Origin of the sequence: Pseudescherichia sp. (genome assembly GCF_031979925.1) — a bacterium.
Taxonomy (GTDB): Bacteria; Pseudomonadota; Gammaproteobacteria; order Enterobacterales; family Enterobacteriaceae; genus Pseudescherichia.
This window is the reverse complement of sequence record NZ_DALZFB010000006.1, coordinates 57,672-114,803: the sequence shown is the minus strand read 5'-3', so window position 1 is coordinate 114,803 and position 57,132 is coordinate 57,672. Positions and strand designations below refer to the sequence as shown.

Below are 57,132 nucleotides of genomic sequence, written 5' to 3'. Positions count from 1 at the left end.
CGCTATACCGAGCGCGTACGCGTGCAGGGCGGCGAGCTACCCGAGCTGGAGCATACCCGCTCGTTTGCTGCCATTGAAGCCGCCCGGGGCGAAACCTCGCTGACCTACTTTGAGTACGGCACCCTGTCTGCGCTGTGGCTGTTTAAGCAGGCCGCGCTGGATGTGGTGATCCTTGAGGTCGGGCTGGGCGGACGCCTGGACGCCACCAACATGGTGGATGCTAACGTGGCGGTAGTCACCAGTATTGCCCTCGATCACACCGACTGGCTGGGACCGGATCGCGAGAGCATTGGCCGGGAGAAGGCCGGTATCTTCCGCAGCGGTAAACCTGCCGTGGTAGGAGAACCCGATATGCCGCACACTATTGCCGACGTGGCAGCGGAGAAGGGGGCAAACCTGCTGCGCCGCGGGATCGACTGGCGTTATGCGGTGGCGGATAATAGCTGGACGTTTCAGGATGCGGCGGGCGAGCTGAATGCGCTGCCGCTGCCCCAGGTTCCGCAGCCAAATGCGGCCACCGCCCTGGCGGCGCTGCGGGCCAGCGGGCTGACGGTTAGCGAGCAGGCGATCCGCGACGGCATTGCCGGTGCGATCCTGCCGGGCCGCTTTCAGATCGTGAGCGAATCGCCGCGCCTGATCCTCGACGTGGCGCATAACCCGCACGCGGCGGCCTACCTTGCCGGGCGGCTTGCGGCCCTGCCGTCACGCGGGCGCGTGCTGGCGGTGGTAGGAATGCTGCATGATAAAGACATCGGCGGCACGCTGGCCTGTCTGGAGCGCTGCGTCGATAGCTGGTATTGTGCCCCTCTGGAGGGGCCACGCGGTGCGACGACAGAGCAGCTGCTGGCTCACCTGAAGAGCGGGGCTGCCTATGCTGACGTTGTGCAGGCGTGGCACGCAGCGATGGCAGATGCCAGACCTGAAGATACCGTGCTGGTGTGTGGTTCATTCCACACGGTGGCACATGTCATGGAAGCGATGGACGCGGGGAGAGCCGGTGGCAAGTAAGTTTCAGAACCGTTTAATGGGAACCATTGTGCTGGTAGCGCTGGGGGTGATTATCCTGCCAGGGCTGCTTGACGGGCAGAAGAAACACTATCAGGACGAGTTCGCGGCCATTCCGCTGGTGCCGAAGCCGGGCGATCGCGATGAGCCGGACATGATGCCGGCGGCAACGCAGGCGCTGCCGGCCCAGCCGCCGGAGGGGGCGGCGGAAGAGGTGCGCGCGGGCGATGCCGCCGCGCCATCGCTGGATACCTCCCGACAGGCGCTTGAAAGCGGCGCGGCGGAAGCGGAACAGTATCCGGTAGAGACGCCGAAAGCGAAGCCGGTTGAGAAGCCGCAGCCGCAGCGGGACCGCGCCAGCGAGCAGCTGGCGGCCGCTAACGATGCTCCGGTCACACCGCCTAAACCAGCGGCGGCGGAAGAGAAGCCTGCGCCAACCGGTAAGGCCTGGGTTGTTCAGCTCGGGGCGCTGAAAAATGCTGATAAAGTCACTGAGATCGTCGGCAAGCTTCGCGGAGCAGGGTATCGTGTTTACACTATTCCAAATACGCCGGTACAGGGTAAAATAACCCGTATTCTGGTCGGCCCGGACGCCTCCAGAGATAAGCTAAAAGGTTCGCTCGGTGAGTTAAAACAGCTGTCGGGGTTAAGCGGCGTGGTGATGAACTACAGCGCAAACTGATCCTCTGGCAGGTTAAATAAAGAGCGACCGGCAGGTCCGAAGAGGCAAAAGGTCTGATGGCGTTGAATATTTTTTCAACGCCATTTTTATTTCCGCGCGGCAAGGAAATCGCTACGCAAACGTTTTCTTTTTCTGTTAGAATGCGCCCCGAACTGGACGACAGGGCGTAAAATCATGGGACACATATGGTCTGGATTGATTACGCCATCATCGCGGTAATAGGTTTTTCCTGTCTGGTTAGCCTGATCCGTGGCTTTGTACGTGAAGCGTTATCGCTGGTGACATGGGGTTGTGCTTTCTTTGTTGCCAGTCACTACTACACTTACCTGTCTGTTTGGTTCACGGGCTTTGAAGACGCACTGGTGCGGAACGGAATTGCTATCGCAGTCCTGTTTATCGCAACGCTGATTGTCGGCGCGATTGTTAACTATATTTTCGGCGCGCTGGTCGATAAAACCGGCCTGTCGGGAACCGACAGGGTGTTGGGGATTTGCTTCGGTGCGCTACGTGGAGCATTGATCGTCGCCGCAATCCTGTTCTTTCTCGATACCTTTACCGGGTTCTCGAAAAGCGATGACTGGCAGCGTTCGCAGCTGATCCCGCAGTTCAGTGTTATCATCAGGTGGTTCTTTGACTATCTGCAAAGCTCGTCTAGTTTTTTGCCCAGGGCGTAAGCCCTGCGATGTGGCCTAGCGAGGAAAGAGACGTATGTGCGGTATTGTCGGTATCGCCGGTGTTATGCCGGTAAACCAGTCGATTTATGACGCGTTAACGGTGCTCCAGCACCGTGGTCAGGATGCCGCAGGCATCATCACTATCGATGAAAACAACTGCTTCCGTTTACGTAAAGCGAACGGGATGGTTAGCGATGTATTTGAAGCCCGCCATATGCAGCGCCTCCAGGGGAACATGGGTATCGGCCATGTGCGCTACCCAACGGCAGGCAGCTCCAGCGCCTCGGAAGCCCAGCCCTTCTACGTCAACTCGCCGTATGGCATCACGCTTGCCCACAACGGCAACCTGACCAACGCCCACGAGCTGCGTAAGAAGCTGTTCCAGGAGAAGCGTCGCCACATCAACACTACCTCCGATTCTGAAATCCTGCTCAATATTTTCGCCAGCGAGCTGGATAACTTCCGCCACTACCCGTTAGAGGCGGATAACATTTTTGCCGCTATTGCCGCGACCAACCGCCAGATCCGCGGCGCGTACGCCTGCATCGCAATGATTATCGGCCACGGCATGGTCGGCTTCCGCGATCCCAACGGTATCCGTCCGCTGGTGCTGGGCAAGCGCGATATCGGCGACGGCCGCACCGAGTACATGATGGCCTCCGAGAGCGTGGCGCTGGATACGCTGGGCTTTGAGTTCCTGCGTGACGTCGCGCCGGGCGAAGCGGTCTACATCACCGAAAAGGGCCAGCTCTCTACCCGCCAGTGTGCCGATAACCCGGTCAGCAACCCGTGCCTGTTTGAGTACGTCTACTTTGCCCGTCCGGACTCCTTTATCGATAAGATCTCCGTCTACAGCGCCCGCGTTAATATGGGTAAAAAGCTGGGCGCGAAGATTGCCCGCGAGTGGGAAGATCTCGACATTGACGTGGTGATCCCAATCCCGGAGACCTCCTGCGACATCGCGCTGGAGATTGCCCACATTCTGGATAAACCCTACCGTCAGGGCTTCGTGAAGAACCGCTACGTTGGCCGCACCTTTATCATGCCAGGCCAGCAGCTGCGTCGTAAATCCGTACGCCGCAAGCTCAACGCTAACCGCGCTGAGTTCCGCGATAAGAACGTGCTGCTGGTGGATGACTCCATCGTGCGCGGTACCACCTCAGAGCAGATTATCGAGATGGCACGCGAAGCCGGGGCGAAGAAGGTTTACCTCGCCTCTGCGGCACCGGAGATTCGCTTCCCGAACGTCTACGGCATCGATATGCCAACCGCGAACGAGCTGATCGCCCACGGCCGTGAAGTGGACGAGATCCGCCAGATCATCGGTGCTGACGGCCTGATCTTCCAGGACCTCAACGATCTCATCGACGCCGTGCGTGCCGAGAACCCGGATATCCAGCAGTTTGAGTGCTCGGTGTTCAACGGGATCTACGTGACCAAAGACGTTAACCAGCAGTATCTCGACTACCTTGACTCCCTGCGCAATGACGATGTCAAAGCCGTGCAGATGCAAAACGATCTCGAAAGCTTAGAGATGCATAACGAGGGTTAATCCTCTCTCGCGCCCTGCGTTCGCAGGGCGCTTCAACGTTGCAACGCCCGCCATAATCCGGCAAAGTCCTCTCACGTAAGTAAAAGGACGGGAATATGAAACGACTGATTATTGGCATCTCGGGTGCCAGCGGGGCCATTTACGGCGTGCGTCTGCTGCAGGTGCTGCGCGACGTGGCCGATGTGGAAACCCATCTGGTGATGAGCAACGCTGCCCGCCAGACGCTGGCGCTGGAGACCGACCTCTCCCTGCGTGACGTGCAGGCCCTGGCCGACGTGGTCCACGACTCGCGTGATATCGCCGCCAGCATCTCCTCTGGCTCGTTCAAGACCGCCGGTATGGTGATCCTTCCCTGTTCCATTAAAACGCTCTCCGGCATCGTTCACAGCTACACCGACAGCCTGCTGACCCGGGCGGCTGACGTAGTGCTGAAAGAGCGCCGCCCGCTGGTACTCTGCGTGCGCGAGACCCCGCTGCATCTTGGCCACCTGCGGCTGATGACCCAGGCGGCGGAGCTGGGTGCAGCAATTATGCCCCCGGTTCCGGCCTTCTATCACCGCCCGCAGACCCTCGATGACATCATCAACCAGACGGTTAACCGTGTGATCGATCAGTTCGACATTGACCTGCCGGAAGATCTCTTTACCCGCTGGCAGGGACCCGCTGCGTCAAAATAGTGCATCACACCTGGATTGCCCTGTTTCAGGGCAAATCTGCAAGCGCGATCATATCCTCGACATTTAACCGCTGTTTTCAGTTTGTAACGCTGCGGTTCATTTAGCAGACCTGCTATCTTTCACCCTAACGGTAATGCTGCAACCTTTTATTAACATTTCTTACGGCGATTATTATGGGTCATGAGAAAGTGGCATAAGACGTGCAAGCATCAGCGGGTAACACAACACAACGTTATATAACAACAACACGCAATAGATAATAAAATCAGAAACTCGAGGGTAATGTATGAAGAAGACGGCTGTAGCTCTCTCTTTACTGCTGGGACTCTCCAGCGCCGCCAGCGTTTACGCTGCGCTTCCCCAGACCGTGCGCATTGGTACGGACGCAACCTATGCGCCATTCTCGTCAAAAGACGCGAAGGGTGAGTTTGTCGGCTTTGATATCGACCTCGGTAACGAGATGTGCAAACGTATTCAGGTTAAGTGCACCTGGGTGGGCAGCGACTTTGATGCGCTGATCCCCTCCCTGAAAGCCAAGAAAATTGATGCCATTATCTCTTCTCTCTCTATTACCGAAAAGCGCCAGCAGGAGATCGCCTTCTCTGACAAGCTCTACGCGGCGGATTCACGTCTGATCGCGGCCAAAGGCTCACCGATCCAGCCGACCATTGAGTCGCTGAAGGGCAAGCACGTTGGCGTACTGCAAGGTTCAACCCAGGAGGCCTTCGGCAACGCTAACTGGCGTAGCAAAGGCATTGATGTTGTTGCCTATCAGAACCAGGATCTGATCTACTCCGATCTCGCCGCTGGTCGTCTGGACGCTGCCCTGCAGGATGAAGTTGCCGCCAGTGAAGGCTTCCTCAAACAGCCTGCCGGGAAAGAGTTCGCTTTCGCCGGTCCGTCGGTAAAAGATAAAAACTTCTTCGGTGACGGTACCGGGGTTGGCCTGCGCAAAGATGATACCGAACTGAAGGCTGCGTTCGATAAAGCCTTAGGCGAGATCCGTAAGGACGGTACCTACGACAAGATGGCGAAAAAATACTTCGACTTTAACGTCTACGGCGATTAACAAGCAGGCGCGGTGCACCATGATGGTGAGTCAGCGTGGTGCATTGATACGGTTGATGCCTTACGGCGGTGCGGTGAACGTGCTTTTGTAAGGCAACGGGACATAAATCAGCATAGTTAAGCAGTGGCGCTGCAAAAAAAATCGTCCGGCAGGGTAGAATATTTTGCCTTGCCGGGCCGAATAATGGCACGATAGCCGTACCGTATTCTGTTCAAAATCCCGTTATAAGACCGTCAGTTGAGGATGTTTATGAATAAGTTGGTATTATCGCTTTCTCTGGTGCTTGCTCTTTCCAGCGCGTCCAGCGCCTTTGCTGCCATTCCGCAAAAACTGCGCATTGGCACCGATCCCACCTACGCACCGTTCGAATCGAAGAATGCGCAGGGTGAATTAATCGGTTTTGATATCGATCTGGCTAAAGAGCTGTGTAAACGCATTAATACCCAGTGTACCTTCATCGAGAACCCGCTGGATGCGCTGATCCCCTCGCTGAAAGCCAAGAAAATCGATGCCATCATGTCGTCGCTCTCGATCACCGAGAAGCGTCAGCAGGAGATCGCATTTACTGACAAGCTTTATGCGGCAGATTCACGACTGGTGGTGGCGAAAGTGTCTAACATCCAGCCGGACCTGTCGACCCTGAAAGGCAAGCGCGTTGGCGTTCTGCAGGGCACCACGCAGGAGACCTACGGCAACGAGCACTGGGCGGCGAAAGGGGTGGAGATCGTCTCCTACCAGGGCCAGGACTCTATCTATGCCGACCTGACCGCGGGCCGCATCGACGCCGCGTTCCAGGATGAAGTGGCCGCCAGCGAAGGTTTCCTGAAAACTGCGGCGGGCAAAGAGTACAAATTTGGTGGCCCGTCCATCAAAGATGAGAAGCTGTTTGGCGTTGGTACCGGCATGGGCATTCGCAAAGAGGACAACGAGCTGCGCGAAGCGCTGAACAAAGCCTTTGCCGATATGCGTGCCGACGGTACCTACGAAAAGCTGGCGAAAAAGTATTTCGATTTTGATGTTTACGGTGGCTAATCCCCACCTGTGACAAACGTGCGGCCCCTCCCATGACGGGAGGGGAAAAGACACGGCAGACACTACACACCACGGGGCAGGCTGCATGCTGTACGGGTTTTCTCAAGTTATATTCCAGGGCGCTGTCGTCACGCTGGAGCTGGCGCTCAGCTCGGTTGTACTGGCCGTGCTGATAGGCCTCGCCGGGGCGGGGGCTAAGCTCTCACACAACCGCCTGCTGGCCACTCTTTTTGAAGGTTACACCACGCTTATCCGTGGCGTGCCCGATCTGGTGCTGATGCTGCTCATCTTCTACGGGCTGCAAATCGCGCTCAACAGCATCACCGACGCCGTTGGCATGGCGCAGATTGACATCGATCCGATGATCGCCGGTATCATCACCCTCGGCTTTATCTACGGAGCCTACTTCACTGAAACCTTTCGCGGGGCGTTTATGGCCGTGCCGAAAGGGCACATCGAGGCGGCGACCGCCTTTGGCTTTACCGGCGCTCAGACCTTTCGCCGCATTCTCTTCCCGGCCATGATGCGCTACGCCCTGCCGGGCATTGGTAACAACTGGCAGGTGATCCTCAAGGCTACCGCGCTGGTGTCGCTGCTGGGCCTTGAAGACGTGGTGAAAGCCACCCAGCTCGCCGGGAAAAGCACCTGGGAGCCATTCTACTTTGCCGTGGTCTGCGGGCTTATCTACCTGGTATTTACCACTGTCTCTAATGGTGTGCTGCTTCTGCTCGAACGCCGCTACTCCGTGGGCGTGAAGAGGGCTGACCTGTGATCGAGATTATTCAGGAGTACTGGCGCTCCCTGCTGTGGACCGACGGCTATCGCTTTACCGGCGTGGCGATCACCCTCTGGCTGCTGATCGCATCGGTAGTGATGGGCGGCATCCTCGCGCTGTTTCTCGCCATCGGCCGCGTCTCCAGCAACAAATTTATCCGCTTTCCGATCTGGCTGTTTACCTACGTTTTTCGTGGTACGCCGCTCTATGTCCAGCTGCTGGTCTTCTACTCCGGGATGTACACGCTGGAGATTGTGAAGGGCACGGAGCTGCTGAACGCCTTTTTCCGCAGCGGCCTGAACTGTACGGTACTGGCGTTAACCCTTAACACCTGCGCCTATACCACCGAGATTTTTGCCGGGGCGATCCGCTCGGTACCGCACGGTGAGATTGAGGCAGCGCGAGCCTATGGCTTCTCATCGGTGAAGATGTACCGCTGCATTATTCTGCCGTCGGCGCTGCGCATCGCGCTGCCCGCCTACAGCAACGAAGTGATCCTGATGCTGCACTCCACGGCGCTGGCCTTTACCGCCACCGTGCCGGATCTGCTGAAAATTGCCCGTGATATTAACTCGGCCACCTACCAGCCCTTTACCGCGTTTGGTATTGCCGCCGTGTTGTACCTGATTATCTCCTATGTTCTGATCAGCCTGTTCCGCAAAGCGGAAAAACGCTGGCTGAAGCATGTGAAACCTTCTTCGACGCACTGAGAATACGATGTCCGAGAATAAATTAAACGTTACAGATCTGCACAAGCGCTACGGCGAACACGAGGTGCTGAAAGGGGTATCGCTGCAGGCTAACGCGGGCGATGTGATCACCATTATCGGCTCGTCCGGATCCGGCAAAAGTACCTTTCTGCGCTGCATCAACTTCCTCGAGAAGCCAAGCGAAGGCACGATTGTGGTTAGTGGGCAGAATATCACCCTGGTGCGGGATAAAGACGGCCAGCTGAAGGTGGCTGACAAACATCAGCTACGCCTGCTGCGCACCCGCCTGACCATGGTATTCCAGCACTTTAACCTCTGGAGCCACATGACGGTACTGGAGAACGTGATGGAAGCGCCGATTCAGGTGCTGGGGCTAAGCAAGCAGGAGGCCCGTGAGCGGGCGGTGAAGTATCTGGCGAAGGTAGGCATCGACGAGCGCGCTCAGGCTAAATACCCGGTGCACCTCTCCGGCGGCCAGCAGCAGCGCGTCTCTATTGCCCGCGCGCTGGCGATGGAGCCTGAGGTTTTGCTGTTTGACGAGCCGACCTCGGCGCTGGATCCTGAACTGGTGGGTGAGGTGCTGCGCATCATGCAGCAGCTGGCGGAGGAGGGGAAAACCATGGTGGTGGTGACCCATGAGATGGGCTTTGCTCGTCATGTCTCTTCCCACGTCATCTTCCTGCATCAGGGGAAAATTGAGGAGGAGGGCAAGCCGGAGGCGCTGTTCGACAATCCGCAAAGCCCCCGCCTGCAGCAGTTCCTGAAAGGTTCGCTGAAGTAGCCTTCCGGCCCTCTCCTTAACCGGGGAGGGCTGAACTAAACTCCTGCGCAGTCAGACGGTAGACCCAGTCATCGTGAAACACGCCGTTCAGACGATAGACCTTCTGCAGCATCTCCACCCGATTAAACCCCAGCTTCTCCAGCACGCGCTGTGAACCCGTATTGCCCGCCAGCACCCATGCGTTCAGCGCTGTGATGTCCGCCTCGTTAAACGCGTAGTGACAGACAGCATTCAATGCTTCGCTGGCGTAGCCCTGCCCCTGGGCGTAGGTGGCAATGCTATAGCCGACGTCTGCCTCCTGCCGATTTTCCGCTGACCTGTTCAAGCCAATATCCCCGACCGGGGTCGCTATTCCCTGCTGGCGAATAACAAAGGCTCCTGTATCGATTAAGCGTGCGTCAAATACCCGACGAATATCCTCCTGTGAGGCAATATCCGCCATAAAGCGCATAATCGCCGGATCGCGGCGCAGGCGCAGGAAAAAAGGCCAGTCAGACTCCTGAAATGGGGAGAGGATCAGGCGTGAAGTCGTCAGCGTAGGCATTGAAATCATTAATCTGGTGAATAGGTTATTTACATTAGCACCAGAATGATAAAATGGTGCTATTTATTTTAACGATTCAGCGCAAGACATCCGCAAGCGCCTCATCCAGATCGTACCAGCGAAAACCAAACCCGGAGGCCTCCAGGCGCTTGGGTAGGGCGCGCTGGCCGCCGAGCACCAGCACCGAGGATTCGCCCATCAGCAGCCGCACGGTGCTGGCTGGTGCACGAATAAAGGCAGGGCGGTGCAGGGCATGGCCGAGAGCGTGGGCAAAGCGCTCATTATGCACCGGATAGGGGGAGACCATATTAAAGGGGCCGCGCAGGTCGTTATCCAGCAGCCAGATAATGCCGTTGACCATATCATCGATATGGATCCAGGCCAGGTACTGCCGTCCGCTGCCGATCGGGCCGCCGAGGCCGAGGCGGAACACCGGCAGCATCTTCGCCAGCACGCCGCCTTTCGGCGCGAAGACCACGCCGGTACGCAGCAGGCAGACGCGGGTGCGATCGCTCAGCGCGCCGCAGGCGATCTGCTCCCAGCGGGCGCAGAGCTTGTGGGTAAACTCGTTGTGTGGCGGCTCCTCTTCGGTAACCACCACCTCGCCGAGATCGCCGTAGTAGCCCGTCGCCGACCCGGAGATCAGCACCGAAGGGGGCGTGGCGCTGGCTTTGATCAGATCCACCAGCTTCTGGGTGATCTGCCAGCGGCTGTTGCACAGGCGCGCTTTTTGCGCCTCGGTCCAGCGCTTGTCGGCGATAGGCTCCCCCGCCAGGTTAATGACCGCATCGATGTCGTTAAGATCGTGGCGATCGTCAAGCCCCTGGCGGAAGGTGACGCCATTGCCCAGCTTCTGACGCGCCCGCTCGGGGTTGCGGGTGATCACCGTCACTGAATGCCCCAGCGCCAGCAGGCGGGGCACAAGATGGCTGCCAATCAGGCCGGTACCGCCGGTAATCAAAATCCTCATGCAACCTCCGGGGCTGCGCTTATCGTCGCCAGCTCATGCTCATTGACACCGAGTCGGCATACCGTAGCGCGTAAAGTTTATCGATCTCTACTTCAGCATATGTGACCCAGTGATGTTCGCGTGCGATATCGAGCACATCCTGGGTTAATTTTTCCAGCAGGAAGAAGCGATTGTTTTCAATATGCTGAATGATATTTTTGGTGATTGTCCGGTAGTTCAGCGCATCGTTGATATCTTCGCTGGCCCGCGCTTTGTCTGCGGGATAGTGGATCGCCACGTTGACCACAATGTCCTGACGATTGGCAATCTCCTCTTCTTTGATGCCGATAAAGGTTCTCAGGCGCAAATTTTTTATTCTAATGACAGCGTCTGGCTGCGACATAGCAAACTCCCTCTGTGTAGTGAACGGAGTTATCATACACGAGGTTAAACGGCCCGCCTACGCGGGCGCGTAGGCTAGCTCTGCGTAATTTTTTGCATCGCACGCAGGGTGGCCGGCCGGGTACGAATGCGCTCGAACCAGTTGTTCACCGCCGGGTAGCTGGCGAGGTTGATCCGCTGGCGTTCGTGAGCGTTAATCCACGGCCAGGCGGCGATATCGGCAATGCTGTAGTGCTCACCCCCCAGCCAGGGCACGCGCTCCAGCCGCTTGTTCATCACGCTGTAGAGACGCTGCGTTTCAACCTGAAAGCGCTCGATAGCATAGGGCACCGGCTTGGGGGCAAAGTAGTTAAAGTGGTGGTTTTGTCCCAGCATTGGACCCAGGCCACCCACCTGCCAGAAGAGCCACTGCAGCGTCAGATGCCGCTCACGCAGCTCGCCGCTGAGTAACTTGCCGCTCTTTTCCGCCAGATAGAGCAGGATCTCTCCAGACTCAAACAGGCTAAGCGGCGCGCCACCGTCAGCAGGGGCATGGTCAACGATGGCCGGAATTTTATTATTCGGCGAGATCTCCAGAAAATCGGGGCGGAACTGATCGCCTTTGCTGATATCGACGCGGATCAGGCGGTAATCCAGCTCCGCCTCCTCCAGAAACAGCGTAATTTTGTGCCCGTTAGGGGTAGGGGCGTAATAGAGATCGATCATCTCAACTCCTGTCTGGGAATAAAGTCGCACACAGGAGTATAGGCGCTGCCGGGGTATGCGGAATTTTCAGGCAGTGACAGCCCGCACAGGACGCTATATTTTAGATGAAATTCGACAATTCAATGAGGATACCATGGGCGAGCCAGCAATAACGTTGTGGTCTGATGCGGACTTTTTCTCTCCTTACGTCATGTCGGTATACGTCACCCTGCACGAAAAGGGGCTGCCGTTTACGCTGAAGACCATCGATCTCAACAGCGGGGAGCACCTGCACCCAGAGTGGAAAGGCTATCGCCTTAGCCGCCGCGTGCCAATGCTGGAGATTGACGGCTTTGAGATGACAGAATCCTCAGCGATTAGCGAATATCTTGAAGAGCGCTTTGCGCCGCCGGAGTGGGAGCGCGTCTATCCCCACGATATCCAGAAGCGCGCCCGGGCGCGGCAGATCCAGGCCTGGCTGCGCAGCGATTTGATGCCCATTCGCGAGGAGCGTTCAACGGACGTGATCTTCGCCGGTGCGAAGAAGGGGCCGCTCAGCGAGGCGGGCCAGCAGAGCGCTGAAAAACTGTTTACCATCGCCGGCGCGCTGTTAACTCACGGCAACCCCAACCTGTTTGGCGAGTGGTGCATTGCCGACGCCGATCTGGCGCTGATGCTCAACCGACTGGTGCTAAACGGCGACGAGGTTCCGGAGCGCCTGGCAGACTACGCCACCTTCCAGTGGCAGCGCTCCTCCGTCCAGCGCTATATCGCACTTTCTGCGGTGCGCTGAAGCTGCTTAGCGCAGGCAGATCCATTATGATAGAGCGGATGTCTTTACGATAAGGGTGTAAGCGATGAAGCTGATGTTTGCCTCCGATATTCACGGCTCACTGCCAGCGACGGAGCGTGTGCTGGCGCTGTTTGCCGAGAGCGGCGCGCAGTGGCTGGTGATCCTTGGCGACCTGCTCAATCACGGGCCGCGCAATGCGCTGCCGGAGGGGTATGCGCCTGCACAGGTGGCCGAGCGGCTGAACACCCAGGCGTCGCGAATCATCGCTGTGCGCGGCAACTGCGACAGCGAAGTGGATCAGATGCTGCTCACGTTTCCCATCACCGCCCCCTGGCAGCAGGTATTATTGGATAATTCCCGGCTGTTTTTGACTCACGGCCATCTCTATAATGCAGAAAATTTACCACCGCTCGCCGCTGGCGATGTATTAATCTCTGGTCATACTCATATTCCGGTGGCGGAAAAGCGCGGCGAGATTATTCACTTCAACCCCGGCTCGGTGAGCATACCGAAGGGGGGCTTCGCCGCGAGCTACGGTATGTTTGAGGACGGTATTTTTCGCGTAATCGCACTGAACGATCAACGGATTATTGCAGAGGTCGCCATTAATCCGTAAGTTAGCTCTCAACCAGAAACGCGCCACCAGAGCGCTAAGCAGAGAAGGTTTTTCCGATGGTGGAACAGAGTCATTTTACAGGCACGGAGTGGGTGGATATCGTCAATGAGGACAACGAGGTGATCGCGCAGGCAAGTCGCGAACAGATGCGCGCGCAGTGTTTGCGCCATCGCGCCACCTACATTGTCGTGCATGACGGCATGGGAAAAATTCTGGTGCAGCGTCGCACCGAAACAAAAGACTACCTGCCTAGCCTGCTGGACGCGACGGCGGGCGGCGTAGTGCAGGCGGACGAGGGGATGCTGGAATCCGCACGGCGTGAAGCGGAAGAGGAGTTGGGCATTGCCGGTGTGCCGTTTGCCGAGCATGGGCAGTTCTACTACGAAGACGATCACTGCCGCGTCTGGGGTGGGCTATTCAGCTGCGTCTCCCACGGGCCTTTTGCCCTGCAGGAGGATGAGGTCAGCGAGGCGATCTGGATGACGCCGGAAGAGATCACCGCCCGCTGCGATGAGTTCACGCCGGACTCACTCAAGGCGCTGGCGCTGTGGATGAGCCGCAACGCCAACAACGATACGCTTAAGCTGGCTGAAACCGAGTAGGCCTGTATAGAAGTATCAAGCCGGCCACGCCATGCAGTGGCCGGCTTTTTTAATGCCTTAACTTACTCCGGCACGTCGCCGCTGCCCTGCTGCGAGGGCCACTTCCAGTTGCGTACCTCGGGCAGATCTTCCCCGTGTTCGCGCACGTAGCGGTGATGCTCGGCGATCTTCTCCTGTAAATCGTCAAGGATCGCATCGGCCTTGCCCGCCAGCGTCTCTACCCGCAGGATCGCCTCCTGCGCCAGATGGAAGCGATCCAGCTCGTTCATCACCGTCATGTCAAACGGTGTGGTGGTGGTGCCTTCCTCCATAAACCCGCGTACGTGGAAATTGCGATGGTTATTACGGTGATAGGTCAGACGATGAATCAGGCTCGGGTAGCCGTGGAAGGCGAAGATCACCGGCCTATCAGCGGTGAAGATAGCCTCAAACGCCTCGTCGCTCAGCCCGTGCGGATGCTGATCCTGGGTCTGTAGCGCCATCAGGTCGACCACGTTTACCACCCGCACGCTGAGATCCGGCAGGTAGCCGCGAAGGAGATCCACCGCTGCCAGCGCCTCCATGGTAGGGACATCCCCGGCGCAGGCCATCACGACGTCCGGCGTTCTGTCCGGCTCTTCGTTGCCCGCCCAAGGCCAGATGCCCATCCCCACTTCACAGTGCTTCGCCGCCTCCTCCATGGTAAGCCACTGCGGTTCCGGCTGCTTACCCGCAACGATCACATTGATGCGATCCCAGGTTTTCAGGCAGTGATCGGCCACCCAAAGCAGGGTGTTAGCATCCGGTGGCAGATAGATGCGCACAATATCGGCTTTCTTGTTGGCGACGTGATCGATAAAGCCGGGATCCTGATGGCTGTAGCCGTTGTGATCCTGACGCCAGACGTGGGACGAGAGCAGATAGTTCAGCGAGGCGACGGGTTCACGCCACGGCAGCTTGCGCGTTACCTTCAGCCACTTGGCGTGCTGGTTGAACATCGAGTCAATGATGTGGATAAAAGCCTCGTAGCAGTTAAACAGGCCGTGGCGACCGGTGAGCAGATAGCCCTCCAGCCAGCCCTGGCACTGATGCTCGCTGAGGATCTCCATCACTCGGCCGTCCGGGGCGAGCTGCTCATCGTAAGGCTCAATCTCTCCCTCCCAGGTGCGGTTAGTGACATCGAACACGTCCCCCAGCCGGTTGGAGGCGGTCTCATCCGGACCAAAGAGGCGGAAGTTGTCCGGGTTGTGGGTAAAGATGCCGCGCAGGTAGCGCCCCAGCACCTCTGTAGACTGCGCCTGGGTCTCGCCGGGGGAGGCAATATCAAGAGCAAACTCGCGTAGCTCGGGCGTCACCAGCTCGCGCCGGAGCCGTCCGCCGTTGGCCCAGGGGGTAGCACCCATCCGCTTATCACCCTCGGGGGCCAGCGCTTTTAGCTCGGGCTTAAGCCGCCCCTGCTCGTCAAAGAGATCTTCCGGCTGGTAGCTGCGCATCCAGCGCTCAAGGATCTGTCGATGCTCGTCGTTTTCCCGACATGAGGAGACCGGCACCTGATGCGCACGCCAGAAGCCTTCGACTTTTTTACCGTCGACGGTCTGCGGGCCGGTCCACCCTTTGGGGCTGCGCAGGATAATCATCGGCCAGCGCGGTATCGACTCAGCGGCTTCACCCCGACGGGCGCGCTGCTGGAAATCACGGATCTTATCCAGGGCGTTATCCAGCGCCTCGGCCATCTGCGGATGCATTTTCTCCGGCTCATGACCGCTGACAAAGACCGGATCGTAGCCGTAGCCGCGAAACAGCTGGGTAAGATCCTCATCGCTGGTGCGCGCCAGCAGGGTTGGGTTAGCGATCTTGTAGCCGTTGAGGTGCAGGATAGGAAGTACGGCCCCGTCCCGGGCGGCGTTGAGAAACTTAATGCCGTGCCAGCTGGCGGCGAGCGGGCCGGTCTCGGCTTCACCGTCGCCAATCACGCAGGCGGCAATTAGGTCGGGGGCATCAAACACCGCTCCGAAGGCGTGGGAGAGGGAGTAGCCCAGCTCACCCCCTTCGTTGATCGAGCCGGGCGTTTCCGGCGCGGCGTGGCTGGGAATGCCGCCGGGAAAAGAAAACTGTTTAAACAGCTTCTGCATCCCCGGCGCGTCTTCACTGATATCGGGATAGATTTCGCTGTAGCTGCCTTCAAGCCAGGTGTTCGCCACCATGCCAGGCCCGCCGTGGCCGGGGCCGCAGACGTAGAGCATATCCAGATCGCGCTGGCGGATGGCGCGGTTAAGGTGTGCGTAGATAAAGTTAAGCCCTGGCGTGGTGCCCCAGTGGCCGAGTAGGCGGGGCTTGATATGTTCCGGCTTAAGCGGCTCACGCAGCAGCGGGTTATCCATCAGGTAGATCTGGCCGACGGAGAGGTAGTTTGCGGCGCGCCAGTAGCGATCCAGTAACGTGAAGTCGTTATCGTGGCCGGTTGCAGATTGCGTCATGCTTTCTCCCGTTATCAGGTTAAATCGTTCCTGTTAACCCTAATAGAAGAAGCGGAGGAGGGCGAATTTGCACCAAAAAAAAGGGCCATGGAAGCGCCATGACCCTTAAGCAGCGAGGTATCAGCTTACTGCTGCTGAGAGGACTGAATCGCGGTCAGGGCGATGGTGTAGACGATATCGTCAACCAGCGCGCCACGGGACAGGTCGTTCACAGGCTTACGCATACCCTGCAGCATCGGCCCGATGGAGATCAGGTCGGCAGAGCGCTGTACCGCTTTGTAGGTGGTGTTACCGGTGTTCAGATCCGGGAAGATGAACACGGTAGCGCGACCAGCAACCGGTGAGTTCGGCGCTTTGGATTTCGCGACGTCAGCCATTACCGCGGCGTCATACTGCAGCGGGCCGTCGATCATCAGGTCAGGACGTTTCTCCTGCGCCAGACGGGTCGCTTCACGCACTTTCTCTACGTCGCTACCCGCGCCGGAGTTACCGGTAGAGTAGGAGAGCATGGCTACGCGCGGCTCGATACCGAAGGCAACCGCGGAGTCAGCGGACTGAATCGCAATTTCGGCCAGCTGTTCAGCGGTCGGATCCGGGTTGATTGCGCAGTCGCCGTAAACGTAAACCTGCTCCGGCAGCAGCATGAAGAACACGGAGGAGACCAGCGAGCTGCCCGGTGCCGTTTTGATCAGCTGCAGCGGCGGACGGATGGTGTTCGCTGTGGTGTGAACCGCACCGGAAACCAGACCGTCAACTTCGTCCTGCTCCAGCATCAGGGTGCCGAGAACCACGTTGTCTTCCAGCTGTTCACGGGCAACGGCTTCGGTCATGCCTTTGCTCTTACGCAGCTCAACCAGACGGGCAACGTAGCTTTCACGCACCACTTCCGGGTCAACGATTTCGATGCCAGCGCCCAGCTCAACGCCCTGAGAGGCCGCAACGCGGGTGATCTCATCCGGGTTACCCAGCAGCACGCAGGTCGCGATACCGCGCTCGGCACAGATGGCCGCGGCCTTAACGGTACGCGGCTCGTCACCTTCCGGCAGCACAACGCGTTTGCCAGCCTGGCGCGCCAGCTCGGTGAGCTGGTAGCGGAACGCAGGCGGAGAGAGACGGCGGCTACGCTCGGAGGTCGCGGTCAGGGATTCGATCCAGTCAGCGTTAACGTAGCCTGCTACATACTCCTGCACTTTCTCGATACGCGCATGGTCGTCAGCCGGCACTTCCAGGTTGAAGCTCTGCAGGCTCAGCGAGGTCTGCCAGGTGTTGGTGTTCACCATGAATACCGGCAGGCCGGTGGCAAAGGCGCGTTCGCACAGCTTAGCCACGCGAGCGTCCATCTCATAGGCACCGGTCAGCAGGATCGCGCCGATCTCAACGCCGTTCATCGCGGCCAGGCAGGCGGCAACCAGCACGTCCGGACGGTCAGCGGAGGTCACCAGCAGGGAGCCTGCACGGAAGTGCTCCAGCATGTGCGGAATGCTACGGGCACAGAAGGTCACAGACTTCACGCGGCGGGTATTGATATCGCCTTCGTTAACGATGGTGGCATTCAGGTGTTTCGCCATATCGATTGCACGGGTGGCAATCAGATCGAAGCTCCACGGGATTGCGCCCAGCACCGGCAGGGAGCTGGATTCGCTCAGCTGCGCCGGATCGATGCTGATCACTTTTGCTTTGGAGGAGTCATCGAAGATCTCAGAGAGATCCGGACGGGTACGGCCCTGCTCATCAACCGGGGCGTTCAGTTTATTAACGATCACGCCGGTGATGTTGGTGTTCTTGACACCGCCGAAGCTGTTGCGGGTCAGCTCGATACGCTCTTTCAGCTGCTCCTGGGTATCGGTACCCTGAGACATGACAAAGACGATCTCAGCGTTCAGCGTTTTGGCGATTTCGAAGTTCAGCGTCTGGGCAAACTGGTGTTTGCGGGTCGGGACCAGGCCTTCAACCAGTACCACTTCTGCGTCTTTCGCGCTCTCGTGGTAGCGGGCGATAATCTCTTCCATCAGCACGTCTTTCTGGTTGCTGGAGAGCAGAGACTCAACGTGGCTCATCTTCAGCGGCTCAGCGGCAGGCAGATTGGAGTTCGCACGCACGATAGTGGTGGTCTGGTCTGGCGCATCGCCACCGGCACGCGGCTGGGCGATAGGTTTAAAGACGCTCAGACGAACGCCTTTGCGTTCCATAGCACGGATCACGCCCAGGCTGACGCTGGTCAGGCCGACGCTGGTTCCGGTAGGGATCAGCATAATAATACGGGACACGGTATATCCTCTTTTTCGTTACCGCCAATAATTTGGCGCGATACAAAACAGCACCGCCAGCGTGGGCTGGCGGTGTGGAATCAGGCAGTCAGACGGCTGGCGTCCTGGGCGATCACCAACTCTTCGTTGGTCGGGATGACCATCGCGAGGGTGGTACCCTCTTTGTTGATGTAGCCAGATTTGCCGAAGCGGGCAGCCAGGTTACGCTCGTGGTCAACCTCAAAGCCCAGCACGCCCAGTTTGCCCAGGGAGAGTTCGCGAACCATCGCCGCGTTCTCACCGATACCACCGGTGAAGACAACCGCGTCCAGACGGCCTTCCATTAGCGCGGTGTAGGAGCCGATGTACTTCGCCAGGCGGTGGCAGTAAACGTCCATTGCACGTTTAGCGTCTTCTTTGCTCGCGTAGTTGTCTTCAACATAGCGGCAGTCGCTGGTGACTTCGGTCAGGCCCAGCAGGCCGGACTCTTTGGTCAGCATTTTGTTGATCTCTTCCACGCTCATACCCAGGGTATCGTGCAGGTGGAAGATGATAGCCGGGTCGATATCACCGGAGCGAGTACCCATCACCAGGCCTTCCAGCGGGGTCAGACCCATAGAGGTATCAACGCATTTGCCGTTACGGATAGCAGAAACGGAGCCGCCGTTGCCCAGGTGGCAAGTAATGATATTTACCTCTTCTACCGGCTTGTTCAGCATTTTTGCTGCTTCCTGCGTCACGTAGAAGTGGCTGGTGCCGTGTGCGCCGTAGCGGCGAACGCCGTGCTCTTTGTACAGTTTGTACGGCAGGGCGTAGAGGTAGGACTCTTCCGGCATAGTCTGGTGGAACGCGGTATCAAACACGGCCACGTTCTTGTCTTTCAGCTGCGGGAAGGATTTCAGCGCTTCAGCGATACCGATCAGGTGAGCCGGGTTATGCAGCGGAGCAAAAGAGGCGGAGTCTTTAATGCCCTGGATAACGGAGTCGTCGATAACCACGGAGCTGGTGTATTTTTCGCCGCCGTGCACGATACGGTGACCAATTGCGGTCAGCTGTGCAGACAGTTCTGGTTTTTGTGCCAGAATAGTGTTAACGATAAAGTTCAGTGCTTCACTGTGAGCGGCACCTGCACCTAAAGCAGCTTCTTGTTTACCACCGTCCATTTTCCATTTGATACGCGCTTCTGGAAGATGGAAGCATTCGGCTAAACCAGAGAGGTACTCTTCACCGTTTACTGCATCAATGATTGCAAATTTCAGTGAGGAGCTACCGCAGTTCAGAACCAGTACTAACTTACTCGACATGGAAGTACCTATTTTTGATACGTGGCTAAAAAAACGTCAGTGAGTCTTTCAGCGTAGCGCATGTTGACGCTGACATTTATGATTAACATCATGCCAGAACGATTTTTTGGCACGATGAAAGAGAATACTGTTGAGTTTATGCCATTTTGACCCCATGTGAGGAAGTGGCATACTGGGCGTTACGTTGACGACATGACGTTCTGCGTCTAAGGCCCACTCAGGCGGGCACAGAATACCCGATACTGGGTAGCGATGACAAAATATTTTGAACGTTGTCATGAGCAGTTGTTGTTTTGCACAAATTTTTTAATTTTTATATGTGAAGTTGAGGTAACGCCATGAACACTCCTGAGAATCGCCCTGTGAGCTTTTTCAGTTTGTTTCGCCTGGGTCAGCACTATTCGAAGACCTGGCCTATGGAAAAAAGCCTCGCTCCCGTCTTTATTGATAACCGTGTCATTCGTGCTACCCGCTACGCGATCCGCATTATGCCCCCCGTCGCCGTCTTTACCCTCTGCTGGCAAATAGCCCTTGGCGGCCAGCTGGGTCCTGCGGTGGCTACCGCGCTTTTTGCCCTGAGCCTGCCGCTACAGGGGCTGTGGTGGCTGGGCAAGCGCTCCGTTACGCCGCTGCCGCCGGGTATTTTGCAGTGGTTCTATGAGGTACGCGGTAAATTACAGGATGCGGGCCAGACAATGGCCCCGGTCACCGGCAAGCCGGATTATCAAGCCTTAGCTGACACGCTTAAGCGCGCATTTGGTCAGCTCGACAAAACTTTCCTTGATGATTTGTAATTCACCCCCGATTACACATATAAAAGAAGGCACATAATTTATGTGCCTCTTTTTTTCCGACATGATACGGGAGTGTAAGATGGAAATGACCAATGCCCAACGGCTGATTTTATCCAATCAGTACAAAATGATGACGATGCTCGATCCCACCAACGCCGAACGCTACCGCCGCCTGCAAACCATCGTCGAACGCGGCTTTGGCCTGCAAATGCGCGAGCTGGACCGCGAGTTTGGCGAGCTGCCGGAGGAGACCTGCCGCACCGTTATCGACATCATGGAGATGTACCACGCGCTGCACGTCTCCTGGGCCAACCTGAAAGATACCCAGTCCATCGACGAGCGCCGGGTCACGTTTTTAGGCTTCGATGCCGCCACCGAGGCGCGCTACCTGAGCTATGTGCGCTTTATGGTCAACACCGAAGGGCGCTACACCCATTTTGATGCCGGAACCCACGGCTTCAATGCCCAGACGCCAATGTGGGAAAAATATCAGCGTATGCTGGGAGCCTGGCACGCCTGTCCGCGCCAGTACCACCTGAGTGCAAATGAAATTAACCAGATCGTTAACGCCTGATGGGGGCCGCCGTGCAGTGTCAGGGTTTCCTGTTTGATTTAGACGGTACGCTGGTGGACTCCCTGCCAGCCGTAGAGCGAGCCTGGTGCAACTGGGCCGATCGCTTCAATCTTTCTCACGACGAGGTGCTGGGTTTTATCCACGGTAAGCAGGCGATTACCTCGCTACGTCACTTTATGGCGGGACGCAGCGAGGCGGAGATCGCCGCCGAGTTTACCCGCCTGGAGGAGATAGAGGCGAGTGACACCACCGGCATTGTGGCGCTGCCCGGCGCGGTGGCGCTCCTCAATCGGCTTAACGAGCTGGCGATCCCGTGGGCGATAGTGACCTCGGGATCGATGCCTGTTGCCCGCGCCCGCCATCGGGCAGCGGGCCTGCCTCTGCCGGAGGTCTTTGTTACCGCCGAGCGGGTTAAGCGGGGCAAACCGGAGCCGGATGCCTATCTGCTGGGAGCGGAGCTGCTGGGGCTTGCGCCGCAGGCCTGCGTAGTGGTGGAAGATGCACCCGCCGGGATCCTCTCCGGCCTCGCCGCTGGCTGCCACATGATTGCCGTTAACGCCCCGGCGGAGACGCCCTGCCTGAGCGATGCCGATTTCGTCCTGCACAGCCTGGAGGAGATCGCCGTGACCCGTCAGGCCGACGGCAGCGCGCAAATAAGCAAAAATGGGTAACAACCGCTCATCCTATTGATTTAGCCCCGCCTGAGCGGGGCTTTTTTATGGCACACTTCCGCTATCCCCGCAATTAACAAGGATACGTTGTGAACGGTGAACTGATTTGGGTGCTGTGTTTGCTGGCCATTGCCGTCGTACTCTTTGCCACCGGCAAGGTGCGCATGGACGCCATTGCACTGCTGGTGATCGTTGCCTTCAGCCTGAGCGGCACCCTGACCCTCAGCGAGGCCTTCTCTGGCTTTAGCGATCCCAACGTTATTCTTATCGCCGCGCTATTTATTATCGGCGACGGCCTGGTGCGTACCGGGGTTGCCACCAGCATGGGTGCCTGGCTGGTGAACGTAGCGGGCAGCAGTGAAATCAAGATGCTGGTGCTGCTGATGCTCACCGTTGCCGGGCTGGGGGCCTTTATGAGCTCTACCGGCGTGGTCGCTATCTTTATTCCCGTGGTGCTCAGCGTCTCAATGCGGATGCAGATCTCCCCGTCGCGCCTGATGATGCCGCTGAGCTTTGCTGGCCTCATCAGCGGCATGATGACGTTGGTGGCCACGCCGCCTAACCTGGTGGTAAACAGCGAGCTGCTGCGCGAGGGGCTGCCGGGCTTCGGCTTCTTTAGCGTCACCCCGCTGGGGCTGACTATTCTGCTGCTGGGCATCATCTATATGCTGGTGATGCGCTTTGCTCTGAAGAGCGAAGGGCAGACGGGGCCGCATGACGGCTGGAAGCGGCGCACCTTCCGCGATCTGATCAAAGAGTATCGTCTGGCGGGGCGCGCCCGGCGGCTGGCTATCCGCCCCGGCTCGCCGATGGTTGGTCAGCGCCTCGACGATCTCAAACTCCGGGAGCGCTACGGGGCCAACGTCATTGGGGTTGAACGCTGGCGTCGTTTTCGCCGGGTGATCGTTAACGTCAACGGCGTATCGGAGTTTCGCGCCGGGGACGTGCTGCTGATCGACATGTCCGCCGCCGAGGTCGATCTACGCGAGTTTTGCAGCGAGCAGCTGCTGGAGCCGATGATCCTGCGTGGCGAGTACTTCTCCGACCAGGCGCTGGACGTCGGGATGGCGGAGGTGTCGCTGATCCCTGACTCGGAGCTGATCGGTAAAACCGTGCGCGAAATCGGCTTTCGTACCCGTTACGGTCTGAACATGGTCGGTATTAAGCGTGACGGGAGCGCGATTAGCGGGCCGGTGGGGGATGAGCCTCTACAGCTGGGGGATATTTTTCTGGTAGTCGGCAACTGGAAATTGATTAGCCAGCTGGCGCAGAAAGGGCGCGATTTTGTGGTGTTGAATATGCCCATCGAGGCCGGGGACGCTTCGCCTGCCCACAGCCAGGCTCCCCACGCCATCTTCTGCCTGCTGCTGATGGTCGCCCTGATGCTAACCGATGAGATCCCAAACCCGGTGGCGGCGATTATCGCCTGCCTGTTAATGGGCAAATTTCGCTGTATTGATGCCGCCAGCGCCTATAAAGCGATCCACTGGCCGAGCATCATTCTTATCGTGGGTATGATGCCGTTCGCCCTGGCGCTGCAAAAAACCGGCGGCGTCGATCTGGTGGTGAAGGGACTGATGCAGTTTGGTGGCGGCTATGGGCCATACATGATGCTGCTCTGCCTGTTCATCATGTGCGCCACCATCGGGCTGTTTATCTCTAATACTGCCACGGCGGTGCTGATGGCCCCCATTGCGCTAGCAACGGCCAAATCGATGGGCGTTTCACCGTACCCCTTTGCCATGATGGTAGCTATGGCAGCGTCGGCAGCCTTTATGACCCCAGTCTCCTCCCCGGTTAACACTCTGGTGCTGGGGCCGGGGAACTATAGCTTCAGTGATTTCGTGAAAATTGGCGTACCGTTCACGCTGATGGTGATGGTGGTGTGCGTGGTGCTGATCCCGATGCTGTTTCCGTTTTGATTATTCGTAGGCCGGGTAAGGCGCAGCCGCCACCCGGCGTTATGCTTACAATGGTGAATCCTGGCTTATCTCATCCAGCGACAGATGGAAGCTCGGCACAAACACTGCCATAAAGTAGTCCATCTCCGGGCTGCGGCGGGCGGCGAGGGTCTTCTCCAGCCGTGACTTCGCCAGCGAGAACTCGTTGTTGCCAGCGGATAGCTCCTCCAGGCACTTCAGATAGGCGCAAAGGGCATCAGCCTGCTTCACCAGCGACTTCTCCTCTTCGCTATATTGCTGCTCATCGATCAGTCCGGCAAAAATATCTCGCAGCTCTTCCGGCACCATATCTACCAGCTTCTGCTGGGCGATCTTTTCGATAGCCTTATACTCCTGGGCAATCTGCGAGTTGAAATACTTTACTGGCGTTGGCAGATCGCCGGTCAGCACCTCTGAGGCGTCGTGGTACATGGCCAGCAGGGCAATGCGTTCAGGATTAGCCTGGCCGCCAAACTTGCGATTTTTAATCGCGGCCAGGGCATGAGCAACCATCGCCACCTGTAAACTATGCTCGGAGACGTTTTCGGTACGCACGTTGCGCATCAGCGGCCAGCGATTGATCAGCTTCAGGCGGGAGAGATGGGCGAAGAAGTGGCTTTGACTCGTACTCATAATGGACCCTGTCAGTAACGGCACTAAGGATCCATTGTGCGCAGAGAGCTGGGGAAGATGCAAATCTTCCCCTTGTTAAGCTTACTGATGGTAGCCGGAGAGGAAGCGGCTAAAGCGGTTGATAGACATCTCCAGATCGTCCAGACGCGGCAGGGTCACAATACGCACGTGATCCGGCCATGGCCAGTTAAAGGCCGTTCCCTGCACCAGCAGCACCTTCTCCTGCAGCAGGAAATCCAGCACCATTTTCTGGTCGTCATGGATATTAAAGCGTTTGATGTCAATTTTCGGGAACATATAGAGCGCGCCTTTTGGTTTGGTGCAGGTCACGCCGGGGATCTCGTTAATCAGCTCCCAGGCACGGTTACGCTGCTCATAGAGGCGTCCGCCGGGCACGATAAATTCGCTAATGCTCTGGTAACCGCCAAGCGCGGTCTGGATAGCGTGCTGGGCTGGCACGTTAGCGCACAGTCGCATGGAGGCCAGCATCTCCAGCCCTTCAATATAGCCTTTCGCGTGCTTCTTCGGCCCGTTAAGCACCATCCAGCCCTGGCGGAAACCGGCCACGCGGTAGGTTTTAGAGAGGCCGTTAAAGGTAATCGTCAGCAGGTCAGGGGCCAGCGCGGCGATGGAGTGGTGCTCCGCCTCGTCGTAGAGGATCTTATCGTAGATTTCATCGGCGAAGATAATCAGGTTGTGCTGGCGGGCGATTTCCACTATCTCCAGCAGCAGCTCTTTGGAGTAGACCGCGCCGGTGGGGTTGTTTGGATTGATGATCACAATTCCCCGGGTGCGGGGGGTGATTTTCGCCCGGATATCATCCAGATCCGGGAACCAGTCAGACGATTCATCGCAAAGATAGTGTACCGCTTTGCCACCGGAGAGCGACACAGCCGCCGTCCACAGGGGATAGTCCGGGGCCGGAACCAGCATCTCATCGCCGCTGTTGAGCAGCGCCTGCATGGACTGCACGATCAGCTCAGAAACGCCGTTACCGATATAGATATCTTCTACGGTGACGTCGCGCATGCCGCGTGCCTGATAGTGCTGCATAATCGCTTTGCGCGCGCTGTAGAGTCCTTTGGAGTCGCTGTAGCCCTGCGCCGTCGGAAGGTGACGGATAACGTCTACGAGGATCTCATCGGGGGCGTCGAAGCCAAAGGGGGCAGGGTTACCGATATTAAGCTTCAGTACCTTGTTACCCTCTTCTTCAAGACGTTTTGCCTCTTTCAGAACCGGACCACGAATGTCATAACAGACATTGTCTAATTTGCTGGATTTTTCGATGGGGGACATGAATCGTTGACCTTTTAGCTGTTGGTGCTACTCCCTGCCGTGGAAGTCAGCACGGAACAATGTACTCCCCCGAATGCCAGTTTAGAAGGGTGCACAGAAGAAGATTTTGCCCCTGACTACCGGACGCCACCGGTTTTTTACGCTGCGAACGCGCGGGTTAAACTGCTAATAATTTCGATAAAAATATCAATTTTGGCTTAATCTGTTGCTGCATCGCAAAATTGCCGCTGTTATCACTGTATTCAGCATTGCTGCCGGGCCGTTTTTTGTTATTACCTTAAGCGCTGATGTGCAGAAATGGAGGAGCGAGGCGGGGTAAACAGAACTGAGTGTAGATCTAATGTTAAGTACTATTTAGAACAGATTCTATTATTAATTAATAATTATTTAATACGACACCTTGCGATGATGGACGATTGTTAATATTAATAGCATCAGGCTCCCCGGTATAACATCAGGGGGGGTTAAGGTCATCCGCATAGGTACTTATAACTGATGCGGGTATGAGGTAAGATGACCAGCAGAGACTACGGCTAAAAGCGATAATGGTACCCGTGTAATTCTCTGACTGAATATACAATTAATTGATATTAAGAATTTTTTCCCGCTAATCTTCCTGAGATGATTCGGTAAATGATTTTCGATCGCGTTCAGTGATGCAGTAATAGCATGCGGCTTCTTAAAATAATTTACAGTGTAATGCTGTATGTATATATAGAGGTTCGTGAACGTAAGCGAATTATTAGCAACGATCGGTTTTGTACCGATTGTGCAGACCGCCTCTCAACGGGGATTGCTTAAATCTTTGAACACAGCAAAAGCCGGGGCGCTCGTCAGGAGTACCCTGTAAGTGAAAACATATGATTAATGCAAATCGTCCGATACTCAATCTCGACCTCGATCTGCTGAGAACGTTCGTTGCCGTCGCCGACTTAAACACCTTTGCGGCTGCCGCCGTGGCGGTATGCCGAACGCAATCAGCGGTGAGCCAGCAGATGCAGCGTCTGGAGCAGCTGGTAGGCAAGGAGCTTTTCGTTCGCCATGGTCGGAATAAGCTGCTAACTGAACACGGCATCCAACTGCTGGGCTATGCCCGAAAAATCCTGCGCTTTAATGATGAGGCCTGTAGCTCATTAATGTTTAATAATTTGCAGGGAGTATTAACCGTCGGCGCCTCGGACGACTCTGCGGATACTATTTTACCGTTTCTGTTAAATCGTATCAGTTCGAGCTATCCCAGACTGGCGCTGGACGTGCGGGTTAAGCGTAATCTCTCAATGGCTGAGATGCTCGCGGCCCAGGAGGTTGATCTTATGGTCACTACCCATCGGCCCCACCAGTTTGAACATTTGACGCTGCGTACTTCGCCTACGCACTGGTATTGTGCGGCAGAGTATGTCCTGCAGAAAGGCGAGACGCTGCCGCTGGTCTTCCTTGACGATCCCAACCCTTTCCGCGACAGCGTGCTCAATACTCTTGATGCTGCCGGTATTCCGTGGCGTATGGCCTACGTAGCCTCGACGCTCTCGGCGGTGAAGTCGGCGGTCAAGGCTGGACTGGGGATCACAGCCAGGCCGGTAGAGATGATGAGTGCCGATCTGCGGGTGCTGGGACCGAGCGACGGTCTGCCTGTGCTGGCGGAGACTGAATATCTCCTCTGTCATAATCCGCAAAGCCAGAATGAACTGGCTCAGGTCGTTTTTCAGGCTATGGCGGATTACCAGACGCCCTGGCACTATGGTGCTGCTACACCTCAGGGGGGAGATGGCTCTTTGATCGTTGAAGGGGACTTTGAGTAGCCGGGAACGTAGGTAACAGGATTGCCTGAAGCAGATAACATCTCCTGAAAAACAGAGCGAGTCGCTGGTAGCATAAAATTTGCCAGCGGCGCGTTTCAAACGCTATTTCCGCACTAATTATCAAGAATCATTTTTTAACGCGTTGTACATCAGTCAGTTAAGCGCGCCCGCCGCTATTTAACCCTGCTTTGTATGCTACTATGCATAGCGAAAGTTCATGTTAAAAAACAAGTCTGATTGTTGCCGTTTTTTTGTGTGAATTAACAAAAGCGTGTCGCAGATCAAGAAAATACTCCCATAGAGGGGGAGGAATCCTGCCAAAATCCTGTCAAAATAAGAGGGTACTTTTTGTATCAGCGCACAACGGACACGATTCAACATCGCTAAACGCCCTATAAAAAATGGGTGTTGGTGGAAAAAAAGGCATTTTATGTTAATGAATTGCTACCGCTGTAAACTAATGTGAAGGAACTTTTGTTCTAAGTTGACAAAAGGTTATAGAAAGGAGTAAAAAACCCCATCATTTAGCTGTCTAAGCCGTTTCTAACAGTGAGTGTAAGGTTTTTTTTGTTCCTCCCTTAAACAGTGTGGCGTCCATCTGCCGAGAAGAGCAGAGGTAACGGTGCCACTTTTTGAGTTAAGCAATGCGTATGTCAACATCCACTGAAGTTATTGCTCATCACTGGGCATTCGCGATCTTTCTTATTGTTGCCATTGGCTTATGCTGCCTGATGCTGGTCGGCGGCTGGTTACTGGGCGGGCGCGCCCGCGCGCGGCACAAGAACACGCCTTTTGAATCGGGTATCGATTCCGTTGGCACCGCTCGTCTGCGCCTCTCTGCCAAGTTCTATCTGGTCGCCATGTTCTTCGTCATCTTCGACGTCGAAGCGCTTTACCTGTTTGCATGGTCAACCTCCATTCGCGAAAGCGGCTGGGTTGGCTTTGTTGAGGCTGCAATTTTTATTTTAGTGCTGCTGGCTGGTCTGGTTTATCTGGTGCGTATTGGCGCGCTGGACTGGACGCCCGCGCGTTCACGCCGCGAGCGCTTCAACCCTGAGTCAGGCAATATCACTAACCGTCAACGCTAACAGCGAGGCAATAAGATGGATTACACGCTCACCCGCATCGATCCCAACGGTGAGAACGACCGTTACCCCCTGCAAAAACAGGAGATCGTAACCGACCCCCTCGAGCAAGAAGTTAACCGCAGCGTATTCATGGGCAAGCTCGAAGACGTTATGCACGGCATGGTTAACTGGGGTCGTAAAAACTCTATTTGGCCGTACAACTTCGGTCTCTCCTGCTGCTACGTTGAGATGGTGACCTCCTTTACGGCGGTGCACGACGTGGCACGCTTTGGTGCGGAAGTCCTGCGCGCCTCGCCTCGCCAGGCCGACCTGATGGTGATCGCCGGTACGCCGTTTACCAAAATGGCCCCGGTTATTCAGCGTCTGTACGATCAGATGCTGGAGCCGAAGTGGGTTATCTCCATGGGTGCCTGCGCCAACTCCGGCGGCATGTACGACATCTACTCTGTGGTGCAGGGCGTTGATAAATTCCTCCCGGTTGATGTGTATATCCCGGGCTGCCCGCCGCGTCCGGAAGCCTATATGCAGGCGCTGATGCTGCTCCAGGAGTCGATTGGCAAAGAGCGTCGTCCGCTCTCATGGGTAGTGGGCGACCAGGGCGTCTATCGCGCCAACATGCAGTCAGAGCGCGAGCGCAAACGCGGCGAACGCATTGCTGTTACCAACCTGCGTACGCCGGACGAGATTTAATTTGCGCCTGCGGGCCGTGGAAAACTCCTTCGCATAATAAACTTATAGCGCGAAGCCACGCCCGGCAGTCACCACGGACCCTTTGCAATGGTGAACATTATGACCGACTTAACCGCGCAAGACGCGTTCTGGCAAACCCGGGATCACCTGGATGACCCAGTTATTGGCGAACTGCGCAACCGTTTTGGGCCGGATGCCTTTACCGTTCAGGCGACCCGCACCGGCGTCCCTGTTGTTTGGGTAAAGCGTGAACAGTTACTGGAAGTGGGCGATTTCTTAAAGAAACTGCCGAAGCCTTACGTCATGCTGTACGATCTGCACGGCATGGACGAACGTCTACGCACGCACCGCGACGGTCTGCCCGCCGCGGATTTTTCCGTTTTCTACCACCTGCTCTCCATCGAGCGTAACCGCGACATCATGCTCAAGGTCGCGCTGTCAGAAAACGATCTCAACGTGCCGACCTTCACCAAACTCTTCCCCAACGCCAACTGGTACGAGCGTGAAACCTGGGAGATGTTTGGCATCAATATCGAAGGCCACCCGCACCTGACGCGCATCATGATGCCGCAGACCTGGACCGGCCACCCGCTGCGTAAAGACTACCCGGCGCGCGCCACCGAGTTCGATCCGTTTGAGCTGACCAAAGCCAAGCAGGATCTGGAGATGGAGGCGCTGACCTTCAAGCCGGAAGAGTGGGGCATGAAGCGCGGCACTGCCAATGAGGACTTTATGTTCCTCAACCTCGGCCCGAACCACCCGTCGGCGCATGGTGCGTTCCGTATTATCCTGCAGCTTGATGGTGAAGAGATCGTCGACTGCGTGCCGGATATCGGTTACCACCACCGTGGCGCAGAGAAGATGGGCGAGCGTCAGTCCTGGCACAGCTACATTCCATACACTGACCGTATCGAATACCTCGGTGGCTGCGTGAACGAGATGCCGTACGTGCTGGCGGTTGAGAAGCTGGCAGGTATCAAGGTGCCTGAGCGCGTTGATGTTATCCGCGTCATGCTCTCCGAGCTGTTCCGTATCAACAGTCACCTACTCTATATCTCGACCTTTATTCAGGACGTCGGGGCGATGACGCCGGTCTTCTTCGCCTTCACCGATCGCCAGAAAATCTACGATCTGGTTGAGGCCATCACCGGCTTCCGTATGCACCCGGCCTGGTTCCGCATTGGCGGCGTGGCGCACGATCTGCCGCGCGGCTGGGACCGCCTACTGCGTGAGTTCCTCGAGTGGATGCCGAAGCGTCTGGACTCCTACGAGAAAGCCGCGCTGCGCAACACCATTCTGATTGGCCGTTCGAAGGGCGTAGCCGCCTACGGCGCGAAAGAGGCGCTGGAGTGGGGCACCACCGGGGCTGGCCTGCGTGCTACCGGTATCGACTTCGACGTGCGTAAGGCGCGTCCTTACTCTGGCTATGAAAACTTCGACTTTGAGATCCCGGTTGGCGGCGGCATCAGCGATGCCTACACCCGCGTGATGCTGAAGGTGGAAGAGCTGCGCCAGAGCCTGCGCATTCTTGAGCAGTGCCTCAACAACATGCCGGAAGGCCCGTTCAAGGCGGATCACCCGCTGACGACGCCGCCGCCGAAAGAGCGCACGCTTCAGCATATTGAAACCCTAATCACCCACTTCCTGCAGGTTTCCTGGGGCCCGGTCATGCCGGCCAACGAATCCTTCCAGATGATTGAGGCAACCAAGGGTATCAACAGCTACTACCTGACCAGCGATGGCAGCACCATGAGCTACCGCACCCGCGTGCGTACGCCGAGCTTCCCGCACCTGCAGCAGATCCCTGCGGCGATCCGTGGCAGCCTGGTCTCTGACCTGATTGTCTATCTGGGTAGTATCGATTTTGTTATGTCAGACGTGGACCGCTAATTATGCACGAGAATCAACAACCACAGACCGAGGCTTTTGAGCTGAGTGCGGCAGAGCGTGATGCTATTGAGCACGAGAAGCACCACTACGAAGACCCGCGTGCGGCGTCCATCGAAGCGCTGAAAATCGTTCAGAAGCAGCGTGGCTGGGTGCCGGATGGGGCGATCTACGCCATCGCCGAGGTGCTGGATATTCCGGCCAGCGACGTAGAGGGTGTCGCTACCTTCTACAGCCAGATCTTCCGCCAGCCGGTGGGCCGTCACGTTATCCGCTACTGCGATAGCGTAGTGTGCCATATCACTGGTTATCAGGGCATCCAGGCCGCAATTGAGAAAAAACTCGATATCAAGCCGGGACAGACCACCTTTGATGGCCGTTTCACCCTGCTGCCGACCTGCTGCCTGGGGAACTGCGACAAGGGTCCAACAATGATGATCGACGACGATACGCACAGCTATCTGACGCCGGAAGCCATCCCTGACCTGCTGGAGCAGTATAAATAATGAAAAACATTATCCTGACTCCTGAAACCCATCCGCTAACCTGGCGTCTGCGTGCAGATAAGCAGCCGGTCTGGCTGGATGAGTACCAGAGCAAAAACGGCTACGCCGGGGCGCGTAAGGCGCTCACCGGCATGGCACCTGATGAGATCGTTAACGCGGTTAAAGATTCGGGCCTGAAAGGGCGCGGCGGCGCGGGCTTCTCCACCGGTTTGAAGTGGAGCCTGATGCCGAAAGACGAATCCATGAACATCCGTTACCTGCTGTGTAACGCCGATGAGATGGAGCCGGGCACCTATAAAGACCGCCTGCTGATGGAGCAGCTCCCGCACCTGCTGGTGGAAGGGATGCTGATCTCCGCCTTTGCGCTGAAAGCGTACCGGGGCTACATCTTCCTGCGCGGTGAATATATTGAGGCCGCCGAGCGCCTGCGCCGCGCCATCGCCGAAGCGACCGAGGCGGGGCTGCTGGGTAAAAATATTCTCGGCACCGGCTTCGACTTCGAGCTGTTTGTCCACACCGGGGCAGGGCGCTACATCTGCGGTGAAGAGACCGCGCTGATCAACTCCCTGGAAGGCCGCCGTGCCAACCCGCGCTCCAAGCCGCCGTTCCCGGCAAGCTCCGGGGTGTGGGGCAAGCCGACCTGCGTAAATAACGTTGAAACCCTGTGTAACGTCCCGGCGATCCTCGCTAACGGCGTCGAGTGGTATCAGGGTATCTCGAAAAGCGAAGACAACGGCACCAAGCTGATGGGCTTCTCCGGCCGCGTGAAAAATCCCGGCGTCTGGGAGTTGCCGTTTGGCACTACCGCACGCGAGATCCTTGAAGACTACGCTGGCGGCATGCGCGATGGGCTGAAGTTCAAGGCCTGGCAGCCGGGCGGCGCGGGAACCGACTTCCTCACCGATGCGCACCTCGACCTGCCGATGGAGTTTGCCAGCATTGGCAAAGCCGGCAGCCGTCTGGGTACTGCGCTGGCGATGGCGGTGGACCACGAAATCAACATGGTATCGCTGGTGCGCAACCTGGAAGAGTTTTTTGCCCGCGAATCCTGTGGCTGGTGTACGCCTTGTCGCGACGGCCTGCCGTGGAGCGTGAAGATCCTGCGCGCCCTTGAGCGCGGCGAAGGTCAGCCTGGCGATATCGAGACGCTTGAGCAGCTGTGTCGATTCCTGGGGCCGGGTAAAACCTTTTGTGCCCATGCGCCAGGCGCGGTAGAGCCTCTGCAGAGTGCAATAAAATATTTCCGCGAAGAATTCGAAGCAGGCATCAAGCAGCAGTTTAGCAATACCCACCTGATCAACGGTATTCAGCCTAACCTGCTCAAGACGCGCTGGTAATCTAAAAGTTTATTTATTTTGGAAGCATGCTAATGGCTACGATTCATGTAGACGGCAAAGATTACGAGGTCAACGGGGCGGACAACCTGCTACAGGCATGTCTCTCGTTAGGTCTTGATATCCCGTATTTTTGCTGGCATCCGGCGCTGGGAAGCGTCGGCGCTTGCCGCCAGTGTGCGGTGAAGCAGTACCAGAACGCGGAAGATACGCGCGGTCGCCTGGTGATGTCCTGTATGACACCCGCGACGGACAACACCTTTATCTCTATCGATGACGAAGAGGCAAAGCAGTTCCGTGAGAGCGTCGTAGAGTGGCTGATGACCAACCATCCGCACGACTGTCCGGTCTGTGAAGAGGGGGGCAACTGCCACCTGCAGGATATGACCGTCATGACGGGTCATAGCTTCCGCCGCTATCGCTTTACGAAACGCACCCACCGCAACCAGGATCTGGGGCCATTCATCTCCCATGAGATGAACCGCTGCATCGCCTGCTACCGCTGCGTACGCTACTACAAAGACTACGCTGACGGTACCGATCTGGGCGTCTATGGCGCGCATGACAACGTCTACTTTGGCCGCCCGGAAGATGGCGTGCTGGAGAGCGAGTTCTCCGGCAACCTGGTTGAGATCTGCCCGACCGGCGTCTTTACCGACAAAACGCACTCCGAGCGCTACAACCGTAAGTGGGATATGCAGTTTGCGCCGAGCATCTGCCAGCAGTGCTCCCTCGGCTGTAACACCAGCCCCGGCGAACGCTACGGCGAGCTGCGTCGTATCGAAAACCGCTATAACGGCACCGTTAACCACTACTTCCTCTGCGACCGCGGCCGTTTTGGCTACGGCTACGTGAACCTGAAGGATCGTCCGCGCCAGCCGGTTCAGCGTCGCGGCGACGATCTGATCGCCCTCAACGCCGAGCAGGCGATGCAGGGTGCGGCAGATATTCTGCGCCAGTCGAAGAAAGTGATCGGTATCGGCTCCCCACGCGCCAGCGTCGAGAGCAACTTTGCCCTGCGTGAACTGGTGGGTGCCGGGAACTTCTATACCGGCATCGCCAAAGGTGAGCAGGAGCGTCTTGAGCTGGCCCTGAAGGTGCTGCGCGAAGGGGGCATCCATACCCCGGCGCTGCGCGAAATTGAGAGCTACGACGCGGTGCTGATCCTCGGTGAAGATCTGACCCAGACCGGTGCGCGTGCCGCGCTGGCGGTGCGTCAGGCGGTGAAAGGCAAAGCGCGTGAGATGGCCGCGGCCCAGAAAGTGGCCGACTGGCAGATTGCCGCGATCCTTAACATCGGCCAGCGTGCCAAGCATCCGCTGTTCGTGACCAACGTTGACAGCACCCGTCTGGACGATATCGCCGCGTGGACCTACCGCGCTCCGGTAGAGGACCAGGCGCGCTTAGGCTTTGCCATCGCCAATGCGCTGGACGGCTCTGCGCCAGCGGTCGAGGGTATCGATCGCGATCTGCAGAACAAAATTGATGTGATTGTCCAGGCGCTGGCCGGGGCGAAAAAACCGCTGATTATCTCCGGCACCAACGCCGGTAGCGCCGAAGTGATCCAGGCGGCAGCGAACGTGGCCAAGGCCCTGAAGGGACGCGGCGCAGACGTTGGCGTAACCATGATTGCCCGGGCGGTGAATAGCGTCGGCCTCGGTATGATCGGCGGCGGCTCCCTTGATGACGCCCTGAGCGAACTGGAGAGCGGCGCGGCGGATGCCGTGGTGGTGCTGGAGAACGATCTCCATCGTCACGCCTCTGCGGCCCGCGTTGATGCTGCGCTCTCGAAAGCGCCGCTGGTGATGGTCATTGATCATCAGCGCACGGCGATCATGGAGAAAGCGCACCTGGTGCTGTCGGCGGCAAGCTTCGCCGAAAGCGACGGGACGGTGATCAACAACGAAGGTCGCGCCCAGCGCTTCTTCCAGGTTTACGATCCGGCCTACTACGACAGCAGCGCCGTGATGCTGGAGAGCTGGCGCTGGCTGCACTCCCTGCACAGCACCGTACTGAACCGCGAAGTCGACTGGACCCAGCTCGATCACGTGATCGACGCCGCAATTGCCCAACTGCCGCAGCTGGCCGGTATCAAAGATGCCGCGCCGGACGCCAGCTTCCGCATTCGCGGTCAGAAACTGGCCCGTGAACCGCACCGCTACAGCGGCCGGACGGCGATGCGCGCCAATATCAACGTGCACGAGCCGCGTCAGCCGCAGGATAAAGACACCATGTTCGCCTTCTCGATGGAAGGGAACAACCAGCCGTCCGCACCGCGCTCGCAAATTCCGTTTGCCTGGGCACCGGGCTGGAACTCACCGCAGGCGTGGAACAAGTTCCAGGCCGAAGTGGGTGGCAAACTGCGTCATGGCGATCCAGGCGTGCGTCTGATCGAAGCCTCTGCCAACGGGCTGGAGTATTTCGATCGCGTACCGGCGGGCTTCCAGGCGGAAGAGGGGAAATGGCGCGTTGCACCGTACTATCACCTCTTCGGCAGCGATGAGATGTCCCAGCGCTCTCCGGTGTTCCAGAGCAGGATGCCGCAGCCGTACATCAAGCTTAACCCGGCAGATGCCGCGAAGCTTGGCGTCAATGCGGGCGCACAGGTCGCATTTAGCTACGAGGGCCAGACGGTAACCCTGCCGCTGGTGATTGCAGACGGTTTGACAGCAGGGCAGGTAGGCTTGCCGATGGGTATGCCGGGCATCGCACCGGTGCTGGCGGGCGCACGTCTTGAGAACTTGCAGGAGGCACAGCAATGAGTTGGTTAACACCGGAGCTGATTGATATCCTGATCGGCATTCTTAAGGCGTTGGCGATCCTGCTGGTGGTGGTCATCTGCGGCGCGTTCATGAGCTTTGCCGAGCGTCGTCTGCTCGGCCTGTTCCAGAACCGTTATGGACCGAACCGCGTAGGCTGGGGTGGCTCACTCCAGCTGGTGGCGGACATGATCAAGATGTTCTTTAAAGAGGACTGGATCCCGCGCTTCTCGGATCGCATGATCTACACCCTCGCCCCGATGATCGCCTTTACCTCGCTGCTGCTGGCCTTTGCCATTGTGCCGGTCAGCCCGACGTGGGTAGTCGCGGACCTTAACATCGGCATCCTCTTCTTCCTGATGATGGCGGGGTTGACGGTCTACGCGGTGCTGTTTGCCGGCTGGTCGAGTAACAACAAATACTCCCTGCTGGGGGCGATGCGCGCCTCTGCCCAGACGCTCAGCTACGAGGTATTCCTCGGGCTGTCGCTGATGGGCGTTGTGGCGCAGGCCGGTTCATTCAATATGACCGACATCGTCAACAACCAGACGCACCTGTGGAACATCATTCCCCAGTTCTTTGGTTTCATCACCTTTGCGATTGCAGGCGTTGCGGTGTGTCACCGTCATCCGTTTGACCAGCCAGAGGCCGAGCAGGAGCTGGCGGACGGTTACCACATTGAATACTCCGGCATGAAGTTCGGTCTGTTCTTTGTGGGTGAGTACGTTGCTATCGTTACCGTGTCCGCGCTGATCGTCACCCTGTTCTTCGGTGGCTGGCACGGCCCGTTCTTACCTCCGTTCGTCTGGTTTGCCCTGAAAACAGCATTCTTCATGATGATGTTCATTTTGATTCGCGCAGCATTACCGCGTCCGCGTTATGACCAGGTGATGTCCTTCGGCTGGAAAGTGTGCCTGCCGCTTACGCTAATCAACCTGCTGGTAACGGCGGCTGTCATTCTGTGGCAGGCGCAATAAGGGATGAAAAGACCATGACCTTAAAAGAGTTAATCGTAGGTTTCGGCACCCAGGTACGCAGTATCTGGATGATCGGCCTGCACGCGTTTGCCAAACGCGAAACCCGTATGTATCCGGAAGAGCCGGTTTATCTGCCGCCGCGCTACCGTGGCCGTATTGTATTAACCCGCGATCCGGACGGCGCAGAGCGCTGCGTTGCCTGTAACCTGTGTGCGGTAGCCTGCCCCGTAGGCTGTATTTCGCTGCAAAAAGCGGAAACCGTCGATGGCCGCTGGTATCCAGAGTTTTTCCGTATCAACTTCTCACGCTGCATCTTCTGTGGCATGTGTGAAGAGGCTTGTCCGACTACCGCAATCCAGCTTACGCCAGACTTCGAGCTGGGCGAGTTCAAGCGTCAGGACCTGGTTTACGAAAAAGAGGATCTGCTGATCTCCGGTCCGGGTAAATATCCGGAATATAACTTCTACCGGATGGCAGGTATGGCAATCGACGGCAAAGATAAGGGCGAGGCGGAAAACGAAGCCAAACCTATCGACGTCAAGGGCCTGTTACCGTAAGGAGAGGGGCAATGGAGTTCGCTTTTTATATCTGTGGCCTTGTTGCCATCGTGACTACGCTACGCGTGATCACGCACACCAATCCGGTGCATGCGCTGCTATACCTGATTGTCTCCCTGCTGGCGATTTCCGGGGTCTTCTTCTCCCTTGGTGCCTACTTCGCCGGTGCGCTGGAGATCATCGTCTACGCCGGGGCCATTATGGTGCTGTTCGTATTCGTGGTGATGATGCTTAACCTTGGCGGAGCCGAGATCGAGCAGGAGCGCCAGTGGCTGAAGCCGCAGGTGTGGATCGGTCCGGGGCTGGTCTCTGCCGTGCTGCTGGTGGTGATGGTTTACGCCATCCTCACCGTTAACGATCAGGGCATTGATGGCACCTCGATTAGCGCGAAAGCGGTAGGCATTACCCTGTTTGGGCCATACGTTCTGGCAGTTGAGCTGGCCTCTATGCTGCTGCTGGCCGGTCTGGTAGTGGCCTTCCACGTTGGCCGCGAAGAGCGTCCGGGCGAGGTGCTCAGCAACCGTCCGGCGGATGCGAAAAGAAAAACGGAGGAGCACGTATGATCCCCTTACAACACGGATTGATCCTTGCCGCCGTTCTGTTTGTGCTCGGGCTGACGGGGCTTATCATCCGCCGCAACCTGCTGTTCATGCTGATTGGGCTGGAAATCATGATTAACGCCGCCGCGCTGGCTTTTGTCGTCGCGGGCAGCTACTGGGGCCAGACCGACGGCCAGGTGATGTATATCCTCGCGATTAGCCTTGCGGCAGCGGAAGCCAGTATTGGCCTGGCGCTGCTGCTCCAGCTGCATCGCCGTCGCCAGAACCTGAATATCGATTCAGTAAGTGAGTTGCGTGGATGAACATGCTTGCCTTAACCATTATTTTGCCATTGATTGGCTTTCTGCTTCTGTCGTTCTCCCGTGGCCGCTGGTCGGAAAACCTCTCCGCCGCGGTGGGGATGGGCTCCGTCGGGCTGGCGGCGCTGGTAACGGTGATTGCTGGCGTTGACTTCTTTAACAACGGACGCGAGGCCTTCAGCCAGCCGCTGTGGACCTGGATGGCGGTGGGCGATTTCAACATCGGCGTCAATCTGGTGCTGGACGGCCTGTCGCTGACCATGCTCTCGGTGGTGACCGGCGTTGGCTTCCTGATCCACATGTTCGCCTCCTGGTACATGCGCGGGGAGGAGGGCTACTCCCGCTTCTTCGCCTACACCAACCTGTTCATCGCGAGCATGGTGGTGCTGGTGCTGGCGGACAACCTGCTGCTGATGTACCTCGGCTGGGAAGGCGTGGGCCTCTGCTCCTATCTGCTGATCGGCTTCTACTACACCGATCCGAAGAACGGCGCGGCGGCGATGAAAGCGTTTGTCGTGACCCGTGTGGGTGACGTCTTCCTCGCTTTCGCCCTGTTCATTCTCTACACCGAGCTTGGCACGCTGAACTTCCGTGAGATGGTCGAGCTGGCACCTGCGCACTTCGAAGCGGGTAACAACATGCTGACGTGGGCGACGCTGATGCTGCTGGGCGGCGCGGTCGGTAAATCGGCGCAGCTGCCGTTGCAGACCTGGCTTGCGGACGCGATGGCTGGCCCGACGCCGGTCTCGGCGCTGATCCACGCTGCGACGATGGTTACCGCCGGTGTCTACCTGATCGCCCGTACCCACGGCCTGTTCCTGATGACGCCGGAGATCCTGCATCTGGTAGGGATCGTCGGCGCGGTTACTCTGGTGCTGGCGGGTTTTGCGGCGCTGGTGCAGACCGACATCAAACGCGTTCTTGCTTACTCCACCATGAGCCAGATTGGCTACATGTTCCTCGCGCTGGGCGTGCAGGCATGGGATGCGGCGATTTTCCACCTGATGACCCACGCCTTCTTTAAAGCGCTGCTGTTCCTCTCGTCTGGTTCGGTGATCCTTGCCTGCCACCACGAGCAGAACATCTTCAAGATGGGCGGGCTACGTAAGTCAATTCCGCTGGTCTACGTCTGCTTCCTGGTAGGCGGTGCGGCGCTGGCGGCTCTGCCGCTGATCACCGCGGGCTTCTTCAGTAAAGATGAGATCCTCGCCGGGGCGATGGCGAACGGCCATATCAACCTGATGGTGGCGGGCCTGGTCGGCGCGTTCATGACCTCGCTCTATACCTTCCGGATGATCTTTATCGTCTTCCACGGTAAAGAGCAGATCCATGCCCACGCCGGGAAGGGGATTACCCACCACCTGCCGCTGATTGTGCTGCTGGTCCTCTCGACCTTTGTTGGGGCGATGATTGTACCGCCGCTGCAGGGCGTGCTGCCGGATACCACCGAGCTTGAGCACGGCCGCGTGCTGACGCTGGAGATCACCTCGGGCGTGGTCGCTATCGCCGGGATCCTGATTGCCGCATGGCTGTGGCTGGGCAAGCGTACGCTGGTCACCTCCATTGCCAACAGCGCACCGGGTCGTCTGCTGGGCACCTGGTGGTACAACGCCTGGGGCTTCGACTGGCTGTATGACAAAATCTTCGTTAAACCTTTCCTCGGCATTGCGTGGCTGATTAAGCGCGATCCGCTGAATGCGTTGATGAACACGCCGGCTATTCTCTCCCGCTTTGCTGGGAAAGGCCTGCTGTTCAGCGAAAACGGACAGCTACGCTGGTATGTGGCATCCATGAGCGTTGGTGCAGTCGTGGTGCTCGCGCTCTTAGTGGTTTTGCGTTGATTTAATAATGCAGGTGATGCCCGGCGGCGCTCGCGCTTGCCGGGCCTACGGTCTAACCTGTAGGCCGGGTAAGCGCAGCGCCACCCGGCGATACAGAATTTAACAAGGAATAAGAACCGCCATGTTACTACCCTGGCTAATATTAATTCCCTTTATCGGCGGCTTCCTCTGCTGGCAAACTGAACGCTTCGGCGTGAAGGTGCCGCGCTGGATCGCGCTGGTAACAATGGGGCTGACGCTGGCGCTCTCCCTGCAGCTATGGATGCAGGGCGGCTACTCTCTTACCCAGGCTGCGGGTCTGCCGCAGTGGCAGTCTGAGTTTGTGCTGCCGTGGATCCCACGCTTTGGTATCACCATTCACCTGGCGCTGGACGGTCTGTCGCTGCTGATGGTCGTCCTGACCGGCTTCCTCGGCGTGCTGGCGGTACTCTGCTCATGGCGTGAGATCGAAAAATACCAGGGCTTCTTCCACCTCAACCTGATGTGGATCCTGGGTGGCGTGATCGGCGTGTTCCTTGCCATCGACATGTTCCTCTTCTTCTTCTTCTGGGAGATGATGCTGGTGCCGATGTACTTCCTGATCGCGCTCTGGGGCCACAAGGCCTCCGATGGTAAAACGCGTATCACGGCGGCCACCAAGTTCTTCATCTACACCCAGGCGAGCGGGCTGGTGATGCTAATTGCGATCCTTGGGCTGGTGTTTGTCCACTACAGCGCCACCGGCGTCTGGACCTTCAACTACGAGCAGCTGCTGAACACCCCGATGTCCCACGGCGTAGAATACCTGCTGATGCTGGGCTTCTTCATCGCCTTTGCGGTGAAAATGCCGGTCGTACCGCTGCATGGCTGGCTGCCGGATGCCCACTCCCAGGCACCGACCGCCGGTTCCGTTGACCTCGCGGGGATTTTGCTGAAAACCGCGGCCTATGGTCTGCTGCGCTTTGCGCTGCCGCTCTTCCCGAACGCCTCTGCCGAGTTTGCGCCTATCGCGATGTGGCTGGGTGTAATCGGTATCTTCTACGGCGCGTGGATGGCCTTTGCCCAGACCGATATTAAACGTCTGATTGCTTACACCTCCGTCTCCCACATGGGCTTTGTGCTGATCGCCATCTATACCGGCAGCCAGCTCGCCTATCAGGGTGCGGTGATCCAGATGATTGCTCACGGTCTCTCTGCGGCCGGTCTGTTCATCATCTGCGGCCAGCTCTATGAGCGTCTGCACACCCGTGATATGCGCATGATGGGCGGCCTGTGGAGCAAAATTAAGTGGCTGCCAGCGCTGTCGATGTTCTTTGCCGTCGCCACCCTCGGGATGCCGGGTACCGGTAATTTCGTGGGCGAGTTTATGATCCTCTTCGGCAGCTTCGGCGTCGTACCGGTCATCACCGTGATCTCGACCTTTGGTCTGGTTTTCGCCTCGGTTTACTCGCTGGCGATGCTGCACCGCGCCTACTTCGGTAAGGCGAAGAGTGAAATTGCCGCTAAAGAACTGCCAGGGATGTCGCTGCGTGAGCTGTTCATCATCCTGCTGCTGGTGGTACTTCTGGTACTGCTTGGCATCTATCCGCAGCCGATTCTGGATACCTCGCACTCCGCGATGAGCAATATCCAGCAGTGGTTTGTTAATTCCGTTACTACTACAAGGCCGTAAAGCGCATATGACACTTACTCCACAACACCTGATCGCGCTGCTACCGCTGCTGATCGTCGGATTGACGGTGGTGGTTGTGATGCTCTCCATTGCGTGGCGACGCAACCACTTCCTGAACGCCACGATTGCCGTTGTCGGCCTGAACGCCGCCCTGGTCTCGCTCTGGCTGGTTGGCCAGGCGGGAGCCATGGACGTGACGCCGCTGATGCGCGTTGACGGCTTCTCCATGCTCTATACCGGGCTGGTACTGCTGGCGAGCCTTGCGACCTGTACCTTTGCCTACCCGTGGCTGGAAGGGTACAAAGATAATAAAGAAGAGTTCTACCTGCTGGTGCTGATTGCCGCCCTCGGTGGCATTCTGCTGGCTAACGCTAACCATCTTGCCGCGCTGTTCCTCGGCATCGAGCTGATCTCGCTGCCGCTGTTCGGCCTGATTGGCTACGCGTTCCGCCAGAAGCGCTCTCTGGAAGCGAGCATCAAGTACACCATCCTCTCTGCCGCAGCATCGTCGTTCCTGCTGTTTGGTATGGCGCTGGTATATGCCAACTCCGGCAACCTGTCGTTCCTGGCCATCGGTAAGAGCCTCGGCGACGGCATGCTGCACGAGCCGCTGCTGCTGATCGGTCTTGGCCTGATGATCGTTGGCCTTGGCTTCAAGCTGTCGCTGGTGCCGTTCCACCTCTGGACGCCGGACGTCTACCAGGGCGCGCCTGCGCCGGTCTCTACCTTCCTGGCAACCGCCAGCAAGATTGCGATCTTTGGCGTGGTGATGCGTCTGTTCCTCTATGCGCCGGTGGGTGAGAGCGAAGCGGTACGCGTGGTGCTGGGCATTATTGCCTTCGCCTCGATCATCTTCGGTAACCTGATGGCCCTGAGCCAGACTAACATCAAACGTCTGCTCGGCTACTCCTCTATCTCACACCTCGGCTATCTGCTGGTGGCGCTGATTGCCCTGCAGAGCGGCGAGATGTCGATGGAGACCGTGGGCGTCTACCTGGCGGGCTACCTGTTCAGCAGCCTCGGTGCGTTCGGCGTGGTCAGCCTGATGTCCAGCCCGTACCGTGGCCCGGATGCCGATTCGCTCTACTCCTACCGTGGCCTCTTCTGGCACCGTCCGATCCTCTCTGCGGTGATGACGGTGATGATGCTCTCGCTGGCGGGGATCCCGATGACGCTCGGCTTTATCGGGAAGTTCTACGTGCTGGCGGTGGGTGTGAATGCCCACCTCTGGTGGCTGACGGCGGCAGTCGTGATTGGCTCGGCTATCGGCCTCTACTACTACCTGCGCGTAGCGGTGAGCCTCTACCTCAATGCGCCGCAGCAGCTCAACCGCGATGCGCCGTCCGACTGGGCCTATAGCGCGGGCGGGATTGTAGTTCTGATCTCTGCGCTGCTGGTGCTGCTGCTGGGTGTCTACCCGCAGCCGCTGATCAGCCTGGTACAGATGGCCCAGCCGCTGATGTAACGCGTTAGAGTAAAATAAAAAACCGCCGAAATTCGGCGGTTTTTTTTCGTCTATTTAACGTAGACCGTAGGCCTGATAAGCGCAGCGCCATCAGGCGTTGATATATTACACCGCCTGCTTATGGCTAATCAGCGGACCGTTGGCCTTGCTCGAGGCGCGATCCATGACCTCTTTAAGTACCGCCGACAGCTCGGTAACCTCAAACTTGGCGACATAGCCGTCGGCCTGTACTTTGCGGACGTGATCTTCGTTGGCGCTGCCGGAGAGCGAGGAGTGGATCACCACCGGAATGTGCTTCAGGCGCGGGTCAGTTTTGATTTTGCGCGTCAGGGTAAAGCCATCCATCTCCGGCATCTCGAGGTCGGTCAGCACCATAGCGATCTTATCGCTCACCGGTACGCCTTCGGCTTCCGCCTGCTGGGCCAGCAGCTGGATCTTCTCCCACGCGTCTTTGCCAGTCACGTGCATCTGGTTTGGGATCTGCATGGTCTCCAGACCCTTCTCCAGCATCGCGCGTGCTACCTTTGAATCCTCGGCGACGATCGCCACCGCGCCCGGTTTGATATTGAATTTCTGTACTGCGGCATTGTTGGCGTGAACATCATGATCGGACGGCACAATGTCATAGAGGATCTGCTCAACGTCCAGCACCAGCGCCAGGTTGTTGGTGTCTTTCTCTTCGTCAAGGCAGGCGATGCTGGTGATGTAGCGGCCATTAATCGCCTTTTCCGCCGTATGTACCTGCTTCCAGTCCAGACGGGTAATATTCTCCACCGACTCGACGGCAAAGGCCTGCACGCTGCGGGCATACTCGGTAATCAGCAGAATGTTCAGACCGGTAGTAGGTTTGCAGCCCGCTACGGCAGGGAGATCGATCACCGGAATCACCTGATCGCGAATATTGACCATTCCCAGCAGGGGCGATTTCATCCCGGCAGGGCGGGTAAACACAGGCATGGGCACAATTTCACGCAGCTTAAATACGTTGATGCCGTAGAGTTCCGATTTCTGTTCATGTTGTGACGTGCCAAGGCGAAACAGTAACAGCTCAAAGCGGTTGGACAGGGTGAGATTAGCCCTGTCATCGATGTCTTTCTGGAAACTATCCATTATGCCCTCAGAGTGAAATACCTGCGTTTAGACAGTTATCGGCACGCTGAAGAAAAAGTGGAGGTGGGTTTTACATCAAATTTCTACCACCGCAAAATCTTCTGCCAGCAGCGTGTCAGGGAAGATAGCCTGGCACTCCGCCAGCAGCCGCTGGCAGCCCTCGTCATCGTAGCGTGAGCTGATGTGCGTCATCACCAGCCTGCTGACGCCTGCCTCCTGCGCCAGCTGCGCCGCCTGACGCGTCGAGCTGTGACCCCGGCTATTGGCTTTCTCCTCCATTTCCGCCTCCAGCGTCGTTTCGTGCACCATTACGTCCACGCCACGGGCCAGCGTTAGCGCGCCTGGGCAGGGGGCGGTGTCGCCAAACATCGCCAGCTTTTTGCCCGGCACGGCAGGGGCAAGAAAATCTTTCCCGTTGATGCGACGGCCATCTTCCAGCATGACGCTCTCGCCAGCTTTAAGACGCTGAAAAAGTGGGCCGGGCTTGACGCCCTGCGCCATCAGCGCAGCGGCGTCAAGCGCGCCGGGTTTGTCGTGCTCCTCGATGCGATAGCCGTAACACTCCACCGGATGGTTAAGGGCAACGGCGGTGACGCGGCGCAGGCCATCATCCACTACTGGCCCCGCTTCAATCTCCACTACCGTTAGCGGGTAGTCGGTCCAGGAGCCGCTCAGGCGTAAGGCGGTGTCGATAAATTCCCGTAGCCCTTTAGGACCATAGATAGTCAGCGGGTGGACGTTTCCCGCCATTGAACGGCTACAAAGCAGGCCCGGCAGGCCAAAGATATGATCTCCGTGGAGATGGGTAATAAATATGCGATCAAGCTTGCCGGGATGCCATGCAGTACGCTGCATCTGCTGCTGGGTACCCTCTCCGCAGTCCACCAGCCACAGTGCGGGCCGCGTCGGGTGGCGGAGATTGAGCAGCGCCGCGCTGACGTTTCGCGTGCGCGAGGGGACGCCTGCCGAGGTGCCTAAAAATATCAGTTCCATATGCGCTCTGGGTCGGTAAAAGCCTTATTATAGCGAGCTACGTATAAAAAGGAGCGCACCATGATCCGCTGGCAAGACCTGCATCATTCTGAATTAACCGTCTCTGAACTCTATGCCCTGCTGAAGCTGCGCTGCGAAGTCTTTGTCGTTGAGCAGAACTGCGTCTATCTCGACGTTGACGGTGACGATCTGATCGGCGAAAACCGACATCTGCTTGGCTGGCGCGATAACGAGCTGGTGGCGTATGCGAGGATTCTGAAAAGCGAGGATGATTTTGCCCCGGTAGTGATTGGCCGCGTCATCGTTAGCGCTGCGGTACGGGGAGAAAAACTGGGCTACCAGCTAATGGAAAGGGCGGTTGCCCGCTGTAGCCAAAACTGGCCGCAAAGCCCGATATATCTGGGTGCACAGGCGCACTTACAGAGCTTCTATCGCCGCTTTGGTTTCATTCCGGTGACCGACGTCTACGACGAAGATGGCATTCCACATATTGGTATGGCGCGTGAAATCACAGGTAAAGTTGACCAGGCGTAACCGCAAGTCATTGTCTATAGTTAGCTGACAGGTGCAAAACATGGAGAAACCTAATGTCTAACCAATTTACGAGTACCCGTATCGATGACGACCTGACCCTGCTAAGCGACACGCTGGAAGAAGTGCTACGCTCCTCCGGCGATCCGGCCGACCAGAAATATGTCGAGCTGAAAGCACGCGCCGAGCAGGCCCTGCACGATGTAAAAAACCGCGTTAGCCAGGCATCCGACACCTATTATGTGCGTGCTAAGCAGGCGGCATACCGCGCAGATGACTATGTGCATGAAAAACCGTGGCAGGGCGTGGGTATCGGTGCCGCTGCTGGCCTGGTATTAGGCCTGCTGCTGCGTCGCTAATACCGTAACGGTCTTTCGATGCGGGCGCTGTCTTAAGGGCAGCGCCCGCTGTTTTTTCTCGCTTCCTCACGCCTTACCGATTTACATCAAAAATCCCGCCTCTGCGTTTCCGTATACTGGTCCGTAATCTTGATACCGGACAAACTCATGTCAGCAAGCTCATTCAACCGGCGCTGGGCGGAAGTTATCCTCGAAACGCTGGCGCGGCACGGGGTCAGACACGTCTGCATCGCGCCTGGCTCCCGTTCGACGCCGCTCACCCTGGCGGCAGCGCAGAATAAGGCGTTTATTCACCATACCCATTTTGACGAACGCGGGCTAGGTCATCTGGCGCTCGGACTGGCAAAGGCCAGCCAGCAGCCGGTGGCGGTGATCGTCACTTCCGGGACGGCGGTGGCGAATCTCTACCCCGCGCTGATTGAGGCCGGACTGACCGGTGAAAAGCTGATCCTGCTGACCGCCGACCGTCCGCCAGAGCTTATCGACTGCGGCGCGAATCAGGCGATTCGCCAGCCAGGGATGTTTGGCTCGCATCCGGCGCAGACAGTCTCGCTGCCGCGCCCGGCTCGGGAGATCCCGGCCCGCTGGCTGGTCTCTACTCTGGATAACGCGCTTGGGTCGCTGCACGGCGGTGCGGTGCATATCAACTCTCCCTTTGCGGAGCCGCTCTACGGTGAGCTGGATGATTCCGGCCTCGAGTGGCAGGGCGCGCTGGGCAGCTGGTGGCAGAGCAATTGCCCGTGGCTGCGGGAGGAGATCCGGCGCGAGAGCCAGAAGCAGCGCGACTGGTTCTTCTGGCGGCAGAAGCGCGGCGTCGTGATGGCCGGGCGGATGAGCGCCGCCGAGGGCAAACGGGTTGCCGAGTGGGCGCAGATCCTGGGCTGGCCGCTTATCGGTGACGTGCTCTCCCAGACCGGACAGCCGCTGCCCTGCGCCGATCTGTGGCTGGGCAACGCCAGCGCGGTAAGCGAGCTGGCCCAGGCGCAGATTGTCATTCAGCTGGGCAGCAGCCTGACCGGAAAACGGCTGTTGCAGTGGCAGGCAACCTGCACGCCAGAAGAGTACTGGCTGGTCGATAACATTCCAGGCCGCCTCGATCCGGCGCACCATCACGGACGACGGCTGCTATCCGGCGTTGGCGAGTGGCTGGCGTTGCACCCGGCCGAAAAGCGTCATCCGTGGTATACAGCAATCCCAACCCTGGCGGAGCGGGCGCGGCAGGCCGTTGCGGCTCAGCGTGAAACTTTTGGCGAAGCGCAACTGGCCCACCGTCTGGCGGAGCTTTTGCCGGATCAGGGGCAGCTCTTTCTTGGCAACAGTCTGGTGGTACGCCTGGTGGATGCTCTTGGGCAGCTGCCGGCGGGCTATCCGGTATACAGCAACCGGGGTGCCAGCGGCATTGACGGCCTGCTCTCTACTGCCGCCGGGGTGCAGCGGGCCACCGCAAGGCCGACGCTGGCGCTGGTGGGCGATCTCTCTGCACTCTACGATCTCAACGCGCTGGCGCTACTGCGCCAGGTCTCCGCCCCCTTTGTGCTGATCGTGGTGAACAATAACGGCGGGCAGATCTTCTCTCTGCTGCCGACCCCGCAGGCCGAGCGCGAGCAGTTCTACCTGATGCCGCAGAACGTTCACTTTGACCATGCGGCGGCAATGTTCGGTTTAGCCTACCATCGCCCAGAGAGCTGGGCCGGGCTGGAGTCGGCACTCGCAGGCGCCTGGCGCACGCCTCAGGCGACGCTTATTGAGCTGGTGGTTGATCCGCAGGAGGGGGCGCAAACCTTGCAGCAGCTCCTTGCCCAGGTTAGCCAGCTATGATCCTCCATGCGGTAGCAAAAGCGGGACAGGCCGATCTGCCCTGGCTGGTGTTCCTGCACGGCTTTGCTGGGGATAGCCGAGAGTGGATGGCAGTCGGGGAGCGTTTCTCCCGCCACCCCCGACTCTATATCGATCTTCCCGGCCACGGCGGCTCGTCGGCCATCTACGCTCGCGACTTTAATGAGGTGAGCTTACAGCTGCATGCCACTCTTTTTAGTTACAACATCCTGAAATGCTGGCTGGTGGGCTACTCCCTCGGGGGCCGCATCGCCATGCTCTACGCTTGCCGGCATCCTGCTGAATTAGAAGGCGTAATCGTGGAGGGGGCGCATCCGGGGCTAACCTACTCCGCCGCCCGCGAGGCACGCTGGCTCTCTGATGCCCGCTGGGCGCAACGCTTTCGCGAGGAGCCGCTTGCAGACGTTTTTAATGACTGGTACCGGCAGCCGGTTTTTACCGGTCTGACTGCGTTACAGCGCCAGGAGCTGGTGACTCTACGCAGTGAGAACAGCGGTGCGGCGCTGGCTGCGATGCTGGAGGCGACTTCGCTGGCGGTGCAGCCCGATCTCCGTCCGGCGTTGCGACGGTGCCATTTTCCCATTTACTACCTGTGCGGCGAGCACGACCACAAATTTCGCGCCCTCGGTGCAGAGATTGCGGCTCCCTGCCAGCTGATTAACGACGCCGGACACAATGCCCACCGGGAAAATCCTGGCGGGGCGGCGGCCTGTCTGGCGCACATTTTGCGCTACTGATTAAGGAACTCTGATGATCTACCCCGATGAATCCATGCTTTACGCCCCAATAGAGTGGCAGGATTGTTCTGAAGGCTACAGCGATATTCGCTACCACAAATCCGCGGACGGCATCGCCAAAATCACCATCAATCGGCCGCAGGTGCGCAATGCGTTTCGCCCTTTAACGGTGAAGGAGATGCTTCAGGCGCTGGCGGACGCCCGCTACGACGATGCGGTTGGGGTGATTATCCTCACCGGCGAAGGTGAAAAAGCCTTCTGCGCCGGGGGCGACCAGAAGGTGCGCGGCGACTACGGCGGCTATCAGGATGACTCCGGAGTGCACCACCTTAACGTGCTCGATTTCCAGCGCCAGATCCGTACCTGTCCGAAACCGGTGGTGGCGATGGTGGCGGGCTACTCAATCGGCGGCGGCCACGTGCTGCATATGATGTGCGATCTGACCATTGCGGCAGAAAATGCGGTATTTGGTCAGACCGGCCCGAAGGTCGGCTCTTTTGATGGTGGCTGGGGCGCAGCCTACATGGCCCGTATTGTTGGGCAGAAAAAGGCGCGTGAAATCTGGTTCCTCTGCCGTCAGTACGACGCGCAGCAGGCACTGGACATGGGGCTGGTCAATACCGTGGTGCCGGTTGCCGACCTGGAGAGAGAGACGGTGCGCTGGTGTCGCGAGATGTTGCAAAACAGTCCGATGGCGCTGCGCTGCCTCAAGGCGGCCCTCAATGCCGACTGCGACGGCCAGGCGGGACTTCAGGAGTTAGCGGGCAACGCCACCATGCTCTTCTATATGACCGAAGAGGGGCAGGAGGGACGCAACGCCTTCAACGAGAAGCGCCAGCCGGACTTCAGCAAATTTAAACGGAATCCGTAATGCGACGGGCGCAGGTTTACCGCTGGCAGATCCCGATGGATGCGGGGGTTGTGCTGCGCGAGCGGCGGCTAAAAACCCGCGAAGGTCTCTATCTCTGTCTGGGTGAAGGCCAACGCGAAGGGTGGGGGGAAATTGCCCCGCTGCCAGGTTTCAGCCGTGAAACTAGGGACGAAGCGGAGATCGCGCTGCTGGGCTGGGTCGAACGCTGGCTGGAGGGTGAGGATGGGCTACCGGAGATGCCGTCGGTAGCCTTTGGCGTAAGCTGCGCGCAGGCGGAGCTGGCCGAAACCTTACCTGAGGCAGCGGACTATCGCGCCGCACCGCTCTGCACCGGTGACCCTGACGAGCTGGTGCTACAGCTTGCTGCCATGCCCGGCGAGAAGGTTGCGAAGGTGAAGGTGGGACTCTATGAAGCGGTGCGTGACGGTATGGTGGTCAATCTGCTGCTCGAAGCGCTGCCCGATCTTCAGCTGCGGCTGGATGCTAACCGTGCCTGGACCCCGCAAAAAGCGCAGCAGTTTGCGAAGTATATCCATCCAGAGCATCGCGCCCGCATCGCTTTCCTGGAGGAGCCGTGCCGAACTTGTGCCGACTCGCTGGCCTTTGCCCGTGATACCGGGATCGCCATCGCCTGGGATGAGAGCCTCCGCGAGCCTGATTTTGCGCTTGTCGCCGAGGCAGGAGTCAAGGCGGTGGTGATCAAGCCCATGCTCACCGGTGCGCTGGATAAGGTTCGCGAGCAGGTGCAGGCTGCCCATGCCCTGGGGATGACGGCGGTGATCAGCTCCTCCATCGAGTCAAGCCTTGGCCTGACCCAGCTGGCGCGGATTGCCGCCTGGCTGACGCCGCAGACCATTCCGGGCCTCGACACCCTGAGCCTGATGCAGGCCCAGCAGGTTCGCCGCTGGCCGGGCAGCACCCTGCCGTGCATTGATATTGCTGCCCTGGAGCCGCTGCGATGACCTTTGCCGACTGGCCATGGCGTCACTGGCGGGCGAAGCGAGGCAACGACGCCGCCGTGCGTTTGAACAGCGAAACGCTTAGCTGGCATGCGCTCTGTTCACGCATCGATGGGCTGGCGGCCGGTTTTGCCCGGCAGAACGTTCGGCCAGGCGAGGGCGTGCTGCTGCGCGCCGGCAACTCACCGCAGACGCTGCTGGCCTGGCTGGCGCTGCTCCAGTGCGGGGTACGGGTGCTGCATATTAACCCCCAACTGCCCGATGCGCTGTTGGCAGAGCTGCTGCCACCACTTTCGTTACAACATACATTGAGCTTTGGTGACAATTGGCGCGGCATCGGGCTTCCGGCGCTGACAATACGCGAAGCAGAAGGCAAGGGTGCCGTCAGCTGGCAGCCGCAGCGGCTAACATCCATGACCTTAACCTCCGGCTCTACCGGTCTGCCGAAGGCGGTGGTACATACCGCTGCTGCGCACTTAGCTAGCGCTCGCGGCGTGCTGTCTCTGCTGCCCTACTGTCAGGAGGACGACTGGCTACTCTCTCTTCCACTGTTTCACGTCTCCGGACAGGGGATCCTGTGGCGCTGGCTGCTGGCGGGTGGGCGGCTGACGGTGCGCGACAAACAGCCCCTGGCACAGGCGTTAGAGGGGTGTACCCACGCCTCGCTGGTGCCGACCCAGCTCTGGCGGCTGCTTAATGAGAACGCTGGCGTAAGCCTGAAGGCAGTATTACTGGGAGGTGCGGCCATACCGGTTGAGCTTACCACTCGCGCCAGCGAGCAAGGGATCCGCACCTGGTGCGGCTACGGGTTGACCGAGTTTGCCTCTACGGTGTGTGCAAAAACAGCCGATGGTGAGCCAGACGTCGGCCAGCCGCTGCCGGGACGCGAGGTGCGAGTCGTCAACGGCGAGATATGGCTGCGCGGCGAGAGTATGGCCGCAGGCTACTGGCATCATGGTGAACTTATCCCGCTAGTCAACGCCGAGGGCTGGTTTGCCACTCGCGATCGTGGCGTGCTGCATAACGGGCGGCTGGGCGTGCTCGGGAGAATGGATAATCTTTTCTTCAGCGGCGGGGAGGGGATCCAGCCCGAGGAGGTGGAGCGGGTCATTGTCGCCCATCCTCACGTGCAACAGGCCTTTGTGGTGCCGCTGGCCGACCACGAATTTGGTCAGCGTCCGGTCGCCGTAGTGGAGTGCGCCAGCGGCTTTGCTATCGACGCGCTGGCGGAGTGGATCAACGATAAACTTGCCCGCTTCCAGCAGCCGGTGCACTGGCTGGCCCTGCCCGAACGCCTTAACGGCGGGGGGATTAAAATCTCCCGCCGGTCGCTGACCGACTGGGTTCAGCAGACTCTGCGCGACGGATAGCGCTTCCCCTGCGGCGCTAAACCGTGTAAAACACTTTTCGCCCATCGGCAGGGAGTAAAGGCTTGTACACTGTGCCGGTTTTGGGGCGTATTACATTTTTTGTATGGAAAAGGGCAATGGATAAGAGAATTTTGTGGGGAGTGGCCAGCCTGATGCTGGTATCGGCATCGGCCAGCGCGCTGAGCCTCAGCGGTCAGGCAGGGGAGCACTACACTAACCTGGCGGCCGGGTTTGGGACTGAAACCAGCGGCCTGGCGTTAAGCGGCAACTGGACGCACAGCGACGACGACGGCGATGCTGCTGGCCTGGGTCTGGGTCTTAATATTCCGCTCGGTCCGATGCTGGCGACCGTTGGCGGTAAAGGTATTTATACCAATCCAAACGACGGCGATGAAGGCTATGCCGCAGCGGTTGGCGGCGGCCTGCAGTGGCCGATCGGCGACAGCTTCCGCCTGTTTGGCGAGTACTACTACTCTCCGGATTCGCTCTCCAGCGGTATCGAAAGCTATCAGGAAGCCAACGCCGGTGCGCGCTGGACTATCATGCGTCCGCTGAGCATTGAAGCGGGCTATCGTTACCTGAACCTGGCGGGTAAAGACGGTAACCGCGATAATGCGCTTGCCGATGGCCCCTACGTTGGGGTTAACGCTAGCTTCTAATCCCCTGGCGCGGCGATCTGCCGCGCCTTTTCCTCTGCTGGATCCTGCCGCTATTTGTTTCCCCATGCGTTATAGTACTCCGACAACAGGTAAGGGAGATAACGATGATAAATGTGGAAATGCTGTCTACCGGCGATGAAGTGCTGCACGGCCAGATTGTTGATACTAACGCCGCCTGGCTTGCCGATCTGTTTTTCACCGAAGGGTTGCCGCTGACGCGCCGCAATACCGTGGGCGACAGCCTTAACGATCTGGTTGCTATCCTGCGCGAGCGCAGCGAACAGGCTGACGTTCTTATCGTTAACGGCGGCCTGGGGCCGACCAGCGACGATCTCAGCGCCCTGGCGGCGGCGACCGCGGCGGGCGAAGAGCTGGTGCTGCATAAAGAGTGGCTAAGCCACATGGAGCGCTTCTTTACCGAGCGCGGACGCGTGATGGCGTCCAGCAACCGCAAGCAGGCGGAGATCCCGGCCAGCGCGGAGCTGATCGATAATCCGGTGGGCACCGCCTGCGGCTTTGCCGTCAAGCTCAATCGCTGCCTGATGTTCTTTACGCCTGGCGTACCCTCTGAATTCAAGGTGATGGTGCAGCAGGAGATCCTGCCGCGTCTGCGGCAGCGTTTTAGCCTGCCGTTGCCGCCAGTCTGCCTGCGCCTGACCACCTTTGGCCGCTCTGAGAGCGATCTGGCCCAGAGTCTTGATCACCTTCAGCTGCCGGAAGGGGTGGTGATGGGCTATCGCTCGTCCATGCCGATTATTGAGCTGAAGCTGACCGGCCCGGCGGAGCAGCGCGAGGCGATGGAAGCGCTGTGGCCAGAGGTGCAGCGCGTCGCCGGGGAGAGCCTGATTTTTGAAGGTACTCAGGGGCTACCGGCCCTGCTGGCAGAGAAGATGCGTGAGCAGCAGCTCAGCCTGACCGTCAGCGAGCAGTTTACCAGCGGCCTGCTGGCGTTACAGCTCTCCCGCGCTTCCGCCCCGCTGTTGGCGAGTGAGGTGCTGCCGTTCCAGGCCGACACGCTGGAGCAGACCGCACGCTGGGCAGTCGAGCTGCGTAACCGTCATCTGGCCGGGCTGGCACTGACCGTTGGTGGAATGGACGAGGAGCAGCATATTAACTTTGCCCTTGCCACGCCGCAGGGCACCCATGCTCTGCGGGTTAAATTCACCACCGGACGCCACGGCGTGGCGGCGCGTCAGGAGGTGTGTGCCATGATGGCGCTGAACATGCTACGCCGCTGGCTCAGCGGTAAAGAGGTCGCCAGCGATCACGGCTGGGTAAACGTCGTCGATTCCCTGTTTGTTGGCTAATCCGCCAGGGCCTGCGCCAGCAGAGTAATGGGATGTTCACAGCGTTTGCTGGTGGACATCTCAATCTGCCATTTGCAGGTTTCGCAGTCGGTCACCACGATATCTGCGCCGCTCGCCTCAATCTGGCGAAACAGCGGCGCACCAATTGCCTGCGAGGTGGGGTAGTTCTCCGCTTTGAAACCGTAGGTCCCGGCAATGCCGCAGCACTGCGAGTCCAGCACAATCACCTTCACCCCTGGAATTTTCCGCAGCAGCTCCAGGCTGTAGAGCGTCCAGCCCATCTTCTCCATATGGCAAGGGGTATGGTAGGCCACCGTCAGCGGTAGCGTCCGCAGCGGCAGGGTACGACCCTCGTTCAGCTTGCGCCACAGCCAGCGCGTGGCGAGGTCAATATGCGGCCGCAGTTGATCGTTGGGCAGATCCAGCAGGTGCGGATACTCATCGCGTAGCGTGAAGGTGCAGGTGGATGAGGTAGCAATCGTCGTCAGCCCGTCACCAATAATCGCCTGCTCCAGAGCGCGAAGATTCACCGCCGCCTGCTTTTTCGCTTTATCATAGAAGCCGTTTGCCATCAGCGGGACGCCGCAGCATCGCTCCTTATCCAGCAGCTGCACGCCGATCCCCAGCGCGTTAGCCACCTTCACCACATCTTTCCCTAACTGGGGCTGGTTGTAATTCACATAGCAGCCGTGGAAAAAGGCCACCTGCTCAGAGTAGGTCGCCTGACGTTCGGCCTGCCGCCGGTACCACTGACGAAAGGTGCCGCGGGCATATTTGGGCAGCGCCCGGCGATGGTCAATTTTGAGCACCTTGTCCAGCAGCTGGCGCACCGGTTTGAGTCCAGTAGTGGTATTAACCAGCGGCGCGATCGGGGAGGAGAGCGTGCCGAGCAGATCGGTATGGCTGAGCAGGGTATTGCGCAGCCCATTTTTAGGTTGGGCGTACTGCGCGCGGGCGCGCTGAATAATATCGCCAATTTTAACTCCGGAAGGGCAGGCGGTTTCACAGCGTTTGCAGTTGGTACAGTAGTTTAGCGACTCATCAAACAGCGCTGGATCCTTTAGCCGCAGGCGCTCCCCATCTGGGCCAGCCTGTTTAGGGCCGCTGTAGGCCGGATTCACCTGGCTTACCGGACAGGCAGTGGTGCAGACAGTGCACTTTATACAGCTCTCGAATTGCGTCATGCTCATTGCAAACTCTCCCTGGCGCAGATCTGCCGCGCCGCGTGTAATGCTGTCACGGCGCAGATCCCGCCGCCGCATCCCTGGGTAATAGCATCGAAACCGCCGAGTACCGAACCGGCAACGTAGAGGTTTTCAAGCCGCTCGCCGTGTTGCCAGCCGCGCAGCGTATCGTCGGTACGTACGCCAGCGTGCTGCCACGGTTGGGCAGCAAACAGATCGTCACGGCACAAGTCGCCTCTCGCAGGCTGCTGGACCTCTAAATCCAGCACCGCTTCGCGAATGCCCTGGCGTTCGGCAACCAGACCGTTGCTGAAATAGCTGCCGCTGGCCAGCACGACATGCCGCGGACGCAGGGGAATATCCTCATGTTTGCGCGTCCAGAGCGCGCTGACCCGGCCCGCGCTAACGGAGGCGTTCAGCACCTCGTCGCCGGGCAGCCAGACGCCACCGTTTTTAATAAACTGCTGCTGGAGCAGAGTTTGCATCCGCATGCCAAACACCGACGGTGGAAGGGTGGGTAGCAGCTGCACTTGACGTTGTAGTGTCTCATTAAGGCGGGTCCAGACGCGGCTATCCGCCAGGCCAAAGCAGGCGGGCAGCCAAAGCACATCATGCTCCCGGCTTAAAGACCGGAGCGCGTCGCAGAGCGGGGCGAACTGCGCGTCGTCGTCAAGTACCCGGGCGATAGTGACGGCGCGAAACTCGCTCGGGTTGTCACGCAGAATGTCGAGAGCGGGGAGGGTCACTTCGTATGCGGTGGCGGTAACCCGCAGCCTGCGCAACCCGGCGGCGGCAAGCGCGGGTTGAAAGTCGAGGAAGCCCTCGATGCCGACGATGCCAACGTGCATGCCCGGCGATGGCGCAACCGGCACCTCCTGCGGGCTAAGCCACGCCTGGCGCAGCCCGCCCAGCGGCGTTACGCGCAAGTGGGGCGTCTCTACGCGGCCCTGCATCGCCAGGCCACAGTCGGCCAGCAGGCGCTGGGCTTCCTGCGCATACTCGATTACCCGCTCAGGTCCCAGCAGCGCGTAGGGGTGCATCGGGGCAAGGTCAGCCAGCCTCGCCAGCCCGGCGTTAAGATCCGTCACCTTCTCGCCGTTGGGCAGGTGGGAGAGCAGATCCAGCGAGCCAGAGGAGAAGCTAAGCGCGCTTCTTCCCCGACTGACGATGGCGACACGCTGGCCGCGACCTGTCAGGGTAATACCACAGAGCAAGCCTGCCAGCCCGCCGCCGATAATCACCGTATCAAAGTTCATCCGGCTCCTCCTTTTCCAGCCCGCACAACCCCATGTAGACCCAGCGGGTAAACTCACTCTCCCGCAGCGCATCCCCCCACGCGACGGGCTGGATCCCTTTCCAGCGCTCGTTAAGAAACTGCGACAGCTGGCTTAGGGTTCGCACCTCACTGGTGATATTGAGACGGTTGAGCAGCCCGGCAGCCCGGCAGGCGCACAGCTCGCCCTGGCAGGTGCCCATTCCGACGCGAGTCCGGCGACGCAGATCGAGCAGGGAGCGCACGTTAAGATGCTCAACCGCATACTGCACCTCTCCGGCGGTGACGGCCTCGCACTCACACAACAGGCTGCGGCTGTGGCGGGTATCCTCAGGCCAGGCGGAGACGCGGTCGCCGTGGCGATAGAGGGCCGAGTCGCGCAGCGGGGCGGGAAGCGAGAAGGTCTTTCGCGCCGCGTCGATCGGCTCCCGTGAGCCGGGCAGCGGATCGCGGGCGGTAGTGCAGGAGGCGCTATGATTGAGCTTGCGGCACACGGCGTCGGTAGCCCACTCCGCCATCAAGCGATAGGTCATCAGCTTCCCGCCGGTAATGGTGATAAACCCCTCCAGCCCGTCACGCTGGGCATGATCGAGCAGCACGATGCCACGGCTGACGCTGCGCCCGGTCGGGTCATCATCGCTTGCCACCAGCGGGCGCACTCCGGCATAGGCGCGCAGGATGCGGGTTTGCGCCATCACGGGGGCCAGCTTCTCACCTTCGCGCAGCAGAATATCGACCTCTTCAGGCGTGACCCGGTTGGCATCGATCTCGCTATAGTCAACGCGGGTGGAGGTGGTGCCAATTAAGGAGATGGTATCGCCGGGCACCAGAATATCGGCGTCGGCAGGCTTCCTGCAGCGGTTGATCACATGGTGATTAATGCGGTGATTGAGGATCAGCAGCGATCCTTTGGCCGGAAGCATCCGAATAGAGAGATCGGCGTACTCAGCAATGCGCTGCCCCCAGATGCCCGCCGCATTGACCACTACGCTGGCGTACAGTTCGCTGTGCTCGCGATAGTGCGTATTAAAGAGTCGCACCCCGCACACGCTATCTCCCCGGCGAATCA

The 57,132-nt window shown here is 58.5% G+C and carries 54 protein-coding genes (2 of these 54 running past the window's edge); 40 read left to right on the top strand and 14 right to left on the bottom strand.

The features are described from left to right. The 10 genes from folC to hisP form a co-directional block, all read left to right on the top strand. Positions 1 to 1,008: the 3' portion of a bifunctional tetrahydrofolate synthase/dihydrofolate synthase gene (gene folC, locus RTM13_RS12395; RefSeq protein WP_312212303.1), read on the top strand. Its footprint begins 261 nt before the window's first position; the window shows 1,008 of its 1,269 coding nt (coding positions 262-1,269); the start codon falls outside the window, past its left edge; its stop codon occupies positions 1,006 to 1,008. Beyond that, entirely contained in the window at positions 998 to 1,687 is a 690-nt protein-coding gene (gene dedD / locus RTM13_RS12390) for a cell division protein DedD (RefSeq protein ID WP_312212302.1), read from the top strand. The genes folC and dedD overlap by 11 nt, the downstream gene beginning before the upstream one ends. Before the next feature lie 185 nt (positions 1,688 to 1,872). Then, a complete protein-coding gene (cvpA, locus tag RTM13_RS12385) occupies positions 1,873 to 2,361 on the top strand; it encodes a colicin V production protein (RefSeq protein WP_103818980.1) in 489 nt (162 codons plus the stop codon). Positions 2,362 to 2,395: 34 nt separating this feature from the next. Next, the gene (purF, locus tag RTM13_RS12380; protein ID WP_042389531.1) at positions 2,396 to 3,913 is read left to right on the top strand and encodes an amidophosphoribosyltransferase; all 1,518 of its coding nucleotides are present in this window, start codon (positions 2,396 to 2,398) and stop codon (positions 3,911 to 3,913) included. 95 nt (positions 3,914 to 4,008) lie between these two features. Next, positions 4,009 to 4,590, top strand: a complete 582-nt coding sequence (locus tag RTM13_RS12375) for a UbiX family flavin prenyltransferase (protein ID WP_312212301.1) — start codon at positions 4,009 to 4,011, stop codon at positions 4,588 to 4,590. Positions 4,591 to 4,876: 286 nt separating this feature from the next. Then, on the top strand, positions 4,877 to 5,659 hold the full coding sequence (argT, locus tag RTM13_RS12370) for a lysine/arginine/ornithine ABC transporter substrate-binding protein ArgT (RefSeq protein WP_144816928.1): 783 nt from the start codon (positions 4,877 to 4,879) through the stop codon (positions 5,657 to 5,659). Positions 5,660 to 5,908: 249 nt separating this feature from the next. Further along, positions 5,909 to 6,691 carry a histidine ABC transporter substrate-binding protein HisJ gene (hisJ, locus tag RTM13_RS12365; RefSeq protein ID WP_312212300.1) on the top strand — a complete coding sequence of 261 codons (783 nt, stop codon included), beginning with the start codon at positions 5,909 to 5,911 and terminating at the stop codon, positions 6,689 to 6,691. A gap of 85 nt (positions 6,692 to 6,776) precedes the next feature. Further along, positions 6,777 to 7,463: a histidine ABC transporter permease HisQ gene (locus tag RTM13_RS12360; RefSeq protein ID WP_312212299.1), complete on the top strand. Its 687-nt coding sequence runs from the start codon at positions 6,777 to 6,779 to the stop codon at positions 7,461 to 7,463. After that, positions 7,460 to 8,176, top strand: a complete 717-nt coding sequence (gene hisM / locus RTM13_RS12355) for a histidine ABC transporter permease HisM (protein ID WP_312212298.1) — start codon at positions 7,460 to 7,462, stop codon at positions 8,174 to 8,176. The genes RTM13_RS12360 and hisM overlap by 4 nt, the downstream gene beginning before the upstream one ends. Positions 8,177 to 8,183: 7 nt before the next feature. Then, on the top strand, positions 8,184 to 8,957 hold the full coding sequence (hisP, locus tag RTM13_RS12350; RefSeq protein WP_312212297.1) for a histidine ABC transporter ATP-binding protein HisP: 774 nt from the start codon (positions 8,184 to 8,186) through the stop codon (positions 8,955 to 8,957). Between the two features lie 16 nt (positions 8,958 to 8,973). On the opposite strand, the gene RTM13_RS12345 is transcribed toward hisP, so the two are convergent. From RTM13_RS12345 to yfcG, 4 genes are all read right to left on the bottom strand, one after another. Beyond that, positions 8,974 to 9,501 carry a GNAT family protein gene (locus tag RTM13_RS12345; protein ID WP_312212296.1) on the bottom strand — a complete coding sequence of 176 codons (528 nt, stop codon included), beginning with the start codon at positions 9,499 to 9,501 and terminating at the stop codon, positions 8,974 to 8,976. A 76-nt stretch (positions 9,502 to 9,577) separates the two neighbouring features. Continuing rightward, positions 9,578 to 10,471 (bottom strand): TIGR01777 family oxidoreductase, encoded by an 894-nt coding sequence (locus RTM13_RS12340; protein WP_312212295.1) that lies wholly within the window; start codon positions 10,469 to 10,471, stop codon positions 9,578 to 9,580. 19 nt (positions 10,472 to 10,490) lie between these two features. Continuing rightward, entirely contained in the window at positions 10,491 to 10,853 is a 363-nt protein-coding gene (folX, locus tag RTM13_RS12335; RefSeq protein WP_312212294.1) for a dihydroneopterin triphosphate 2'-epimerase, read from the bottom strand. 74 nt (positions 10,854 to 10,927) lie between these two features. After that, the gene (gene yfcG / locus RTM13_RS12330; RefSeq protein ID WP_312212293.1) at positions 10,928 to 11,557 is read right to left on the bottom strand and encodes a GSH-dependent disulfide bond oxidoreductase; all 630 of its coding nucleotides are present in this window, start codon (positions 11,555 to 11,557) and stop codon (positions 10,928 to 10,930) included. Between the two features lie 133 nt (positions 11,558 to 11,690). Between yfcG and yfcF the strand changes: the two genes are divergently transcribed. The 3 genes from yfcF to yfcD all read left to right on the top strand — a co-directional run bounded on the left by yfcF (position 11,691) and on the right by yfcD (position 13,547). Beyond that, positions 11,691 to 12,329: a glutathione transferase gene (gene yfcF, locus RTM13_RS12325; RefSeq protein ID WP_312212292.1), complete on the top strand. Its 639-nt coding sequence runs from the start codon at positions 11,691 to 11,693 to the stop codon at positions 12,327 to 12,329. Positions 12,330 to 12,393: 64 nt separating this feature from the next. Continuing rightward, positions 12,394 to 12,945 (top strand): phosphodiesterase, encoded by a 552-nt coding sequence (yfcE, locus tag RTM13_RS12320; protein ID WP_312212291.1) that lies wholly within the window; start codon positions 12,394 to 12,396, stop codon positions 12,943 to 12,945. A gap of 56 nt (positions 12,946 to 13,001) precedes the next feature. Then, positions 13,002 to 13,547 (top strand): NUDIX hydrolase YfcD, encoded by a 546-nt coding sequence (yfcD, locus tag RTM13_RS12315; protein ID WP_312212290.1) that lies wholly within the window; start codon positions 13,002 to 13,004, stop codon positions 13,545 to 13,547. 62 nt (positions 13,548 to 13,609) lie between these two features. Here the strand turns inward: yfcD and RTM13_RS12310 are convergent, their stop codons facing one another. From RTM13_RS12310 to ackA, 3 genes are all read right to left on the bottom strand, one after another. After that, the gene (locus RTM13_RS12310) at positions 13,610 to 16,003 is read right to left on the bottom strand and encodes a phosphoketolase family protein (protein ID WP_312212289.1); all 2,394 of its coding nucleotides are present in this window, start codon (positions 16,001 to 16,003) and stop codon (positions 13,610 to 13,612) included. Positions 16,004 to 16,128: 125 nt separating this feature from the next. Continuing rightward, entirely contained in the window at positions 16,129 to 18,270 is a 2,142-nt protein-coding gene (gene pta, locus RTM13_RS12305; protein WP_312212288.1) for a phosphate acetyltransferase, read from the bottom strand. A gap of 80 nt (positions 18,271 to 18,350) precedes the next feature. Continuing rightward, on the bottom strand, positions 18,351 to 19,553 hold the full coding sequence (gene ackA, locus RTM13_RS12300; protein WP_312212287.1) for an acetate kinase: 1,203 nt from the start codon (positions 19,551 to 19,553) through the stop codon (positions 18,351 to 18,353). 338 nt (positions 19,554 to 19,891) lie between these two features. Between ackA and yfbV the strand changes: the two genes are divergently transcribed. From yfbV to RTM13_RS12280, 4 genes are all read left to right on the top strand, one after another. Beyond that, complete coding sequence (gene yfbV / locus RTM13_RS12295) at positions 19,892 to 20,347, top strand: terminus macrodomain insulation protein YfbV (RefSeq protein WP_312212286.1); 456 nt, start codon at positions 19,892 to 19,894, stop codon at positions 20,345 to 20,347. Between the two features lie 79 nt (positions 20,348 to 20,426). Further along, on the top strand, positions 20,427 to 20,921 hold the full coding sequence (locus RTM13_RS12290; RefSeq protein ID WP_103818998.1) for a YfbU family protein: 495 nt from the start codon (positions 20,427 to 20,429) through the stop codon (positions 20,919 to 20,921). After that, a complete protein-coding gene (locus RTM13_RS12285) occupies positions 20,921 to 21,592 on the top strand; it encodes a sugar phosphatase (RefSeq protein WP_312212285.1) in 672 nt (223 codons plus the stop codon). Before RTM13_RS12290 ends, RTM13_RS12285 begins: the two co-directional genes overlap by 1 nt. Before the next feature lie 89 nt (positions 21,593 to 21,681). Next, positions 21,682 to 23,514, top strand: a complete 1,833-nt coding sequence (locus RTM13_RS12280) for an SLC13 family permease (protein WP_312212284.1) — start codon at positions 21,682 to 21,684, stop codon at positions 23,512 to 23,514. A 45-nt stretch (positions 23,515 to 23,559) separates the two neighbouring features. Here the strand turns inward: RTM13_RS12280 and yfbR are convergent, their stop codons facing one another. Then, positions 23,560 to 24,165 (bottom strand): 5'-deoxynucleotidase, encoded by a 606-nt coding sequence (gene yfbR / locus RTM13_RS12275; protein ID WP_312212283.1) that lies wholly within the window; start codon positions 24,163 to 24,165, stop codon positions 23,560 to 23,562. An 81-nt stretch (positions 24,166 to 24,246) separates the two neighbouring features. Further along, a complete protein-coding gene (gene alaA, locus RTM13_RS12270; RefSeq protein WP_103819002.1) occupies positions 24,247 to 25,461 on the bottom strand; it encodes an alanine transaminase AlaA in 1,215 nt (404 codons plus the stop codon). A gap of 860 nt (positions 25,462 to 26,321) precedes the next feature. Here alaA and lrhA point away from each other — a divergent pair. The 14 genes from lrhA (at position 26,322) to nuoN (ending at position 42,874) form a co-directional block, all read left to right on the top strand. After that, the gene (lrhA, locus tag RTM13_RS12265; protein WP_312212282.1) at positions 26,322 to 27,260 is read left to right on the top strand and encodes a transcriptional regulator LrhA; all 939 of its coding nucleotides are present in this window, start codon (positions 26,322 to 26,324) and stop codon (positions 27,258 to 27,260) included. Between the two features lie 644 nt (positions 27,261 to 27,904). Then, complete coding sequence (gene nuoA / locus RTM13_RS12260; RefSeq protein ID WP_042389569.1) at positions 27,905 to 28,348, top strand: NADH-quinone oxidoreductase subunit NuoA; 444 nt, start codon at positions 27,905 to 27,907, stop codon at positions 28,346 to 28,348. A 15-nt stretch (positions 28,349 to 28,363) separates the two neighbouring features. Then, positions 28,364 to 29,038: an NADH-quinone oxidoreductase subunit NuoB gene (nuoB, locus tag RTM13_RS12255; RefSeq protein ID WP_042389571.1), complete on the top strand. Its 675-nt coding sequence runs from the start codon at positions 28,364 to 28,366 to the stop codon at positions 29,036 to 29,038. Positions 29,039 to 29,125: 87 nt separating this feature from the next. Further along, positions 29,126 to 30,928, top strand: a complete 1,803-nt coding sequence (gene nuoC / locus RTM13_RS12250; RefSeq protein WP_312212281.1) for an NADH-quinone oxidoreductase subunit C/D — start codon at positions 29,126 to 29,128, stop codon at positions 30,926 to 30,928. 2 nt (positions 30,929 to 30,930) lie between these two features. Then, complete coding sequence (gene nuoE / locus RTM13_RS12245) at positions 30,931 to 31,431, top strand: NADH-quinone oxidoreductase subunit NuoE (protein WP_042389573.1); 501 nt, start codon at positions 30,931 to 30,933, stop codon at positions 31,429 to 31,431. Further along, positions 31,431 to 32,768, top strand: coding sequence for an NADH-quinone oxidoreductase subunit NuoF (gene nuoF / locus RTM13_RS12240; RefSeq protein ID WP_154058074.1), 1,338 nt, complete (start codon positions 31,431 to 31,433; stop codon positions 32,766 to 32,768). The genes nuoE and nuoF overlap by 1 nt, the downstream gene beginning before the upstream one ends. Positions 32,769 to 32,800: 32 nt before the next feature. After that, entirely contained in the window at positions 32,801 to 35,527 is a 2,727-nt protein-coding gene (nuoG, locus tag RTM13_RS12235; RefSeq protein ID WP_312212280.1) for an NADH-quinone oxidoreductase subunit NuoG, read from the top strand. After that, a complete protein-coding gene (gene nuoH, locus RTM13_RS12230; protein ID WP_312212279.1) occupies positions 35,524 to 36,501 on the top strand; it encodes an NADH-quinone oxidoreductase subunit NuoH in 978 nt (325 codons plus the stop codon). Before nuoG ends, nuoH begins: the two co-directional genes overlap by 4 nt. 14 nt (positions 36,502 to 36,515) lie before the next feature. After that, positions 36,516 to 37,058, top strand: coding sequence for an NADH-quinone oxidoreductase subunit NuoI (gene nuoI / locus RTM13_RS12225; protein WP_042389578.1), 543 nt, complete (start codon positions 36,516 to 36,518; stop codon positions 37,056 to 37,058). 11 nt (positions 37,059 to 37,069) lie between these two features. Then, complete coding sequence (gene nuoJ, locus RTM13_RS12220; RefSeq protein ID WP_103819008.1) at positions 37,070 to 37,621, top strand: NADH-quinone oxidoreductase subunit J; 552 nt, start codon at positions 37,070 to 37,072, stop codon at positions 37,619 to 37,621. Beyond that, the gene (nuoK, locus tag RTM13_RS12215; protein ID WP_312212278.1) at positions 37,618 to 37,920 is read left to right on the top strand and encodes an NADH-quinone oxidoreductase subunit NuoK; all 303 of its coding nucleotides are present in this window, start codon (positions 37,618 to 37,620) and stop codon (positions 37,918 to 37,920) included. Before nuoJ ends, nuoK begins: the two co-directional genes overlap by 4 nt. Beyond that, entirely contained in the window at positions 37,917 to 39,758 is a 1,842-nt protein-coding gene (nuoL, locus tag RTM13_RS12210) for an NADH-quinone oxidoreductase subunit L (RefSeq protein ID WP_312212277.1), read from the top strand. Before nuoK ends, nuoL begins: the two co-directional genes overlap by 4 nt. A 121-nt stretch (positions 39,759 to 39,879) precedes the next feature. Beyond that, the gene (nuoM, locus tag RTM13_RS12205) at positions 39,880 to 41,409 is read left to right on the top strand and encodes an NADH-quinone oxidoreductase subunit M (RefSeq protein WP_312212276.1); all 1,530 of its coding nucleotides are present in this window, start codon (positions 39,880 to 39,882) and stop codon (positions 41,407 to 41,409) included. 7 nt (positions 41,410 to 41,416) lie between these two features. Further along, the gene (gene nuoN, locus RTM13_RS12200) at positions 41,417 to 42,874 is read left to right on the top strand and encodes an NADH-quinone oxidoreductase subunit NuoN (protein ID WP_312212275.1); all 1,458 of its coding nucleotides are present in this window, start codon (positions 41,417 to 41,419) and stop codon (positions 42,872 to 42,874) included. Positions 42,875 to 42,979: 105 nt separating this feature from the next. On the opposite strand, the gene RTM13_RS12195 is transcribed toward nuoN, so the two are convergent. Both RTM13_RS12195 and rbn read right to left on the bottom strand, forming a co-directional pair. After that, on the bottom strand, positions 42,980 to 43,984 hold the full coding sequence (locus tag RTM13_RS12195; protein ID WP_312212274.1) for a chemotaxis protein: 1,005 nt from the start codon (positions 43,982 to 43,984) through the stop codon (positions 42,980 to 42,982). A gap of 75 nt (positions 43,985 to 44,059) precedes the next feature. Beyond that, complete coding sequence (gene rbn, locus RTM13_RS12190; protein ID WP_312212273.1) at positions 44,060 to 44,977, bottom strand: ribonuclease BN; 918 nt, start codon at positions 44,975 to 44,977, stop codon at positions 44,060 to 44,062. 60 nt (positions 44,978 to 45,037) lie between these two features. On the opposite strand from rbn, the gene RTM13_RS12185 reads away from it, so the two are divergent. From RTM13_RS12185 to RTM13_RS12145, 9 genes are all read left to right on the top strand, one after another. Continuing rightward, positions 45,038 to 45,511: a GNAT family N-acetyltransferase gene (locus RTM13_RS12185; protein WP_312212272.1), complete on the top strand. Its 474-nt coding sequence runs from the start codon at positions 45,038 to 45,040 to the stop codon at positions 45,509 to 45,511. 53 nt (positions 45,512 to 45,564) lie between these two features. Further along, a complete protein-coding gene (elaB, locus tag RTM13_RS12180) occupies positions 45,565 to 45,867 on the top strand; it encodes a stress response protein ElaB (RefSeq protein WP_103819015.1) in 303 nt (100 codons plus the stop codon). A gap of 147 nt (positions 45,868 to 46,014) precedes the next feature. Beyond that, positions 46,015 to 47,685, top strand: a complete 1,671-nt coding sequence (gene menD / locus RTM13_RS12175) for a 2-succinyl-5-enolpyruvyl-6-hydroxy-3-cyclohexene-1-carboxylic-acid synthase (protein ID WP_312212271.1) — start codon at positions 46,015 to 46,017, stop codon at positions 47,683 to 47,685. Next, positions 47,682 to 48,440, top strand: a complete 759-nt coding sequence (gene menH / locus RTM13_RS12170) for a 2-succinyl-6-hydroxy-2,4-cyclohexadiene-1-carboxylate synthase (protein WP_312212270.1) — start codon at positions 47,682 to 47,684, stop codon at positions 48,438 to 48,440. Before menD ends, menH begins: the two co-directional genes overlap by 4 nt. Before the next feature lie 13 nt (positions 48,441 to 48,453). Then, the gene (menB, locus tag RTM13_RS12165; protein ID WP_312212269.1) at positions 48,454 to 49,311 is read left to right on the top strand and encodes a 1,4-dihydroxy-2-naphthoyl-CoA synthase; all 858 of its coding nucleotides are present in this window, start codon (positions 48,454 to 48,456) and stop codon (positions 49,309 to 49,311) included. Then, positions 49,311 to 50,273, top strand: coding sequence for an o-succinylbenzoate synthase (gene menC / locus RTM13_RS12160; RefSeq protein ID WP_312212268.1), 963 nt, complete (start codon positions 49,311 to 49,313; stop codon positions 50,271 to 50,273). Before menB ends, menC begins: the two co-directional genes overlap by 1 nt. Further along, entirely contained in the window at positions 50,270 to 51,640 is a 1,371-nt protein-coding gene (menE, locus tag RTM13_RS12155) for an o-succinylbenzoate--CoA ligase (protein WP_312212267.1), read from the top strand. The genes menC and menE overlap by 4 nt, the downstream gene beginning before the upstream one ends. A 116-nt stretch (positions 51,641 to 51,756) precedes the next feature. After that, positions 51,757 to 52,299: a YfaZ family outer membrane protein gene (locus RTM13_RS12150; protein ID WP_312212266.1), complete on the top strand. Its 543-nt coding sequence runs from the start codon at positions 51,757 to 51,759 to the stop codon at positions 52,297 to 52,299. Positions 52,300 to 52,403: 104 nt separating this feature from the next. Continuing rightward, positions 52,404 to 53,606 (top strand): nicotinamide mononucleotide deamidase-related protein YfaY, encoded by a 1,203-nt coding sequence (locus tag RTM13_RS12145; RefSeq protein WP_312212265.1) that lies wholly within the window; start codon positions 52,404 to 52,406, stop codon positions 53,604 to 53,606. On the opposite strand, the gene glpC is transcribed toward RTM13_RS12145, so the two are convergent. The 3 genes in view from glpC to glpA are tightly spaced (each overlapping or abutting the next) and all read right to left on the bottom strand, a layout consistent with a single transcriptional unit that may run on beyond the window. Beyond that, on the bottom strand, positions 53,603 to 54,796 hold the full coding sequence (glpC, locus tag RTM13_RS12140) for an anaerobic glycerol-3-phosphate dehydrogenase subunit GlpC (RefSeq protein WP_312212264.1): 1,194 nt from the start codon (positions 54,794 to 54,796) through the stop codon (positions 53,603 to 53,605). The genes RTM13_RS12145 and glpC overlap by 4 nt on opposite strands. Continuing rightward, positions 54,793 to 56,046, bottom strand: coding sequence for a glycerol-3-phosphate dehydrogenase subunit GlpB (glpB, locus tag RTM13_RS12135; protein ID WP_312212263.1), 1,254 nt, complete (start codon positions 56,044 to 56,046; stop codon positions 54,793 to 54,795). Before glpB ends, glpC begins: the two co-directional genes overlap by 4 nt. Continuing rightward, positions 56,036 to 57,132: the 3' portion of an anaerobic glycerol-3-phosphate dehydrogenase subunit A gene (gene glpA, locus RTM13_RS12130; protein WP_312212262.1), read on the bottom strand. 529 nt of this gene lie beyond the right edge of the window; 1,097 of the gene's 1,626 nt are visible here — the last part of the coding sequence; its start codon lies off the right edge, out of view; it ends in the stop codon at positions 56,036 to 56,038. Before glpA ends, glpB begins: the two co-directional genes overlap by 11 nt.

Bases quoted from the DNA above. Each gene is read 5' to 3' on its own strand.
- cvpA (WP_103818980.1), top strand. From the start codon at position 1,873: ATGGTCTGGATTGATTACGCCATCATCGCGGTAATAGGTTTTTCCTGT.
- purF (WP_042389531.1), top strand. From the start codon at position 2,396: ATGTGCGGTATTGTCGGTATCGCCGGTGTTATGCCGGTAAACCAGTCG.
- RTM13_RS12375 (WP_312212301.1), top strand. From the start codon at position 4,009: ATGAAACGACTGATTATTGGCATCTCGGGTGCCAGCGGGGCCATTTAC.
- argT (WP_144816928.1), top strand. From the start codon at position 4,877: ATGAAGAAGACGGCTGTAGCTCTCTCTTTACTGCTGGGACTCTCCAGC.
- hisJ (WP_312212300.1), top strand. From the start codon at position 5,909: ATGAATAAGTTGGTATTATCGCTTTCTCTGGTGCTTGCTCTTTCCAGC.
- RTM13_RS12360 (WP_312212299.1), top strand. From the start codon at position 6,777: ATGCTGTACGGGTTTTCTCAAGTTATATTCCAGGGCGCTGTCGTCACG.
- hisP (WP_312212297.1), top strand. From the start codon at position 8,184: ATGTCCGAGAATAAATTAAACGTTACAGATCTGCACAAGCGCTACGGC.
- RTM13_RS12345 (WP_312212296.1), bottom strand. From the start codon at position 9,501: ATGCCTACGCTGACGACTTCACGCCTGATCCTCTCCCCATTTCAGGAG.
- RTM13_RS12340 (WP_312212295.1), bottom strand. From the start codon at position 10,471: ATGAGGATTTTGATTACCGGCGGTACCGGCCTGATTGGCAGCCATCTT.
- folX (WP_312212294.1), bottom strand. From the start codon at position 10,853: ATGTCGCAGCCAGACGCTGTCATTAGAATAAAAAATTTGCGCCTGAGA.
- yfcG (WP_312212293.1), bottom strand. From the start codon at position 11,557: ATGATCGATCTCTATTACGCCCCTACCCCTAACGGGCACAAAATTACG.
- yfcF (WP_312212292.1), top strand. From the start codon at position 11,691: ATGGGCGAGCCAGCAATAACGTTGTGGTCTGATGCGGACTTTTTCTCT.
- yfcE (WP_312212291.1), top strand. From the start codon at position 12,394: ATGAAGCTGATGTTTGCCTCCGATATTCACGGCTCACTGCCAGCGACG.
- yfcD (WP_312212290.1), top strand. From the start codon at position 13,002: ATGGTGGAACAGAGTCATTTTACAGGCACGGAGTGGGTGGATATCGTC.
- RTM13_RS12310 (WP_312212289.1), bottom strand. From the start codon at position 16,003: ATGACGCAATCTGCAACCGGCCACGATAACGACTTCACGTTACTGGAT.
- ackA (WP_312212287.1), bottom strand. From the start codon at position 19,553: ATGTCGAGTAAGTTAGTACTGGTTCTGAACTGCGGTAGCTCCTCACTG.
- yfbV (WP_312212286.1), top strand. From the start codon at position 19,892: ATGAACACTCCTGAGAATCGCCCTGTGAGCTTTTTCAGTTTGTTTCGC.
- RTM13_RS12290 (WP_103818998.1), top strand. From the start codon at position 20,427: ATGGAAATGACCAATGCCCAACGGCTGATTTTATCCAATCAGTACAAA.
- RTM13_RS12285 (WP_312212285.1), top strand. From the start codon at position 20,921: ATGGGGGCCGCCGTGCAGTGTCAGGGTTTCCTGTTTGATTTAGACGGT.
- yfbR (WP_312212283.1), bottom strand. From the start codon at position 24,165: ATGAGTACGAGTCAAAGCCACTTCTTCGCCCATCTCTCCCGCCTGAAG.
- alaA (WP_103819002.1), bottom strand. From the start codon at position 25,461: ATGTCCCCCATCGAAAAATCCAGCAAATTAGACAATGTCTGTTATGAC.
- lrhA (WP_312212282.1), top strand. From the start codon at position 26,322: ATGATTAATGCAAATCGTCCGATACTCAATCTCGACCTCGATCTGCTG.
- nuoA (WP_042389569.1), top strand. From the start codon at position 27,905: ATGCGTATGTCAACATCCACTGAAGTTATTGCTCATCACTGGGCATTC.
- nuoB (WP_042389571.1), top strand. From the start codon at position 28,364: ATGGATTACACGCTCACCCGCATCGATCCCAACGGTGAGAACGACCGT.
- nuoC (WP_312212281.1), top strand. From the start codon at position 29,126: ATGGTGAACATTATGACCGACTTAACCGCGCAAGACGCGTTCTGGCAA.
- nuoE (WP_042389573.1), top strand. From the start codon at position 30,931: ATGCACGAGAATCAACAACCACAGACCGAGGCTTTTGAGCTGAGTGCG.
- nuoF (WP_154058074.1), top strand. From the start codon at position 31,431: ATGAAAAACATTATCCTGACTCCTGAAACCCATCCGCTAACCTGGCGT.
- nuoG (WP_312212280.1), top strand. From the start codon at position 32,801: ATGGCTACGATTCATGTAGACGGCAAAGATTACGAGGTCAACGGGGCG.
- nuoH (WP_312212279.1), top strand. From the start codon at position 35,524: ATGAGTTGGTTAACACCGGAGCTGATTGATATCCTGATCGGCATTCTT.
- nuoI (WP_042389578.1), top strand. From the start codon at position 36,516: ATGACCTTAAAAGAGTTAATCGTAGGTTTCGGCACCCAGGTACGCAGT.
- nuoJ (WP_103819008.1), top strand. From the start codon at position 37,070: ATGGAGTTCGCTTTTTATATCTGTGGCCTTGTTGCCATCGTGACTACG.
- nuoK (WP_312212278.1), top strand. From the start codon at position 37,618: ATGATCCCCTTACAACACGGATTGATCCTTGCCGCCGTTCTGTTTGTG.
- nuoL (WP_312212277.1), top strand. From the start codon at position 37,917: ATGAACATGCTTGCCTTAACCATTATTTTGCCATTGATTGGCTTTCTG.
- nuoM (WP_312212276.1), top strand. From the start codon at position 39,880: ATGTTACTACCCTGGCTAATATTAATTCCCTTTATCGGCGGCTTCCTC.
- nuoN (WP_312212275.1), top strand. From the start codon at position 41,417: ATGACACTTACTCCACAACACCTGATCGCGCTGCTACCGCTGCTGATC.
- RTM13_RS12195 (WP_312212274.1), bottom strand. From the start codon at position 43,984: ATGGATAGTTTCCAGAAAGACATCGATGACAGGGCTAATCTCACCCTG.
- rbn (WP_312212273.1), bottom strand. From the start codon at position 44,977: ATGGAACTGATATTTTTAGGCACCTCGGCAGGCGTCCCCTCGCGCACG.
- RTM13_RS12185 (WP_312212272.1), top strand. From the start codon at position 45,038: ATGATCCGCTGGCAAGACCTGCATCATTCTGAATTAACCGTCTCTGAA.
- elaB (WP_103819015.1), top strand. From the start codon at position 45,565: ATGTCTAACCAATTTACGAGTACCCGTATCGATGACGACCTGACCCTG.
- menD (WP_312212271.1), top strand. From the start codon at position 46,015: ATGTCAGCAAGCTCATTCAACCGGCGCTGGGCGGAAGTTATCCTCGAA.
- menH (WP_312212270.1), top strand. From the start codon at position 47,682: ATGATCCTCCATGCGGTAGCAAAAGCGGGACAGGCCGATCTGCCCTGG.
- menB (WP_312212269.1), top strand. From the start codon at position 48,454: ATGATCTACCCCGATGAATCCATGCTTTACGCCCCAATAGAGTGGCAG.
- menC (WP_312212268.1), top strand. From the start codon at position 49,311: ATGCGACGGGCGCAGGTTTACCGCTGGCAGATCCCGATGGATGCGGGG.
- menE (WP_312212267.1), top strand. From the start codon at position 50,270: ATGACCTTTGCCGACTGGCCATGGCGTCACTGGCGGGCGAAGCGAGGC.
- RTM13_RS12150 (WP_312212266.1), top strand. From the start codon at position 51,757: ATGGATAAGAGAATTTTGTGGGGAGTGGCCAGCCTGATGCTGGTATCG.
- RTM13_RS12145 (WP_312212265.1), top strand. From the start codon at position 52,404: ATGATAAATGTGGAAATGCTGTCTACCGGCGATGAAGTGCTGCACGGC.
- glpC (WP_312212264.1), bottom strand. From the start codon at position 54,796: ATGAGCATGACGCAATTCGAGAGCTGTATAAAGTGCACTGTCTGCACC.
- glpB (WP_312212263.1), bottom strand. From the start codon at position 56,046: ATGAACTTTGATACGGTGATTATCGGCGGCGGGCTGGCAGGCTTGCTC.